Annotated in this window: 55 protein-coding genes and 3 pseudogenes (2 of these 58 cut by a window edge); 32 read left to right on the top strand and 26 right to left on the bottom strand. The window is 60.8% G+C overall.

Features of this window, described 5'->3' with window-relative positions; all coding sequences use genetic code 11:
* A protein-coding gene (locus tag IB266_RS09280) for a LysR family transcriptional regulator (protein ID WP_192261093.1) crosses the window boundary here: on the top strand, positions 1-100 show its final stretch. It extends 809 nt beyond the left edge of the window; only the last 100 of its 909 coding nucleotides appear in the window; its start codon lies off the left edge, out of view; the stop codon is at positions 98-100.
* A gap of 21 nt (positions 101-121) precedes the next feature.
* Here IB266_RS09280 and IB266_RS09275 read toward each other — a convergent pair whose 3' ends face one another.
* A complete protein-coding gene (locus IB266_RS09275; protein WP_192260993.1) occupies positions 122-1,561 on the bottom strand; it encodes an HD domain-containing phosphohydrolase in 1,440 nt (479 codons plus the stop codon).
* Positions 1,562-1,647: 86 nt separating this feature from the next.
* Here IB266_RS09275 and IB266_RS09270 point away from each other — a divergent pair, with 86 nt between their 5' ends.
* Positions 1,648-2,421: an alpha/beta hydrolase gene (locus IB266_RS09270; RefSeq protein ID WP_192260992.1), complete on the top strand. Its 774-nt coding sequence runs from the start codon at positions 1,648-1,650 to the stop codon at positions 2,419-2,421.
* Positions 2,422-2,481: 60 nt separating this feature from the next.
* On the top strand, positions 2,482-4,047 hold the full coding sequence (locus IB266_RS09265) for a GMC family oxidoreductase (protein ID WP_192260991.1): 1,566 nt from the start codon (positions 2,482-2,484) through the stop codon (positions 4,045-4,047).
* Positions 4,048-4,290: 243 nt separating this feature from the next.
* Here the strand turns inward: IB266_RS09265 and IB266_RS09260 are convergent, their stop codons facing one another.
* Genes IB266_RS09260 through IB266_RS09250 form a run of 3 tightly spaced genes read right to left on the bottom strand, consistent with a single transcriptional unit; the run spans position 4,291 to position 8,363 of the window.
* Positions 4,291-5,634 carry an MFS transporter gene (locus tag IB266_RS09260; protein ID WP_192260990.1) on the bottom strand — a complete coding sequence of 448 codons (1,344 nt, stop codon included), beginning with the start codon at positions 5,632-5,634 and terminating at the stop codon, positions 4,291-4,293.
* Between the two features lie 56 nt (positions 5,635-5,690).
* Positions 5,691-7,082, bottom strand: coding sequence for a four-carbon acid sugar kinase family protein (locus IB266_RS09255; RefSeq protein WP_192260989.1), 1,392 nt, complete (start codon positions 7,080-7,082; stop codon positions 5,691-5,693).
* A gap of 3 nt (positions 7,083-7,085) precedes the next feature.
* On the bottom strand, positions 7,086-8,363 hold the full coding sequence (locus IB266_RS09250; RefSeq protein WP_192260988.1) for a ribulose-bisphosphate carboxylase large subunit family protein: 1,278 nt from the start codon (positions 8,361-8,363) through the stop codon (positions 7,086-7,088).
* A 192-nt stretch (positions 8,364-8,555) separates the two neighbouring features.
* Here IB266_RS09250 and IB266_RS09245 point away from each other — a divergent pair, with 192 nt between their 5' ends.
* The gene (locus IB266_RS09245) at positions 8,556-9,434 is read left to right on the top strand and encodes a LysR substrate-binding domain-containing protein (protein ID WP_060741616.1); all 879 of its coding nucleotides are present in this window, start codon (positions 8,556-8,558) and stop codon (positions 9,432-9,434) included.
* A gap of 59 nt (positions 9,435-9,493) precedes the next feature.
* On the opposite strand, the gene IB266_RS09240 is transcribed toward IB266_RS09245, so the two are convergent.
* Complete coding sequence (locus IB266_RS09240) at positions 9,494-10,261, bottom strand: SDR family NAD(P)-dependent oxidoreductase (protein ID WP_060741615.1); 768 nt, start codon at positions 10,259-10,261, stop codon at positions 9,494-9,496.
* A 315-nt stretch (positions 10,262-10,576) separates the two neighbouring features.
* On the opposite strand from IB266_RS09240, the pseudogene IB266_RS09235 reads away from it, so the two are divergent.
* Both IB266_RS09235 and IB266_RS09230 read left to right on the top strand, forming a co-directional pair.
* A pseudogene (locus tag IB266_RS09235) lies at positions 10,577-10,720 on the top strand (MFS transporter); the annotation flags it as partial.
* A 1-nt stretch (position 10,721) separates the two neighbouring features.
* A pseudogene (locus IB266_RS09230) lies at positions 10,722-10,923 on the top strand (NAD(P)H-dependent oxidoreductase); the annotation flags it as partial.
* 197 nt (positions 10,924-11,120) lie between these two features.
* Here IB266_RS09230 and IB266_RS09225 read toward each other — a convergent pair.
* Together IB266_RS09225 and IB266_RS09220 are read right to left on the bottom strand one after the other, a co-directional pair.
* Entirely contained in the window at positions 11,121-11,465 is a 345-nt protein-coding gene (locus IB266_RS09225) for a cupin domain-containing protein (RefSeq protein ID WP_060741613.1), read from the bottom strand.
* 47 nt (positions 11,466-11,512) lie between these two features.
* Positions 11,513-12,019 (bottom strand): annotated as a pseudogene (locus IB266_RS09220) (LysR substrate-binding domain-containing protein); the annotation flags it as partial.
* Between the two features lie 30 nt (positions 12,020-12,049).
* Here IB266_RS09220 and IB266_RS09215 point away from each other — a divergent pair.
* Positions 12,050-12,424 carry a tautomerase family protein gene (locus IB266_RS09215; RefSeq protein WP_192260987.1) on the top strand — a complete coding sequence of 125 codons (375 nt, stop codon included), beginning with the start codon at positions 12,050-12,052 and terminating at the stop codon, positions 12,422-12,424.
* 205 nt (positions 12,425-12,629) lie between these two features.
* Here the strand turns inward: IB266_RS09215 and IB266_RS09210 are convergent, their stop codons facing one another.
* Positions 12,630-13,304: a hypothetical protein gene (locus tag IB266_RS09210; protein WP_192260986.1), complete on the bottom strand. Its 675-nt coding sequence runs from the start codon at positions 13,302-13,304 to the stop codon at positions 12,630-12,632.
* Between the two features lie 348 nt (positions 13,305-13,652).
* Between IB266_RS09210 and IB266_RS09205 the strand changes: the two genes are divergently transcribed.
* On the top strand, positions 13,653-15,821 hold the full coding sequence (locus tag IB266_RS09205; protein WP_192260985.1) for a TonB-dependent siderophore receptor: 2,169 nt from the start codon (positions 13,653-13,655) through the stop codon (positions 15,819-15,821).
* Between the two features lie 190 nt (positions 15,822-16,011).
* Here IB266_RS09205 and IB266_RS09200 read toward each other — a convergent pair whose 3' ends face one another.
* On the bottom strand, positions 16,012-16,656 hold the full coding sequence (locus tag IB266_RS09200; protein ID WP_192260984.1) for a YopT-type cysteine protease domain-containing protein: 645 nt from the start codon (positions 16,654-16,656) through the stop codon (positions 16,012-16,014).
* A gap of 195 nt (positions 16,657-16,851) precedes the next feature.
* Between IB266_RS09200 and IB266_RS09195 the strand changes: the two genes are divergently transcribed.
* Positions 16,852-18,879 carry a hypothetical protein gene (locus tag IB266_RS09195; RefSeq protein ID WP_192260983.1) on the top strand — a complete coding sequence of 676 codons (2,028 nt, stop codon included), beginning with the start codon at positions 16,852-16,854 and terminating at the stop codon, positions 18,877-18,879.
* A gap of 101 nt (positions 18,880-18,980) precedes the next feature.
* On the opposite strand, the gene IB266_RS09190 is transcribed toward IB266_RS09195, so the two are convergent.
* Entirely contained in the window at positions 18,981-19,715 is a 735-nt protein-coding gene (locus tag IB266_RS09190) for a substrate-binding periplasmic protein (RefSeq protein ID WP_192260982.1), read from the bottom strand.
* Between the two features lie 285 nt (positions 19,716-20,000).
* Between IB266_RS09190 and IB266_RS09185 the strand changes: the two genes are divergently transcribed.
* Complete coding sequence (locus IB266_RS09185; RefSeq protein ID WP_192260981.1) at positions 20,001-20,234, top strand: hypothetical protein; 234 nt, start codon at positions 20,001-20,003, stop codon at positions 20,232-20,234.
* A gap of 220 nt (positions 20,235-20,454) precedes the next feature.
* Positions 20,455-21,408, top strand: a complete 954-nt coding sequence (locus IB266_RS09180) for an alpha/beta fold hydrolase (RefSeq protein ID WP_192260980.1) — start codon at positions 20,455-20,457, stop codon at positions 21,406-21,408.
* A 180-nt stretch (positions 21,409-21,588) separates the two neighbouring features.
* Here IB266_RS09180 and IB266_RS09175 read toward each other — a convergent pair whose 3' ends face one another.
* Entirely contained in the window at positions 21,589-21,981 is a 393-nt protein-coding gene (locus IB266_RS09175; protein ID WP_060741603.1) for a GFA family protein, read from the bottom strand.
* Positions 21,982-22,014: 33 nt separating this feature from the next.
* Entirely contained in the window at positions 22,015-22,941 is a 927-nt protein-coding gene (locus IB266_RS09170) for a LysR family transcriptional regulator (protein ID WP_192260979.1), read from the bottom strand.
* Positions 22,942-23,074: 133 nt separating this feature from the next.
* Here IB266_RS09170 and IB266_RS09165 point away from each other — a divergent pair, with 133 nt between their 5' ends.
* Complete coding sequence (locus tag IB266_RS09165) at positions 23,075-23,476, top strand: RidA family protein (protein ID WP_192260978.1); 402 nt, start codon at positions 23,075-23,077, stop codon at positions 23,474-23,476.
* A 187-nt stretch (positions 23,477-23,663) separates the two neighbouring features.
* Here IB266_RS09165 and IB266_RS09160 read toward each other — a convergent pair whose 3' ends face one another.
* The 4 genes from IB266_RS09160 to IB266_RS09145 all read right to left on the bottom strand — a co-directional run bounded on the left by IB266_RS09160 (position 23,664) and on the right by IB266_RS09145 (position 26,686).
* A complete protein-coding gene (locus IB266_RS09160; RefSeq protein WP_192260977.1) occupies positions 23,664-24,143 on the bottom strand; it encodes a VOC family protein in 480 nt (159 codons plus the stop codon).
* A gap of 69 nt (positions 24,144-24,212) precedes the next feature.
* On the bottom strand, positions 24,213-25,514 hold the full coding sequence (locus IB266_RS09155) for an Nramp family divalent metal transporter (RefSeq protein ID WP_060741599.1): 1,302 nt from the start codon (positions 25,512-25,514) through the stop codon (positions 24,213-24,215).
* Between the two features lie 154 nt (positions 25,515-25,668).
* Positions 25,669-25,905, bottom strand: coding sequence for a hypothetical protein (locus IB266_RS09150; RefSeq protein WP_092328172.1), 237 nt, complete (start codon positions 25,903-25,905; stop codon positions 25,669-25,671).
* Complete coding sequence (locus IB266_RS09145; protein WP_192260976.1) at positions 25,898-26,686, bottom strand: VacJ family lipoprotein; 789 nt, start codon at positions 26,684-26,686, stop codon at positions 25,898-25,900. The genes IB266_RS09150 and IB266_RS09145 overlap by 8 nt, the downstream gene beginning before the upstream one ends.
* 342 nt (positions 26,687-27,028) lie before the next feature.
* Between IB266_RS09145 and IB266_RS09140 the strand changes: the two genes are divergently transcribed.
* The 4 genes from IB266_RS09140 to kefC all read left to right on the top strand — a co-directional run bounded on the left by IB266_RS09140 (position 27,029) and on the right by kefC (position 31,608).
* Positions 27,029-27,739, top strand: a complete 711-nt coding sequence (locus IB266_RS09140; RefSeq protein WP_192260975.1) for a response regulator — start codon at positions 27,029-27,031, stop codon at positions 27,737-27,739.
* Positions 27,736-29,082 (top strand): ATP-binding protein, encoded by a 1,347-nt coding sequence (locus IB266_RS09135; protein ID WP_192260974.1) that lies wholly within the window; start codon positions 27,736-27,738, stop codon positions 29,080-29,082. Before IB266_RS09140 ends, IB266_RS09135 begins: the two co-directional genes overlap by 4 nt.
* Before the next feature lie 176 nt (positions 29,083-29,258).
* Positions 29,259-29,780, top strand: a complete 522-nt coding sequence (gene kefF, locus IB266_RS09130) for a glutathione-regulated potassium-efflux system oxidoreductase KefF (RefSeq protein ID WP_192260973.1) — start codon at positions 29,259-29,261, stop codon at positions 29,778-29,780.
* Position 29,781: 1 nt separating this feature from the next.
* A complete protein-coding gene (gene kefC / locus IB266_RS09125; RefSeq protein ID WP_192260972.1) occupies positions 29,782-31,608 on the top strand; it encodes a glutathione-regulated potassium-efflux system protein KefC in 1,827 nt (608 codons plus the stop codon).
* A 108-nt stretch (positions 31,609-31,716) separates the two neighbouring features.
* Here kefC and IB266_RS09120 read toward each other — a convergent pair whose 3' ends face one another.
* On the bottom strand, positions 31,717-32,580 hold the full coding sequence (locus IB266_RS09120; protein ID WP_192260971.1) for an aldo/keto reductase family oxidoreductase: 864 nt from the start codon (positions 32,578-32,580) through the stop codon (positions 31,717-31,719).
* Positions 32,581-32,680: 100 nt separating this feature from the next.
* On the opposite strand from IB266_RS09120, the gene IB266_RS09115 reads away from it, so the two are divergent.
* The 4 genes from IB266_RS09115 to IB266_RS09100 all read left to right on the top strand — a co-directional run bounded on the left by IB266_RS09115 (position 32,681) and on the right by IB266_RS09100 (position 37,056).
* The gene (locus IB266_RS09115) at positions 32,681-33,634 is read left to right on the top strand and encodes a LysR family transcriptional regulator (protein ID WP_192260970.1); all 954 of its coding nucleotides are present in this window, start codon (positions 32,681-32,683) and stop codon (positions 33,632-33,634) included.
* 227 nt (positions 33,635-33,861) lie between these two features.
* Positions 33,862-34,242, top strand: a complete 381-nt coding sequence (locus tag IB266_RS09110) for a RidA family protein (protein WP_060741590.1) — start codon at positions 33,862-33,864, stop codon at positions 34,240-34,242.
* A 257-nt stretch (positions 34,243-34,499) separates the two neighbouring features.
* The gene (locus tag IB266_RS09105) at positions 34,500-35,051 is read left to right on the top strand and encodes a thioesterase family protein (protein ID WP_192260969.1); all 552 of its coding nucleotides are present in this window, start codon (positions 34,500-34,502) and stop codon (positions 35,049-35,051) included.
* Between the two features lie 241 nt (positions 35,052-35,292).
* Complete coding sequence (locus IB266_RS09100; protein ID WP_192260968.1) at positions 35,293-37,056, top strand: L-lactate permease; 1,764 nt, start codon at positions 35,293-35,295, stop codon at positions 37,054-37,056.
* Between the two features lie 163 nt (positions 37,057-37,219).
* Here IB266_RS09100 and IB266_RS09095 read toward each other — a convergent pair whose 3' ends face one another.
* Positions 37,220-37,555: a hypothetical protein gene (locus IB266_RS09095; RefSeq protein ID WP_060741587.1), complete on the bottom strand. Its 336-nt coding sequence runs from the start codon at positions 37,553-37,555 to the stop codon at positions 37,220-37,222.
* A 246-nt stretch (positions 37,556-37,801) separates the two neighbouring features.
* Between IB266_RS09095 and IB266_RS09090 the strand changes: the two genes are divergently transcribed.
* Positions 37,802-38,458, top strand: a complete 657-nt coding sequence (locus IB266_RS09090; protein ID WP_192260967.1) for a polysaccharide lyase family 7 protein — start codon at positions 37,802-37,804, stop codon at positions 38,456-38,458.
* 18 nt (positions 38,459-38,476) lie between these two features.
* Here IB266_RS09090 and IB266_RS09085 read toward each other — a convergent pair whose 3' ends face one another.
* The 3 genes from IB266_RS09085 to IB266_RS09075 all read right to left on the bottom strand — a co-directional run bounded on the left by IB266_RS09085 (position 38,477) and on the right by IB266_RS09075 (position 42,156).
* Positions 38,477-39,709: a nucleoside permease gene (locus IB266_RS09085; protein WP_192260966.1), complete on the bottom strand. Its 1,233-nt coding sequence runs from the start codon at positions 39,707-39,709 to the stop codon at positions 38,477-38,479.
* A 195-nt stretch (positions 39,710-39,904) separates the two neighbouring features.
* Positions 39,905-41,017 carry a sugar phosphate isomerase/epimerase family protein gene (locus IB266_RS09080; protein ID WP_192260965.1) on the bottom strand — a complete coding sequence of 371 codons (1,113 nt, stop codon included), beginning with the start codon at positions 41,015-41,017 and terminating at the stop codon, positions 39,905-39,907.
* Positions 40,981-42,156, bottom strand: a complete 1,176-nt coding sequence (locus tag IB266_RS09075; protein ID WP_192260964.1) for a Gfo/Idh/MocA family protein — start codon at positions 42,154-42,156, stop codon at positions 40,981-40,983. Before IB266_RS09075 ends, IB266_RS09080 begins: the two co-directional genes overlap by 37 nt.
* 167 nt (positions 42,157-42,323) lie before the next feature.
* On the opposite strand from IB266_RS09075, the gene IB266_RS09070 reads away from it, so the two are divergent.
* Positions 42,324-43,328, top strand: coding sequence for a LacI family DNA-binding transcriptional regulator (locus tag IB266_RS09070; protein ID WP_192260963.1), 1,005 nt, complete (start codon positions 42,324-42,326; stop codon positions 43,326-43,328).
* Positions 43,329-43,500: 172 nt separating this feature from the next.
* On the opposite strand, the gene IB266_RS09065 is transcribed toward IB266_RS09070, so the two are convergent.
* Together IB266_RS09065 and IB266_RS09060 are read right to left on the bottom strand one after the other, a co-directional pair.
* Positions 43,501-44,592, bottom strand: coding sequence for an SMP-30/gluconolactonase/LRE family protein (locus IB266_RS09065; protein WP_103310630.1), 1,092 nt, complete (start codon positions 44,590-44,592; stop codon positions 43,501-43,503).
* 96 nt (positions 44,593-44,688) lie between these two features.
* Positions 44,689-45,819 (bottom strand): sensor histidine kinase, encoded by a 1,131-nt coding sequence (locus IB266_RS09060; protein ID WP_192260962.1) that lies wholly within the window; start codon positions 45,817-45,819, stop codon positions 44,689-44,691.
* A gap of 319 nt (positions 45,820-46,138) precedes the next feature.
* On the opposite strand from IB266_RS09060, the gene IB266_RS09055 reads away from it, so the two are divergent.
* Together IB266_RS09055 and IB266_RS09050 are read left to right on the top strand one after the other, a co-directional pair.
* Positions 46,139-47,104 carry an EamA family transporter gene (locus IB266_RS09055; protein ID WP_192260961.1) on the top strand — a complete coding sequence of 322 codons (966 nt, stop codon included), beginning with the start codon at positions 46,139-46,141 and terminating at the stop codon, positions 47,102-47,104.
* A 213-nt stretch (positions 47,105-47,317) separates the two neighbouring features.
* Positions 47,318-48,178, top strand: a complete 861-nt coding sequence (locus IB266_RS09050) for a CAP domain-containing protein (RefSeq protein WP_192260960.1) — start codon at positions 47,318-47,320, stop codon at positions 48,176-48,178.
* Between the two features lie 60 nt (positions 48,179-48,238).
* On the opposite strand, the gene IB266_RS09045 is transcribed toward IB266_RS09050, so the two are convergent.
* Complete coding sequence (locus IB266_RS09045) at positions 48,239-48,772, bottom strand: cysteine hydrolase family protein (protein ID WP_072406768.1); 534 nt, start codon at positions 48,770-48,772, stop codon at positions 48,239-48,241.
* 40 nt (positions 48,773-48,812) lie between these two features.
* Positions 48,813-50,540, bottom strand: coding sequence for a gamma-glutamyltransferase (ggt, locus tag IB266_RS09040; RefSeq protein WP_192260959.1), 1,728 nt, complete (start codon positions 50,538-50,540; stop codon positions 48,813-48,815).
* A gap of 164 nt (positions 50,541-50,704) precedes the next feature.
* Between ggt and IB266_RS09035 the strand changes: the two genes are divergently transcribed.
* Positions 50,705-51,130 carry a GNAT family N-acetyltransferase gene (locus tag IB266_RS09035; protein WP_192260958.1) on the top strand — a complete coding sequence of 142 codons (426 nt, stop codon included), beginning with the start codon at positions 50,705-50,707 and terminating at the stop codon, positions 51,128-51,130.
* Positions 51,131-51,260: 130 nt separating this feature from the next.
* Here the strand turns inward: IB266_RS09035 and IB266_RS09030 are convergent, their stop codons facing one another.
* The gene (locus IB266_RS09030) at positions 51,261-51,611 is read right to left on the bottom strand and encodes a hypothetical protein (protein WP_060741574.1); all 351 of its coding nucleotides are present in this window, start codon (positions 51,609-51,611) and stop codon (positions 51,261-51,263) included.
* A 139-nt stretch (positions 51,612-51,750) separates the two neighbouring features.
* On the opposite strand from IB266_RS09030, the gene IB266_RS09025 reads away from it, so the two are divergent.
* The 7 genes from IB266_RS09025 to IB266_RS08995 form a co-directional block, all read left to right on the top strand.
* The gene (locus IB266_RS09025) at positions 51,751-52,011 is read left to right on the top strand and encodes a hypothetical protein (RefSeq protein WP_072406776.1); all 261 of its coding nucleotides are present in this window, start codon (positions 51,751-51,753) and stop codon (positions 52,009-52,011) included.
* Between the two features lie 2 nt (positions 52,012-52,013).
* Positions 52,014-52,349, top strand: coding sequence for a DUF6388 family protein (locus IB266_RS09020; protein ID WP_192260957.1), 336 nt, complete (start codon positions 52,014-52,016; stop codon positions 52,347-52,349).
* A gap of 267 nt (positions 52,350-52,616) precedes the next feature.
* The gene (gene tusD, locus IB266_RS09015; protein WP_192260956.1) at positions 52,617-53,009 is read left to right on the top strand and encodes a sulfurtransferase complex subunit TusD; all 393 of its coding nucleotides are present in this window, start codon (positions 52,617-52,619) and stop codon (positions 53,007-53,009) included.
* On the top strand, positions 53,009-53,371 hold the full coding sequence (gene tusC, locus IB266_RS09010) for a sulfurtransferase complex subunit TusC (protein ID WP_192260955.1): 363 nt from the start codon (positions 53,009-53,011) through the stop codon (positions 53,369-53,371). The genes tusD and tusC overlap by 1 nt, the downstream gene beginning before the upstream one ends.
* Positions 53,371-53,664 carry a sulfurtransferase complex subunit TusB gene (gene tusB / locus IB266_RS09005; protein WP_063320500.1) on the top strand — a complete coding sequence of 98 codons (294 nt, stop codon included), beginning with the start codon at positions 53,371-53,373 and terminating at the stop codon, positions 53,662-53,664. The genes tusC and tusB overlap by 1 nt, the downstream gene beginning before the upstream one ends.
* A complete protein-coding gene (locus IB266_RS09000; protein ID WP_192260954.1) occupies positions 53,661-53,996 on the top strand; it encodes a TusE/DsrC/DsvC family sulfur relay protein in 336 nt (111 codons plus the stop codon). The genes tusB and IB266_RS09000 overlap by 4 nt, the downstream gene beginning before the upstream one ends.
* On the top strand, positions 53,993-54,945 hold the 5' portion of the coding sequence (locus IB266_RS08995; protein ID WP_192260953.1) for a glycosyl transferase family protein. Its footprint extends 49 nt past the window's final position; only the first 953 of its 1,002 coding nucleotides appear in the window; it begins with the start codon at positions 53,993-53,995; its stop codon lies beyond the right edge, outside the window. The genes IB266_RS09000 and IB266_RS08995 overlap by 4 nt, the downstream gene beginning before the upstream one ends.

Raw genomic sequence — 54,945 nt, 5'->3', positions numbered from 1 at the left:
GGACAAGCTTTGCCTGTACTACCCGAACCGCCGCAACCCCTCTGCCGCGGTCAAGGCATTCATCGCCCTGGCTCGCGCCAATCCGTCCGCCCAGGAATGATCGATCTGCCGCGCCTTGGCATCAGGAGATCAAGCCCAGCGTCAATGCCTTCAGGGTCGCGGCGGCTCGGGTCGAGCATTCCAGTTTGCGAAATATGCTTTCCATGTGTGTGCGAACGGTGCTCGGACTGATGTCCAGCAGTCGCGCCACCTGCTTGTTACTGGCGCCACGGCTGATTTCCAGGAGTACATGACACTCCCGTGCGGTGAGTAACGAACTCTTCGGCTGATGAGTCAGACGCTCGCCACGTGCAGCGGCGATAACCGCTTCGCATACAGCCTTGTCGAACAAACCACTGGCGGCATCCTGCTCCAGCAGTCTGGCCGCCTCCGATTCGCCGTGGGCCGCCCTCCATGGCCTGGCTTCCCTGAGTGCGACCCAGGCTACGGAAGTGGCGAACAGTCGATGCTCGGCACACAGCGCATCCCCCATCACGCCTCGAAAGTAGCCACTGCCGTTGAGCCGTTCGTAGGCATGGGCGGCAATCTCCGCAGGCACGGCCAGTTCACTGATAGGCCTGAGCGCCTGTTGCGTCCAGTAGGGAACCAGGTGCACCCGCTCCGCGGCGCTATAAGGAAGCGCCCCGGCGGTGTTCCAGAGTTGGTTGGAAACGGCTGCCCGCCCCAGACCGTAGACGAGGGCCGCCTTTCCGAGCGCTGTCAGGGTGGGTTCATCTAGCCCCCACAAGCGCGCAGCCTCCATGGCGACATGCGCCACCCGCCGCGAATGCCCCGCCAGCCAGGGTAGCTTCAAGTCAATCACGTCCCCCACCAAGGTCAGTGAGACGGAGCGTTCGGCCTCCCCATGGACCGGGTTTTGAGAGCGGCCATCCAGGTCTGCCAGCCACGCCCTGGCGTTATCCATGAGCAACGACGCGAGGGCAGCGGGATAGCGCCGATCCGACTGGTCGCGGATCCAGCGCAGCGCCGCGTCCAAGCCATGTGCTCGACTGAGAATGTCCAGATCACCGGCAAGCACCACCTGATAGGCGACCTCCGGAATGTGCTCATGGGTCAAGCCCAGCGGCCGGCCAGTCCCATCGTAGGTTTCGAATACGCGACACAAGCCTGCCTCGACAGCGGCCCCCAGTTCGAGGGTTTTCGCGACTTCGCCGGAGACCTCGCAGTGCACAACGGCCAGCGGGGTCGCCTGATGCACCGCGTTCATGGCCTCTTTGCTCAGGGTCAGGTCGAGCATCGCGCGGCGGCCATCGACGTCATCACCGAGCAGATCCGCAAACCCTTCGGCGTTGGCAGTGCAGCCGGACCAGCGCAGCAAGGCAACCTGCTCCGCCACCCTCAGGTGCTCGCCATCGCCGTGTGAGGCCTGCGCCAGCCTGCGCGCCAGTGCGGCAACGCGTCGCGAATGCCCGAGTGGCTGGCCCATGCTGAGGTCCCCGACCTGGCCGATCGCCTGCAGCGCTGCGCTCAATGAAATGTCCAGTTGCAACGCACTATCCATGAAAATGCCTTGGGGTCGGATAAATGACCGATGCCCACGAAGCAGGCCAGTCAGCAGAATTGAGCTCCCACACAGGAGTTCATCCCATGAAAACATTCAGATCAAAAGCCGTCACCGTCGCCTTCGCCCTTGCAAGCACATTGGCCGCCGGTATCAGCCAGGCCCAAGATACAACGCCTTCGGTGGTCATCGTACACGGCGCATTCGCCGATGGCTCCGATTGGGCCAAGGTCGTGCCGCTTCTGCAGGCCAAGGGGGTTGCCGTTTCGGTCGTGCAAAACCCGCTCACCTCGCTTGCCGACGATGTCGCTGCAACGCAAAGAACGCTGAACAATCAGACGGGGCCGGTCGTGCTGGTCGGTCATTCCTGGGGCGGCACCGTGATTACCCAGGCCGGCAACGACAAGAAAGTCCGCGCCCTGGTGTATGTCGCCGCCTTCGCTCCCGATGCCGGTCAAACCAGCGGCGAACAAGGCAAAGGCGCGCCCACGCCCCCGGGCATCAGTCAGATCAAGGCTGACGGCAACGGTTTCCTCTACTTGACCCCGGAAGGCATGGCCAAGGACTTCGCCCAGGATCTTCCAGCGGCGCAGACCGCCGTGATGACCGCGACGCAAGGCCCCATCAAGGCATCCGCGTTCGAGGACAAAACGACCGTCTCCGCCTGGAAGACCAAACCGTCCTGGTATCTGCTCGCCACCGAGGACCGGATGATCCATCCCGATGTCCAGCGTTCCGCCGCCAAGCGTATCGGCGCCACCCTGGCGCAGGTGCACACCAGCCACGTGCCCCAGCAGTCGCAGCCGGCCGAAGTGGCCAAGGTGATTCTCGAGGCCGTGAAAAGCGTCGGCGAGCAGTGACCGACGCGGCCCCCCCCTGATAACCCTGAACCCAACCGCTGCATCGATATGGACGGACTCATGAATCATCGGCGTGATCGAAACTACGACTTCATCGTGTGTGGTGCGGGTACGGCCGGCTGCGTGGTCGCGGCCCGCCTTGCCCAACAGGACAACGCACGCGTGTTGTTGATTGAAGCAGGCAGCGAATACGCCGGCCCTGAAGTTGCAGAGCCGGCGCAGTGGCCGCTGAACCTCGGTTCAGAGCGCGACTGGGCATTCGCAGGACAACCCAATCCGCACCTCAACGGGCGTCGCCTTTCCTTGAACATGGGCAAGGGACTTGGAGGTGGCTCCAGCATCAACGTGATGGTCTGGGCACGCGGGCATCGATCGGACTGGGATCACTTCGCCGCCGAGTCCGGCGACTGCGCCTGGGGATACGATTCGGTGCTGGATTACTACCGCAGGATCGAGAACTGGCACGGCAGCCCGGATGCCGCACGGCGTGGTTCAGGTGGCCCCGTGCATGTCGAGCAGCCGGCCTCGCCTCAACCCCTCGCCTGGGCAACCCTGGAAGCGGCCAGCCGTCTGGGTATCCCCCGATATGACAGTCCCAACGGAGCGATGATGGAAGGCCCCGGCGGGGCCGCGATCACCGACCTACGCATCAACCAGGGCAGGCGCGAATCCGTTTACGATTCCTATGTCCGACCACGGCTGCACCAACCGAACCTGACCGTCCTCACCGGCGCGCTGGTGGCCCGTGTCCTGCTTAGGGGCACAAGGGCGGTCGGTGTCGAAGTGATCATCGAAGGGCAACGGCACTGCTTCTATGCCGAAGCCGAAGTCGTCTTGTCCATGGGCGCGGTGAACACGCCCAAGGTGCTCATGCAATCAGGCATCGGCCCGGAGAGTGAACTGCGCACCCATGGCATCGTCCCGATCAGTCACCTTCCCGGTGTGGGTCAGAATCTTCAGGATCATGTTGCCTTTGGCTGTACCTGGGAGTACCTGCAACCCCAGGCGGTTGGTGGCGGCGGTTGTGAAACCACGTTGTACTGGAAAAGCGACAGTCGCCTGGACGCGCCAGACCTGCTGCACTGCCAGCTTGAATTTGCGGTGCCCTCTCCTGCTGAAGTGGGTATCCAGCCACCGCAACAGGGTTGGACGATGTTCGCAGGGCTGGCCAGGCCTGTCAGTCGAGGGCGCCTGCGCCTATCGGGCGCCGGGCCGTCGGATGCTCCACTCATCGAACCGAACTCGCTGAGCGCGCCCGAGGACATGGCGGCGGCGTTTGCATCGATCGACCTCTGCAGGGCACTCGGGAACAGCGAAACCTTCAACGACCTGGTAAAGCGCGAGGTGGTGCCCGGGCCGAAAGCGCACCGTGCCATGGAGCAGTTCATCCGCAATTCTGCCGTGTCCTATTGGCACCCGTCCTGCACCGCGAAAATGGGCCGAGATGAAATGTCTGTGGTCGACCATCAGTTGCGCGTATATGGCATCGAGAAATTGCGGATCGCGGATGCCTCGGTCATGCCCCGAATCACCGTCGGCAACACCATGGCGCCTTGTGTGGTCATTGGCGAGCGGGCAGCAGATCTCGTCCTCGCGGCCCAGGGTGTGATCACTCTGGCCAGTTAAAACCACGAACCTCTCGATACACTGGATTCCTATGCCACCGGTGCTGTTCGAATCATCATATATTCGCCAGGAGGGTATGGAGGGTATGGAGGGTATGGAGGGTATGGGTCAGACCACGATTCATGAACGTGGTCTGACCCGCTTACTGATAAATGTGGTCTGCGCCCGCTTATGCCTGGAGGGCGTTACGCTTGCTGAGTCGAGCAAGCGTGCGGCATGTGGGCAAGCCGCACGCGGGGGGCATTACTCGTCAGTGATGTCGATCATTCTGGTTTCGGCAGACAGGTAGACGCACAAGGCAGAGATTGCTGCGAGCACTACCGTGTAGACCGAGATGGCGTAGGGCGAGCCATAATGGCTGAGCAGGTAGGCGCCGACGATGGGCGCCGTGCCGCCACCGATGATGCCACCGACATTGGTGGCCATGGCAAACCCGGTGAATCGTGCGCTGGGTCCAAATGCCTCGCCGGTGAATGAAGGCACAGCACCGTATACCAAGCCATAGCCGGCCATGAACAAGCATGAGCCCAAGACCATGGGTAGGAACTGGCCTGTGGAAAATAGGTGCCAGAAGGGAAACGCGGCCAGTGCAGTCACCACGAAGCCAATCAACATCATGGTGCGTCGACCCAGTCGATCAGCCATTGCGCCGGCGAAGGGAACGATTACCAGGTGCGTGCAGATAGCTACCATCGCTACCGAGAGCACAAAGGCATTGGAAAGGCCCAGTTCCTTCTGGCCATAACTCAATGCGAACACGGTAAAAAGATAGAATGTCGAAAAATGACAGATGTTGGCACCTGCGACCAAAAGTAACTGTTTAGGATACTTGGTAAACAGGCGCATGGCAGGTGACAGGTTCGGCCCCTTGGCTGCCGCGCGCTTTTCGGCAGTCTTTTCGAACACCGGAGATTCGGCAACTTTGGACCGTACGAAGACGCCGACGACCAACAGAGCGAGACTGGCGATGAATGGAATGCGCCATCCCCACTTATAGAAATCCTCCACCGACAATAAACTGCTGACAATCAACAGCAACCCCGCCGAGGCGATGAATCCGAACACCGGACCAATGTTGTTGATGGCTGCATAAAAGCCACGTTTTCGCCGGGGTGCATGCTCAAGTAGCATGAGCACTGCACCGCTGTATTCTCCGGCAAAAGCGAAGCCCTGGATGAAGCGCAGCACACACAGCATGATGGGTGCCCAGATTCCTACGCTCGCGTAGGTAGGCAGCAAGCCAATACCGACGGTGCTCAAGCCCATGATGATCAGCGTGAGGTAGAGCAATTTCTTGCGGCCTATCCGGTCGCCGAAATGCCCAAGCACCAGCGAGCCCAGTGGCCGTGCGACAAATGATATGGCGAAGGACGCTAGCGAGGCGAGTCTTGAGACGGCTTCATCGGTGCCTGGAAAGAACAGAGGAGCGAAGATCAGCGCCGCCGCGGTACCGTACAAATAGAGGTCATAGGTTTCTAACGCTGTGCCGAAGAGACTCCCGGCAACAACATTTTTCATGGATTTTTTCTTCTCATCATCAATAAACTCATGATGAGTCTCGTTGCTACTTAAAAGTGAGGTTTGCATAGTTTCACCTGTTGTTATTGTAAATATGCAAGCGTGTTCCTGTCCTAGAACGGAAGTTAGCTCCTACCTGTGAGCGCTTTTACGAAGTAGTCCTGGTCACCCATCTGCCCGCCTTTCAAGGCGATTTCCAGGTTGTCCAAGTACGGTTTTTTCGAGCGCACCTGGCAGAGGGGCGCACCGGGAGAGAGATCGGATTTGATGACCAATGCTTCAGGGGCGAGAATCTTGGTGATCTGACTTGACGTATCACCACCGGATATAACCAATCTTTCGAGCGGATACGCCTTAAGAATGTCCAGAACGATGTAGCCCATTTCGACAGCCAATTGCTTACCGCCGCGGATTTTTGCCTCGTCACGAAGCAGGCCTTTGGCGGTCATCGCTTCGATCATTTGTTCAATTCTCGGGTCATCCGGACCTTTTGCCGTGTGGATCAGCACGGAGCGTCCGCTTTTGAGGTGCGCCACTGCCGTCGCCACTACATCCTGAACCCTCCTTCCTTTATGTGATTCTGGGAGAATCGCTGCCGCATCCACTGCCAACTCGACAAATCCACTCGCGATAGCGGTATCGATTTGAGCGCGACTTAACGGAGATGCACTTCCAGAAATGACCAACACCTGTCTGGTGGGCTGCAGCGCAGTGACCTGAGTTTGGTAGGCATTTATCAGCCCCACCGAATGCCAGTGCTGCGTCAATCCATATTCGACACCTGAAGAGCCAACCACGAACAACGGCGCCGAGCTGCTAGAGATCTCCGTGAGTGCTTTCCCTGCAAGGGTCATATGTGCATCGGTGGTGCCGTCGATCAGAACCGAGTCATGGCTCAGAGAAGCTTGGCTGACCAGGAAACTCAGGTCGGCAGTTTGGTCAAGCTGAAGGATGTCAATTTTGGCAATCGATAAATTCTTTTGCTGGCCGATATGGACACTCAGATCCGCTTCTCCCATAGGCGTGATGGGGTGGGCCCGCATGACGGGATGGCGGTCGATCCGGTGTACACAGTGGTCGGTCTTGGACAGCGCAAACAAATTGCCAAACACGCAGTAACGACCCAGGGCCGGGTTACCCGCGACGATTGGCACACCTTTTACCCCAAAGGCGCGTGATGCGAGCTCAATGACATGGCCAATGTTGCCCACGTCGGGAGCGCTGTCGAACGTGGAGCAAACTTTGTAATGCACAAGGTCGGGGGACAGGCGCTTGATTGCTTCAAATAGGTCTGGAAGCACTTCATCCATTTCAGCATTGGATAACGCGCGACTATCGCCAGCGATGCCAATAGCGTCGAAACCACCCAGCTCCTCTAACAACTCGGGCGACGGTGGCGCCAAAAACAGTGCGCATCTCAGGCCGGCTGCGGTAAGGACTTCCAGAGCATCGGTCGAGCCGGTGAAGTCGTCACCGTAAAACACCAGACGAAGCCTAGGCGTATTGGCTGACTGCATGATTCATACGCCTCCAAACTTTGCCAAGGCGGCGGTTAGTGCTGGCCGGCCCTCTGCATACTGTTGCAAGGGTATGCCTTGAGTCGCCGCTTCCCATCCTTCGCGCATACTCTGAATGCCGGCACCGATACCTAGGGGATGGCCGATAATTCCACCGCCCGCCAGATGCATGAGGTCCACCGACTGCAGCTTTTCGAAAAGCGTTGGCGCTTGGGCAGCCCATTGGCCGGAAGAGAAAACCGGTAGGATTGGTTGGACGCCCGAAAACGGGGTCAGGCAGCTCAGTGCCGAGGCAATGACTGAGTCATCCGGTTCCCAGAATTTGCTTTGAATGCCATTGACGTGCAGATGATCGATGCCAGCCAGGCGCCAGATTTTCTGATAGACCTCAAACGAAAAGCCCAGCTGTGGATTGCGGGTAAAGGCACCCCAGCCGTTGCGATGGCCGTGAATAGGCAGTTGGGAATGCTTACGGATGTGCTCGACCCCCGAATGCCCAACCCAGTTCAGGCAGAGCATGACGCAGGTCCCCCCCGACTCCAGCACGGCGTCGTGGCGGCGAAGCATTTCATCAATGCTCCCAGAAATATTAATCGCGTACATCGGCATCCTGCCGAGGCGATCTGCATGCTTGTGAAGTACAGGCATGACAGCATTCAGCCTCGCATCGAAGGATGCATAGGTCGGGTCGATCAGGAGTTCATCATCTTTGATGAACTCAATACCACCCGCGCACAGCTCATCGGCCACGGTAGCGGTCTGCTCAGGTGTCAGGCCGATGCTGGGTTTAATGATGGTGCCAATGATTGGACGGTCATGAACGCCGCACAGTTTGCGAGTCCCTTCAATACCGAACTGTGGGCCCAAGAAGCCAGCGGCAAATGTTGCCGGAAGATCGACATCGAGCACTCTTAAACCGCTGACTTCACCTATCTCGAATAGATTGCCGGCAATGGTGGTCAACAGTGCAGGAAGATTCGGACCAATATTGGCCGTTGGAAAAGCGATTTCAACTTCGCCGCGATAATATGTCGCCGAAGGATTGTGCCTGGCCAGGTATTCGCTATGTAACGAAGCACGGGTGACCGCTGGAAGAGACTTGACGGACACTACACGTGCCCGTGAACGCTCTTTCAACTCTGCAGATTCGCCGGGCAAGGCAATAAATGTACCGCTGGATTGCTCGCCAGCGATGACCTCGCCGACCCGTTCAATCGGGTAACTGCTCTCAACGAAGAAACGGGCCGTAAACTCTTCGCGCCCGGCTGTTTGATCGACCATAGATAATCACCTTGGCTTTACTTTTTTTATATTCAATGGCCACTTTTGCAGGGGCGGCCCTCACTTCGAATATACATTGACCCTGCGAACGGGCTAACGATATGATTTCCCGCTAAGTTGAGAAAAACTCACATTAGGTTTCTGGTTCGACCAGCGTTCTGGTCGCCATGGCCTGCTCATGAGGTGCAGCACATGTCATCCCCTCCGCGACCGTCTCTCAATGCACTCAGAGCTTTCGAAATGGTTGCGAGGAAAGGCACCTTCGGCGAAGCCGCTGATGCCCTTTCCGTGACTCACGGTGCTATCAGCCGACACATTCGGACGCTTGAGGATGTGCTGGGGGTCGTCTTGCTCACGCGTAATGCGCATGGCACCAAACTGACTCCCGAAGGCGCACGCCTTGCCGCCGGCCTGGGCCGCGCATTCAACTTGATCCAGCAAAGTATTGACGAAGTGCGCCCTCAACCTCTGGAGCTGTCATGTTCGGCGTCCATCATGATGCATTGGTTGCTACCAAGGCTTGCCGGGTTGCACAGCAACTTTCCGACGATGGAACTGGGCTTGAGAACCGGACACGGTCCAATCGACTTTGCTCAAGATGGCGTCAGCGTGGCGATACGCTTGGAGAGCATTGCCCCACCTCCCGGCATCGCGCCGATCCCGTTGGCCAATGAATGGATTGGGGCTATATGCTCGCCTGATTACCTCGCGGCTTCAGGTGTGCAGCAAATTAGCGACCTGAGTGGAAAAAAGCTGCTGGCTACCAAGACTCGCCCGCATGCTTGGAAAGAATGGTATTCAGCTTTGCAGATGACCATGCCCGATTCCCTTGAATTGGAGTACTTCGAGCATTTCTATCTGCTTATTCAAGCGGCCAAGGTCGGCTTGGGATTTGCCTGTGTGCCGCGGATGCTGGTGCAAGCGGAACTGGAGAGTGGCGCGCTGGTAGCCCCGTTTGGCTGTGTTGAAGGCCCGGAAAAATTGGTGCTGTGGATCTCGCCCAACGCCAGAGCGCGGGCCGACACAGCGGACCTGGTGAAGTGGGTCGTAGAAGAAATGGCGGCCGAATGATCAGCCGCACAGGGAGTGCCTGGTCATTACGCGCCCCCTTCTGTTCGTGTCAGTGCTACTCAGATATCGCCGGCGCCCCACGCAAGGAAGCCACCATCCACGGGTAAGACAATTCCATTTACGTAAGCTGAAACGTCAGAGGCCAGATAACTGACTGCTCCGGCGATTTCACGCGTGGTGCCATAACGTTTCGCTGGGATGGCGTTGCTGTAAGCCTTACGGAACTCATCGCTGTGCAGTTCTTTGGTCATCGGCGTATCGACCGGTCCAGGGGCGATGGCATTTGCGGTAATTCCGTATTCGCTCAGCTCGACGGCCATCTGCCTTGTCAGCGCGATCACAGCACCTTTTGATGTGCCATAGGCCGTCCGGCCTTTGCCTACTGCGCGCATCCCTGCAACGGAGGCAATGTTGATGATCCGGCCGAATTCGTGCTTACGCATGATGCGTGCCGCCAGCTGACAGCACAAGAACGTGCCCGTGACATTGATCAGCATTGTCCGGTTGAAGACATCGGCATCAAATTCCAGGAAAGGCATGGTCTTGGCGATGCCTGCGGAATTGACCAGCACATCGCAGCGCCCAAACTTGGCCTCAATCCATTCGAACGCAGCGGACACAGAGGCAGGTGTACCGACATCGATCTGGAAGGCATCGGCGCAGAAACCTTGGTCACGCAGGTGTTGCGCGAAACGTTCGGCCTCGGTGGTATTGATGTCGCAAATGATTACATGATGGCCATCGCTTGCCAGCGCACTTGCCGCTTCCGCTCCAATACCCATAGCGCCGCCGGTAATTACGGCGACTTTCTTATTTGCAAGCGTCATCGAGAATTCCTCTTTTATTATCGTTGCCAAACCCAGTCGGTCAGTGGAAATCCTAAGAAGGCGCTGTCAATCCAGCAATCGATAAAAATTCGCTCGGCTGTCACAAAAACTCACTGACCGCCGTGCCTGGTCTCAGTACCTCAGCCCAGATGCAACGCATCTGGATTAATTAGCCGCAGAGACTTGCTCCCCTGGGCATTCATGCTCCGCACTTCAGGTTTTCCTGCATCAACGCATTCTCAATGCTGGTCAAGGCGACGCCCGGTTTGTTCCTGGACTTTTCCTCTGGTCCTGGTCGGCAGACCTACAAGGCACGCGGTTTTGAAATCGACAACTCTGGCCTCGGCGGTGAACATTGGTACCTTTAATCTCGGCAACGCGATGGGGGCGGGTCTGGGGCTGCTGATGGTGCTGGCTTTTGCCTGGCGCTCCAGGGCGATTGCAACTGCGATGGTGTGACATCCCGTACAAACTTCAAGCACTTCATCGACCTGGTATCGCAGAAAGACATCCTGTTCAGCGTTGACCCGCAGCGCGGTCTGGAAGGCATGTTGCACAATAAACTCGCCGTGGTGACGTACGCCCGCGGCCTAGATTTTTCAGCGCAGTCGATCACTCCGGCGGGGCACTTCGACTTCCAGAAACCCTACGTGGAAGCCTGGCAGACAGTTTGTCGTCGGCGCTTCGGGTGCCCCCGCTGCACATCGATTCATGACCAACCGAAATTTGGCTTAGGAAAAGCCAGCGGCGACGCTGGTCTGGCCGGTGACGGAGTCGCTTCAGTACCGGATGATTAGTGACAAGAAGATCCGGCCTGTGGCGTTTGAAGGATTGGTTGCTCAGTTCAAGTGAAGTCAACTTACCCTTGCCTGACAATATCGACCGAGATTTCCACCGCCGCAATCGTGCCTCTGTTCTCGAGCCAGTGCGTGGTATTCCTGTCCTCGGGCCAGCCCACTCCCGGCCCGTAATCCGTGGCGACGCCATTTCGATGGTCAGTGATCGTTCCTTGCAGAATGTAGACCGTGCCTGGCCTGTCTACATGGTTGTGAATCGGCCCGAAGACGCCTCCAGGCTCGATGGTCACCCTGCGCATCCTGAGTTGGCGCCCTACCATACCCTCGATCTCAGGCCCCAGATCAATCGTCGACAGTAACGTCACCGTCACCCCTTTCGTCTCAGGCGCCACCTGTTCGTTGCTCATCGCGCGCTCCCAACTTTACTTACAGGGCCTAACTGGAAGTAAAGCCCCTAAAAGGCGTGATCCGTTGGACGGCGACAAAGGGTCGATTGCCGGCCTTGCGCAGCCGCAAAACCGAACGTGTGCTCTTGCAGGCTCGTTTTGATCAACGCGGCCAGTTGCTGGATGGCGGGCGTCGAGTCTTTTCCACTGCGGTGAAGCACATAACCAAGGCTGGGTACGGCCGGCAAGCCGGAAACGACAGCGAGATGACTCGGCAGCCCAATGCGAGTTCGCAGCGTCAAGCCCAAGCCGGCGGCGACAGCCGCCCAGATGCTCGCGACGCTGGGGCTGGTCAGGGCGATTCTCCAGGGAATTTGCGCGGCATCCAGTGCTTGTGTGGCAGCGCTACGCAATACGCAAGGCGCGTCGAACATGATCAATGGCAGCGGTGAGTCAGCAAGACGGGTCAGTGACGGCATGCCACGGGCCCCGATCCAGTGCATCTGCGTTTCGCCCAGCCGCGTCGCATAGGGCGACGTATGCCCTGTGTCCCATGTCAGGGCCAAGTCCAGACCCTCTGTCGCTTTAGCCATGGGGTAACTGTTATGCCGTTTTCACGAATTTCACTGCACCGGGGGAAGTCGGCCGAGTATCTACAAGCATTGTCCCAAGGGCTGCACGATGCCTTGGTTGATAGCTTCGAGGTGCCGAAGACCGATCGCTTCCAGGTCATCCACCAACATGAAGTGGGCGAGTTGATATTTGATCCCGACTACCTGGGTGGACCGCGCAGCCATGACTTTGTGTTGATCACGATTACCGCTGGCCGCCCTCGAAGCGTCGAGACGAAACAGCGTTTCTACCGCGACTTGGTCGAGAAATTGGGGCGAGCGCCCGGTCTCCACGCGGAGGATGTCATGGTGGTGATCAACACTACGGCCAGCGATGAGTGGTCGTTTGGTGGTGGCCGGGGCAACTAGCCTTGTCAGGGTACGACGGCCATAATTCCCCAAGATACTTTCCACTGTTAAAACAATACTGATCATGGAGAACCGCAGATACTCGCTGACCTATCAACGTACGAGCGCTGCCGATATCTTGGATAGCCTTGATCAGGCTCACGCCGTTACCCCGTCCAATTCACGAAGTATTCGGCTGGCCTTGCAAGGCCAGCCGAATACTTCTTTATTTCATCGGAGCACAAAGAAAAGTATCAGCACTTGAGCCGTATTCCAAAATACCTGCACGACTAAGTTTGCTCCAACCAGCAAGTGGATAGCTCTCTATATTCAAGTCGCGTAACCTGATAATGATGCCGCCTTGATAGTTTCTTCTGTCAAGAATGGTAGGGAAAGCAAAGCTGGATATTTTAGAATGGAGCCACTCTACAGCTGCATTAGACATTGACTCATCGGAAAGCGCTTCTAGATAGTCCTTATTACAGATATCGTCGCGGCTACCGCCATGAAGCCAAACTCTTGTCCGATCAAACGCATCTGCGCGGAATGGATCAGATGGGCCGCTATCGGGCTTAAAGGGAACAAAGAAAAATTGCTCAGAAAGGGCTTCCTGGTAAGAACTTTCCACGACATCAGCCATCACTTCACACTTATCTTTAGTATATCCAAGCTCCATAAGCCTAGACATTGTGCGCGACTTGGAAAACAACGCGACCTTGGCTATGCCATGTTCACCTTTTGATAAAGCGTCAAAATGAGCAGCGTGCGCAGCCAAGGTTTTAAAACCAAGCCCGTATGCTAATGATTCCTTGAGATGGTTCAAATTTACAGAATTCGCCTTTCGTGCATCCTGAACGGATGTATAAAAAGGGATGTCAGAAACGATGACAGAGTTAAACATATTCATCTCCACGCCGACTTAAAATGTGAGCAATTACAAAGTCAGCATTAATGAATATGCTGTTTTTTCTAAGACCGGATGCAAGCGCTCACGTACTTGATGGTTGGCTGCCGTGCATTGAAAATATTACCTGCCGGCGTAAAAATCAAGCAGCGCTTCGTTCAAACGACTCAGGGGGTCAGTCCTAGGAAACTCTCGACAAAGAAGAGCCCTCGGCCCCACTGGGCATTGAAACCCTACCCTCCACGCATCAGCGCGCCCAACCCCAACAAGCTTTATCCCACAAACAAACCCTGCAATACTTAATGCGAATCACTATCACAAGCATTAGTAACCCAGGACCTGCTCATGTCGACTCGCACCACCCCGCCGCGTCACTTCACTCCTGCCCGCAATCTTCTGGCCATGGCTATCTGCATGATCTCCATGGCCCCCGCCTACGCCGATGACAACACCATCACCCCACCCGCCACCATGGAACTGGACGCAACCGAGGTCTCCGGCAGTGGCCAACTGGGAAGTACCACGGAAGGCACCGAGTCCTACACCACCGGCGCGATGTCGACCGCGACCAAACTCCCGCTGACAATGCGTGAAACCCCGCAAGCCGTCACTGTGATTACGCGTCAGCGCATGGATGACCAGACGATGACCAGCATCAACGACGTGGTCAAGGCGGCGCCCGGCTTGTTCCTGGACTTTTCCGGCGGTCCTGGCCGGCAGACCTACAAGGCGCGCGGTTTTGAAATCGACAATCTGATGTATGACGGCATTCCGAGTGGCTACGATGGCGTTAACGTCGGTGCCCAGCCTAATCTGGCCATGTTCGATCGAGTCGAGGTTGTGCGCGGTGCCACCGGCCTGGTGACGGGTGCAGGTAACCCTTCGGCCGCCATCAACCTGATCCGCAAGCGGCCATTGGCCGAGCAGAAACTCACCCTGACCGGTGCCGCCGGCAGTTGGGACGACTACCGCGGCGAGGTCGATGCCTCCAGCCCGCTCAACGACAGTGGCACGCTGCGCGGTCGGGTCGTGACGTCTTACCGCGACGCCAACAGCTTCATCGATAACGTCGAGGAGGATCACGGCCTGTTCTATGCGGTCACCGAAGCGGACCTGAGCGAAGACACCACCCTGACCCTGGGGTTTTCCCATCAGAAGGACAAGACCAATTACTTCTGGGGTTCTTCGATGATCGGCCAGGACGGCCATCATCTGGACCTGCCGCGTTCCTACAATCCGGGTACGGATTGGGAAAACAAGGATCAGGAGATCAACACCGTATTCGCCGAAGTCCGTCATCGCCTGGCCAATGACTGGAACCTTCAGGTCAACGCCAACTACTCCGAGCAGAACGCGTTGTTCTCCGGCTCTTATCAATCTCGCTGGGTCAACAACACACTGGCCCGCACGGTTTACCAGGCCAATTTCGATGAAAACCAGGCCGGCGTAGACGCCTTTGCCAGCGGACCCTTCGAGGCGTTCGGGCGTACCCATGAACTGGTGGTGGGCGCCAGCAAACGCATCTACGACATGACCACCCACAATTACAGCCCGTACGACACCAACTGGCCGATCAATGCGGGTAAACCGGACTTCGTCCACACCGATAACCAGCGCGAGGTGACTACTCAAGATGGCGTCTACGTCACCACGCGCCTGAGCCTGGCCGACCCGTTGAAGTTGATCCTCGGCGGGCGCCTGGACTGGTACGACTACGATAACCGTGATGGTGACACCGACTACAAGGTCACCCGCAACCTCACCCGTTACGCCGGCTTGATCTACGACCTGGACGACCATCATTCGGTCTACGTCAGCTACAGCGACATCTTCACACCGCAGCGCGAAAAGGACACCTCGGGTAGCCCGGTCAAGCCGATCATAGGCAAGAACTACGAGGTCGGCATCAAGGGCGAATACTTTGATGGCGCACTGAATGCGAGCGTGGCGCTGTTTCGCATCGACCAGGAAAACCGCGCCGTGCAATTGTTTACGGCAAACTGCCCACAGGCAACCTGCTCTGAAGCCTCCGGAGAGATTCGCAGCCAGGGTATCGACTTCGAACTGCAAGGCGCTTTGACCGAAAACTGGCAAGTCGGCGGTGGCTATACCTACGCACGCACCCACACCATCAAGGATGCCGCCAACCCACAGAACGTAAACAAGCAGTTCGACACCGACACACCGGAGCATCTGTTCAAGCTGACCACCAGCTACCACTTCCAGGGCCCGCTGGAAAAACTGCGTGTGGGCGGCAACGTCTCCTGGCAGAGCCGCATGTATAACGACATCCCGCTGGCTGATGGCAGTGAATACCGACTCAAGCAAGGCAGCTACGCTGTCACGGACTTGATGGCCGGCTACCGGGTCAGCCAGAACCTGGACGTGCAGGTCAACGCCAACAACATCTTCGACCGCAGTTACTACTCGACCATCGCCAACTCCGTGAGCTACGGCGGTGACTCCTACGGCAGCCCGCGCAACATGATGTTGACTGCCAAGTACAGTTTCTAGAAAAAGTGGAGCAACGGGAGCGTGGCTTGGAACGCCCCCTTCCAGCCGGAAACATAAACCGCGACAGGAGAAATCAGGTCAACACCAACATTCAATGACCGTGGTCTGACCCGATACTCCACAAACGATCCACGCAGCCCAAGGCGATGCCGGCTTGCCGACCCGGCGCCTGGAACGAGCGGGGCTTCAATCAATGAAAGTCGGCCGCGCTTTGAAAAGCACCGAACTCAAAGTCATCGTCCGTGACCACATGCCCGAACTCCAAAAGGTAACTCTGAGTCACATGCCCGCCGGGCACGACGTAGCTCGCCAATAGCGCATGCAGGTCGTTGCTCAGATCGGTTCTCGATTGATAACTGCCGATACCGTAGTTGGGATCGAAGAGCCTTCCCGTCTGGCCCGCGTCGAAAGACACACCAATTGCATGACCGCCGGCGCCTTGCGGGCCTGCGGAAAAGTAGAAGGACACCACGAAGTGGCGCGCCCCGACGCTCTGGAGGATATCGAGGACGATATGACTGGCGACGCCGTTGGCGTAGGCGGTTTCTTTTACCGAATTGCGACCGATGACACTCTCGGCGATCACACCCAGGGCCATCAGCACATCGTACACGTGCATCGCCTGCGTCAGCTCACGCTGAGCTTTGATGACGGCCTGACTTTCGCCCTGCAATACATCGAAACAAGCGTAGGGTGCGCCGAGCTTGACCCAGAGCGAACTGAAGCCAAAACACACGCCCAGGCTGTCCACGCCAAAATAGGGCATTCCCCCGCCGAGCAGGTCTCCCTGCCCTTCCCATCTTCTAACCTGCTGTGCTCGGGGAAAGGTGAACATGATGTCTCCAAGGATGACAAGACAGGATCTTAAACAGTAGACGGAGGCCTGCCTGGACGCCACAGACGATTCGCCGACGCCCGGCTCACTCGCCAAGTAAAAATACCGGACTAGACTTCATAGCACCGTCACGTCACTGCACGCACAAGCGCATCACTCAAACAGGACGTTGCCTCGCAGATAGGGATATCTCTCATGTTCAATCTCGACGATTCCGAGCATACGAAACGTGCCATCGCCCCTGCATTTGCCGCTGTTCCACCCACCAATGGCGGCATCGAAAGTACCGGCGTGGCGGTTGTCTGGCAGAACATTCTGCAAAGTGACGTGCTCCAGATGCTCTCGGACATCAACCCTCCGCTGACCGGCTCCTTCATCGATTACCGCTACTGGGCAAACGGCATTCTTCGTTGGGCGCTGAGCCAGCAGGATGATGACGGCAACCCGCTTTACGCATTCGCGATCCCGTCGTGGGAAACGGGCTCTGACGACAACGGCAATCCCGTCGTCGGGGCGTTTCTGTTCCCGGTGGGCACCCAGGTCACGTTGCTGCAGCCCAGCGACGACGAACTCAACGCCGCGTTGGCGAGCGCCTACGGCAATCAGCCACCCCTCACGCTGACTTCGAACCAGACCGGCGATCCTGACGAGCGGCGTTGGGCCGCTGCCGCCCATGCCTATGCCCTGACGCAAAGCGACGCCAACGGTAACGCCTACGTGGCCGGCATCCCGAGCTGGGAGATGGTGGTGGAGAGTGGGCAGAACTACCGAGGCGTCTACGTCTTCAGCAACACCCCTGGCATCCAGGTACTCAAGGCGGGTCGCGCTGCACTGATGGATCAGATCCTGGCGGGCATTCTCGAACCCTTGGACAGTGCGAACCTGATGGACTCGAACATGAGTGTTCTGGCCGTCGCGGCCAACCGTTGGGCCATGCGCTACGGTGGTGTGTGCGGCGCGGGCACCTTTGGCTATTGCTCCGCCAGGTACGACGTGGAAAGCGATTGGTACACCATTTTTACTCACGACGTCGTCATCTGCTTCGCGCCACAGCAGCCAACCATGGACTTGCTGCAATCCATCGTCGATCAACCCGCCATGGCCTGGCCTGATTTCAACAATGCCTACTCGGCGCTGTGCGTTACACTCGGCGACATCATCAATGGCGCGAATTCCAACGATCCACTCGATCCACGTGGGCTTGCGACGTCCCCGGACTGGTCCCCGAACACCGTCACCACCGAGCTCGCCACTTGGTTGCAGTTCGACGCCAGCGGCAACTACAGCTTTTCTCCCACCGCCCCCGCTGCGCCGACGGGTGTGGCCGCCGACGACTGGCTCCAGATCATCTATACGGTCTGGCAGGAAATGAGCGCTGTCGAACAACTTCAATCGCTCTACACCTACACCCAAGGCACCCTGAATACCGCCCAGAGCACGGCCAATACCCTGATAAGCGGCGCTATCGCCAACATGCAGGCCAAGACCGACGACAGCACGCTGCTGGACTTCGTCCAACTGCTCAAGGATCTCGGTTACTCGCTGGTGTGGTTTTTCCCCGAAGCCGTCGCCCCCTGGGCCAATCTTGCGGTGGTTGCCGTGACCGATGTCATCCGGGTGATCACCAGCAGCCTCGACGGAACGTCCAGCTCGATCACCATCGGCCAGTACTGGGAGCAGGTCGCCGATTCCTTCGAAGCGAGCAACACGAGCCTAAGCAACTTCTACACGACCATCGTCAGCGACCACGGGCGCCTGATGAACTTCTACCACTACGCCGACAACGGCAACCTGCCGATACCCACTGGCAACAACGGCGGCTCCTCGACCTCCGACGGCGACAGCGCCACCGCTACCGCCATGGCCAACGGGTTGATGTTGCAGGCCTACCAGAACCTGATGCCGCTCTTCTGGGCAATCGCCTGGGCCTGCCCCGACCCGCTCAGCGGCAGTGGATATGATGCTTACTCGACACTCACCATTCCCAGAGCACCCGAGGGCACCTATGTCGAGGGGACGTATTACGAGTTCGCGATCATCTGGAGCGACAGCAATATCGTCAAAAGCTATCCAACGACAGCGATGATGACGGACCTCACCGGCACACTGAACGTCAACCTGATGGACATCATGGCCCGGACCGATCCCTGGCTCGGTGTCGCCAGTTGGTTTGGCTGGTTCCTTGGCAATCAGGTCAACTTGCAAGGCCCCTATACGCGCTGATCCGTCATCGCGGGCTCAGGCTGCGACTGCGGTGGCTGAGTGGATCGCGGAGCGGTTTCCTACACCGCGTCGTCAGGGGGCACTGCGCCGGCTCCGCTCTTCTATTGCTCATATCGCCGCTGAATCCGCTCCAGCTCCCCTGATCGCCGCAACTGCTCCAAAGCCTTGGTCCATGCCGCAACCACTTCGTCTTCAGAGTCCAAGCTAAAAGCGATATACAACGACGAACGATATAGCTCGATAGGAATTTTCCGCAGCGTGCCCGGCGCGATGTTCAACTGGCGGCTGTAGTAGGCCACGCCCGCATCGGTGTCGCCGATGATGATGTCGGTGCGTCCGGCAAGCAGCATGCGATAGAGCAGCTTGCTTTCGGTGGCACTTTTGTCCAGGTTGTTGAAGCCCAGCGACAACAGCATCGTCGGCACCAGGCCGGCATGTCGCGTGGTGATCTGCGGGGCGTGCAGCAGTTGTTCCAGGGAGTTCACCGGCGGCGCCTTGGCCAGTTGATAGGGGTGAATGGACTCTTCCACGATTGGCCCGACCCATTTGTACAACGACTCGCGTTGCGGCGTGCGAAACAGGGAGTACATGATGGTCTTGGGGCGGTGATTGAGTATTTGGGTGGCACGCATGCTGGGTTGCAGCAACACCTCGAAGTCATCTCCGGTCAGCGCCATGATGGCCCGGACGATCTCGGTGGTCATGCCGGTGAGCCGGTTGTTTTCCAGATAGTTGTACGGTGCCCATTCTTCGGTGACGATCTGATACTGCTCGGCCCTGGCAACCGTGCCGAGCAAGAGACAAAGCAGCGCTGCAACCGATATCGAATGTCTCACGCGTACTCCTTGTGGACCGTTCGGTGTTCGTGCATGGGTGGGCCTGATTCAAGAGGGCAAGGTAAGCATAGACCTAAACACTTGCCTGACAGTTGACGCAGTCCACATTCCGACCCTTAGCAACCTCTGGACCTTGGTGTAGGATCAGCGCGAACCGGATACGCGGCGCTCCCCTTGCGCCCTCCTCCCTGCGACCCAGCCCGCATGAATCCTATCGATCCCCTGTCGTTTCAACGCATCATCACCGCCCATGATGGCCCCCCCCCTTCTTATGAGCCTCGACCCATGAAAATCTGTGATCAATGCAGGTCCGTCATTCCTGACGAAATCGCTGCTTGCCCGCGCTGCGTCGAAAAAATGAGGCTCTCGGAAGAGGCTCTCGCCGCCACGTCCCAGCCGTCGAAAGGGTTGAAAATCCTTAAATGGGTGTTTATCAGCATTGTGGTTGCGGTGCTGGCGGCCGTAGCGGTGGTCGTGTGGATCTTTAATTCGTTGGGGCCGATGCCCTCTTTTGGTTGAGGGCGACTTCAGGCGCTTGAACAGTCGTTGTGGCGAGGGAGCTTGCTCCCTCGCCACAAATGATCACGGCAACCGAAGCGAAACGCAGCTATCCGATTTTCCTATAGTTGTTATCGATGCCCACGCCGTTCTCGTCTTCGGCCTCTCTCTCTAATCTGCCCACCAACGCGATCGATGACGATCGCCGCAGATCAAACCGACCTTAATGGAGAGAGACACGATGAACACCTTCAACCGCACCCTGGCTGTCGCGACCCTGGCATTGGCCACCCTCAGCGCCGAGGCCGCATCGTCGGTCCAAGCCGCTGCAAGCGTGTCTGCGGTCGGCAGCGTGATCCAGTCTGCCAGCTACATCACCACCAAGGATGGCGTTCAGCTGTATTACAAGGACTGGGGCCCGCGTGATGGCCAGGTCGTGACCTTCAGCCACGGCTGGCCGCTGGACTCCGACAGCTGGGAAGGCCAGATGATGTTCCTCGCCTCCAAAGGCTATCGGGTGATTGCTCACGACCGTCGCGGTCATGGTCGCTCCAGCCAGCCCTGGGAAGGCAACGACATGGACCACTACGCCGACGACCTGGCGGCGGTGATTGAAGCGCTGGACCTCAAGAACGTGACGCTGGTGGGCTTCTCGACGGGGGGTGGTGAAGTGGCGCGTTACATCGGTCGCCACGGTACCGCTCGGGTGAAGAAAGCCGTGCTGATTTCTTCCGTGCCACCGTTGATGCTCAAGACAGACACCAACCCCGGCGGCTTGCCTATCGAGGTGTTCGACGGCCTGCGCAAGGCGTCCCTGGAGAACCGTTCGCAGCTGTACCTGGACATCGCCTCGGGCCCGTTCTACGGCTACAACCGCAAGGGTGCCAAACCATCCCAGGGGCTGATCCAATCGTTCTGGATGCAGGGCATGCAGGGTGGCAGCAAGAATACCTATGACTCGATTGCGGCGTTCTCGGCGACAGACTTCCGCGGCGATTTGAAGAAGTTCGACGTGCCGACCCTGGTCATCCATGGCGATGACGATCAGATCGTGCCCATCGACGCTGCAGGCCGGGCCTCGGCGGCGCTGATCAAAGGCGCCCGACTGATCGTCTACCCTGGCGCACCGCACGGCTTGACCGAGACGCACAAGGACCGCCTGAACCAGGATCTGCTGACCTTCCTCAAGGAATAACACCTGGATCGGTTGTGAGGGGCCTGCTCGCGAAAGCGGCGGGCCTGCTTGCATGGGTGTTGAATGGGCTGCCGTCATCGCGAGCAAGCTCGCTCCCACAGGGTGAATCCGGAATTGGCGTGCACCCAAGATCAACTGTGGGAGCGAGCTTGCTCGCGATGACGGTGGAGCAAGTTGCATCTATTCCTCAGACCGCCCCGTACCCTCACGATCATGGGCATAGCATCGGGTGAGCGGAAACGCCGGCAACCAGGACTCACGGCGCACGGTCCAGCTTTCGTAGGTGGGCATCAGTTGACCGGGAGCATCCAGAATCCCCAAGTGCACTTCGATTTCGTCGCCAGAGCGGGCAAACAGTGACGAGCCACAGCGAGGGCAGAAAAATCGCCCGGCGTAGTCCCGGGTTTCGCCCTCGATCGTCACCGCATCCTGGGGAAACACGGCCGCCGCGTAGAACAGTGCCCCGTGATGCTTGCGACAATCGAGGCAATGACAGACACCGACGCGATACGGGCGCCCAGCAGCTTCAAGTCGAACATTGCCGCATAGGCAACCGCCAGTGAATGGGTCCATCGCGCATCTCCTCTACAACTGGACAGACAAACTTCACGAAACCGGTCGATCAATGATAGGCGCATGCTGCGCCATCAGCTCCACCACCCAATCGATGAACACCCGCAGCTTGGCATTGACGTGACGGTTCGGAGGGTAAGCCACGTAGAGCGGCATCGGGTCGAGGTGCCAGTCTTCGAACAGCGGCACCAACTCGCCTTGCGCCTGGTGACGCCGGGACATGTACTCCGGCAACCAGAGCACGCCCAGCCCCGCCAGACCGGCGGCGAGGTAGGCGTTGCCGTCGTCGATGGCCAGGGCGTAGCGCCCTTTGACGTAAAGCAGCTCACTGCCACGGCGCATGGCGTAAGGCAGGGATTTACCGGTGCGCGCCCACAGGAAACCCACGGTGCGATGCTGTGAATCTTCCAGTTCGCGCGGATGCGCGGGCCGGCCGAACCGTGCCAGGTAACTCGGGGCGGCGAAGACGCCGAGGGCAAGATCGCCGACGCGCCGGGCCACCAGCGACTGATCCATCAGCTCACCGCCGCGCACCACGCAATCGACACTTTCATCGATCATGTCGACGATGCGATCACTGACGCCCATGTCGATCTGGATGTCCGGATAGCGTTCATAAAACGCCGGCAAGGCCGGTACCAGGATCATCACTGCCAGCGGGCTCGGCACGTCCACCCGCAAGCGCCCGCGGGGCAGCGCCTGGGCGCTGGAGACGCTGGTCTCGGCATCGTCCATGTCGGCCAGCAAACGGATCACCCGTTCGTAATAAAGGGCACCGTCGGCGGTGACATTGACCTTGCGCGTGGTGCGGTTGAGCAACTTGACCCGCAACCGTGCCTCAAGCTGCTGCACCAATTGGGTCACGGTGGTCTTGCTCATGTGCAAGGTTTCCGCTGCCTTGGTGAAGCTGCCCGCCTCCACGACTCGCACGAACGCTTGCATCGCATCAAAACGATCCATTTCTGCCCCAGGTATAGATCCGATTGTTTGGAATTTGCAAACAGTGATCGCCAAGGTTGCTCGTTTATCGCCCGGACACAAGCCCCTAGAGTGAGTTCATCGTTTGGAACCCACTCTTTGATGGAGATATTTAATGACACAGCGCGATGTAGTTTTCCCGCCCGGACGCCAGGCACTGTATGAGCGCAATCGCTATTCACCGGCGATTCGTTCCAATGGTTTCCTGTTCGTGTCGGGGCAAGTCGGCAGCACCGCCGACGGTTCGCCGGAACCCGACCTGGAAGCTCAGGTGCGGCTGGCGTTCAACAACCTGAAGGCGATCCTGGCCGCGGCCGATTGCAGCTTTGACGATGTGGTGGATGTGACGGTGTTCATGGTCGATCCCGAGTCGACCTTCGAACGGGTATGGAGCGTTGTGCCCGAATTCTGGGGCAGCGCGCCGCATCCGACACTGACGGCGGTGGGCGTGACGTGGTTGTATGGTTTTCAGTTCGAGATCAAGGTGATTGCCAGGTTGCCTGAAACCACCCCGTGATATCGAGTGTGGGAGCGAGCCTGCTCGCGATAGCGGTGGGTCAGCTTGCATCACTGTTGGCTGTGCCGGCGCCTTCGCGAGCAAGCTCGCTCCCACAGGGGATTCGGACAGGCCGAAAAATCGAAGCCACCAACGATCCAGTGTGGGAGCAGCTCACTCCCACAAGGGAATGGAAGTGCTGCGCCGGCTAACCTTTCACCGCCGCTTCAATCGCCGCAATGTCGATCTTGGTCATCGTCATCATGGCCTCGAAGGCCCGCTTGGCGACGGCCTTGTCAGGACTGGCGACCGCTTCAAGCAACACACGCGGGCTGATCTGCCACGACAAGCCCCACTTGTCCTTGCACCAGCCACAGGCACTGGCCTGGCCGCCGTTGTCGATGATCGCGTTCCACAAGCGGTCCGTTTCGGCCTGGTCTTCAGTTGTAATCTGGAATGAAAAGGCCTCGCAGTGCTTGAACACCGGCCCGCCGTTGAGGCCAATGCAAGGGATGCCGATCACCGTGAAATCCACCGTGATCACATCGCCCTCCTTGCCCGACGGATAATCGCTCGGGGCCTGATAGACGGCGTTCACCGCACTGTCGGGAAACGTTTTGGCGTAGAACTGCGCAGCTTCCTGGGCATTGCCGTCGTACCAGAGGCAGATCCTGTTTTTATTGTTCATTCCGCTTCTCCGAGAGGGACTGGACGATAAAGTCTAGCAGTCCCCCCGAAAGTTGCAGATGGCCGGGCCTCAGGTAAACAGATCGACCCCCAGCTGGAACGCGACCCACAACGCCAGGCCCGTGGCAAACATCAGCGCGATGTTCTCGAACAGGTTGTTGCGATATTCCTTGCCCAGCAGGGACTTCTGGTTGGACATGATCAGCAGGCCCAGGGAAATCACCGGCAAGCCGACGATATTCAGCGCGTTGACGCCGATGGTCAGCGTGACGAAGTCCGGCATGCCGGGGAGCGACCAGATCAGCGGCGTCACGAGAATGAACAACATGAACCATTTGTGCATCGGATCATGGTGGAACTCTTTGCCGTAACGCTCCCGGCGCTCGGGCCGCACGTGCTGGAAGGCATCGGTGATCAGCATCGGAAACGCCGTGGTCTTGCCGGAGATGCTGGCGAACAGCGTGGCGAACACGCCGATAAAGAACACGTACCAACCGATCGAGCCGAAGAACATTTCCAGGGCCTTGCCCAGATCGCCCAGAGTTTTGACCTCGATACCGTTGGGTCGCAGGATTTCCGCACCGACGATCCAGATCGCCAGGTTGATGATGATCCCGACAAACACCGCAAACAGCAGGTCGTTACGCTGGATACGCTTGTGTTCAGGCCCCACCCAACCCTTCTGGCGCATGACATACGGATGGACGAAGTTGGCGATGGAGCCGGCCACCGCACCGATCACCGAGACGGCCACCAGCAGCGCACCGTGCACGCCTTCATCGGGCGGAATGCTGAAGCCGATGGTGCCTTTGACGATACCTGCGACATCCGGGCCGGACATCACCGCCAGGGCCAGGAACGCCAGCGTCATGATCGCCAGCAGGCCTTTCATCACGCCTTCGATCATCGAATAGATATTGCGCCCAACGAGCATCCACACCGCCAAAACCACCGCCACCGAACACAGCAGTGGATAGTCGACCTTGAGCAACATGGCCAGGGCTTCGCCAGCCCCCTTGATCATGTAGGCATTCATCAGGTGCCCCATGAGCAGCGCATACACCAGCAGGAACCAGGCGAAAAACGGATTGAGCTGGGCATAACCTTGCAGGATGGTCATGCCCTGGTTATTGCAGAGCTGGAAGCGCGCGATGATGTTGACGATCAGGTAGCGCAGCAGCAGAGAAACCGCCAGCACCCACATCATTGCGTAACCGTAGTTCGCCCCCGCCACGGATGAGGTGATCAGGTCGCCGGCACCCAGCCAGGAAAGAACGGCAATGATGCCGGGGCCGAGAAGCTTGAGCAGACGCACGAAACGGCCTTGCACGGGCGCCGCAGCCTTGCCTTCAGCGGAAGGAATGCTCGTCATGGATGGAGTCTCCGTTTATTTTTTTTGTGAGAAACGGCCACAGTCGAACATATTAGATACGACGTCGTACAACCATTATTCGTGCGTAATTATGTAAAAATGTTTCATAGCATTCGCCCCCCGATGTAGCGCTGTATTCAAGAGCAAATTGCCACTAATCCTTCACCTGCTCGCCGTTATCGACCAGCCAGCGCACCATCTTCGCCAACGGCACCCGATGCTGCTGGATGGCGCACCAACTGACATGTTCATGGCGATACAACTCGACATAACGGTTGAGCAATACATGGCGACCATCCTCGGCCAAGCGCAATTCAACTTCACGACAGTGCAATACATCCGGCTCGAGCGAGCGCATTCGCCGATGCAAGACCAGCGCCTGGTTATTCATCGGCAGCGGCTCCATCCTGGCACTGAGGGTGGCCCTCCTCCACCGCTCCCAACTTGCCCTGCGCGACAAGATCGGCACGCCGCTGCGCCGTGGCATCGCGAAGTGCCGCGTAGTAATCCGGTTCCGCCTGCAACTCGTCGGTCAGTGGTAATGCCTCGGCACGACCATCGACAACGCCGCCGACGGTGTTGATCGTGCCCAGGGTGTCGACGGTGCTGCTGTTGTCGCCGAACGGGTCGACGGCAAAACTCAGCACTTTGCCCGTCGCGTCCCTCAGGTTGGCACTGCCCAGCAGCGGCAGTTCCACGATGGGCCCGGGGGCGAGGTTCCAGACGCCGAAGGTCTGGCCGAAATCGGCCTTGTGACGCTCGATGCCCAGCTTGCCCGACACATCGATCAGCCCGACGATGCCCGCAGTGGTGTTGATGACGAAACGGCCCAGTGTGTTGACCGAGCGTTGGCCATTGCCTTGCAGCAAGTCGTTGATGAACACCTTGGGCTCGCCGAAGTTCGCCACGAAGTTGTGGACGCCGGCCTGGAACATCTCCGGCAACTTGAGATAACCACGGGCCACCGGGGCCACCGCATAGTCATCCACGGTTCGGTTGAACGCGAATATGCCGCGGTTAACCGGTTCTGCGGGATCGTAAACGGTGTAGGTCGCGCTTTCACACGAGCCCGGCGTTGCAGCGGGCGTACTGGAGCAACCGCTGGCGAGTGCCGCCAATACAACCACGACGGTGGATCGAACGAACAACGGAGCGGGCTTGGTGATCGGCATACAGGGTTATCTCGGCGAGGAATGGGATGCTGCCTGGGCCGGTCGAAAACCAAACACCGCCCCCTGTGGCGAGGGAGCTTGCTCGCGCTTGAGTGCGAAGCGCTCACCGCTTTTTTTGGGGCCGCTTCGCGACCCAGCGGGAGCAAGCACCCTCGCCACAGGGTTCAGTGTTGGTGGGTGGTTTAACTGACCGACATCAAGGCCATCCTGCCGCCGTTTTCTTGCCCGCAGATTTCCAGAATATTGCCCGCCGGCAACTTTATTACCGGGTTGAAATATATGACGCGGGCCCTGGATTGACCCTAGTATCCCCTCCTGTATTCATTACCCTGCGTGCCCACCGTGAGCCATTTATTACTGGTGGACGATGACCTCGAAGTCCTCGCCCTCTTGCGCAAGTTCCTCGAACAACATGGCTACAGCGTGGATGTGGCCGCCGACGGCAACGCCCTGTGGCAGGCGGTGGAGCACCGGGTGCCGGACCTGATCATCCTCGATGTCATGTTGCCGGGCGACAACGGGCTGGTGCTGTGCCAACGGCTGCGGGCCGAGCACACGGTCGGCATCATCATGCTCACCGCCATGGGCGAGTTGAGTGATCGCGTCGTCGGCCTGGAGCTGGGGGCGGACGATTACCTGACCAAGCCCTTCGATGCGCGGGAGCTGTTGGCCCGGGTACGTGCCGTGCTGCGGCGCACCGGTGAAGCCAGGGCCGCGTCGAGCGACGCCTCCCGGCCCATCCTGGAGTTCGAAAACTGGCAACTGGACGTCACCCGCCGCGAGCTGCGCTCACCGGACAAGGTCATGATCCCGCTGTCCACCGGCGAGTTCGAACTGCTGCTGGTGTTTGCCGAACACCCGCGCCGGGTGCTGACTCGCCAACAGTTGCTGGACCTGGCCCGCGGCGAAACCTTCGAGGCGTTCGACCGCAGCATCGACGTCCAGGTCAGCCGCCTGCGGCGCAAATTGGAGACCGACATCACCGGTGCGTCGATGATCCGCACCGTGCGCAACAGCGGCTACCTGTTCAGCCCTCACGTGGTGAAGCGATGAAACCCTCGCGCTCGGGCACTCAACGTCCACGGGACACGGTGGCGCGCTGGATCGCCCTGACCACCATGATCGCCATGCTGACCTTGCTGGCCCTCAACGAACTGTTCAGCCTGCTGGCCGGTGCCTGGGCGCGCCCTCCCCTGATGGAAACCGGCCTGATGGAAAAGGCCGCCGCCATCACCCGCATCATCGACTCCGTCACCCCCGAACAACGCCCCGCGATTGCCGCGGCCGCCAGCGACCAGGCGTTCAACGCGCACTGGTTAAAGCGGCATGAAGAGGCGCGCTTGCCGGTGATCGACGACCCAGAGTTCAGTGAAGGTTCGACGCTCCTGCGCCAGCAATTGGGTCGTCCGGATGCCAGGATCGAAGCCTACGAACCGGGCGACTGGCCGGCCGACCAACCGGATGCACGCTACGCGGTGATCATCGAACTGGCCGACCATTCGTGGGTGATCTTCTCCGTGCCGTCGCGCAGTTGGGGGCTGGGCGAATGGGCGCGCAACGGGATCATCATCGCGCTGATCCTGCTCTCGACGTTGATCGTCGCACTGATCGCCACCCGGCACCTGGCCGCACCGCTGGAACGCTTTGCCGAAGGCGCCCGACGCTTTGGCGTCGACCACCAGGCGCCACCGATTCCGGTCATCGGCCCCCATGAAATCCGTCAGGCGATCCTCGCGTTCAATGCCATGCAGGCCCAGCTCAAGCACTTCCTGCAGGACCGCACCCAGATGCTCGCCGCCATCTCCCACGACTTGCGCGCGCCGCTGACCCGCATGCGCCTGCGCGGGGAGTTCATCGAGGATGCCGAGCAGCAATCGCGCTTGTTCAGGGACGTGGACGAAATGCAGGCGATGGTCAATTCAGCCCTGGAGTTCTTCCGCGACGATGCCCGGCTTGAACATGCCACCGCGTTCGACCTGGCCGAACTGCTGCACACCATCGTCGATGACCTCAAGGACGCCGGCACCGAGGTGGGGTTCGAAGGTGCCCAGCGCTTGGTGTATGTCGGTCGGCCCATCGGCATCAAGCGCGCCTTGGTCAACCTGATCGACAACGCGATCAAGTATGGTGGCGAGCCGACGGTTCGACTCGAAGCCGACGCCCACCGTGTGGACATTCGCATCCTCGACCGAGGGCCGGGCATCGCCGGCCAATACCTTGAGCAGGTCTTCACGCCGTTCTTTCGTATCGAAGGTTCTCGCAACAAGCACACTGGCGGCGTCGGGCTCGGTCTGTCGGCGGCCCGGGCGACGGTGCTGGAGCATGGCGGGACGCTGACCCTGCGCAATCGCAAGGGTGGCGGATTGGAGGCCAGGGTCTCGCTGCCGCTTGACTGAAGGCCCCGATGTGTCGATCCGCGCTAAACAATCGGCGCCTTCCTCGGTAGGATGTCCGGCCTTTCCGGCCTGACCCTGTCCCGGAAAGGCGCTCTTGTTTGTATCGCCCGACCCAGTGCCATCGTTCGCGCCCACGACAGACAAGAATCGACGGAGCCAAACCAAGGAATTCACCGATGATTCTTATCATTTACGCGCACCCCTACCCCGACAAATCGCGGGTCAACCAACAGATGCTCAAGCGAGCATCCAGCAATCCGGACGTGGTCATACGTTCGCTCTATGCGCTTTATCCCGACTTCGACATCGACGTGGAGGCGGAACAGCGTGCGGTGGAACAAGCAGAGCTGGTCGTCCTCCAGCACCCGATGTACTGGTACAGCTCCCCGCCCTTGCTGAAATTGTGGATCGATAAAGTCTTCACCCACGGCTGGGCCTATGGCAAAGGCGCCACGGCGCTCAAGGACAAATCCCTGCTGTGGGCCGTGACCACCGGTGGCGATCAGGGGCATTTCCAGATCGGCGGCTACCCAGGCTTTGCCGCACTGGCCCAACCCCTCCACGCCACGGCCATCTATTGCGGCATGCGCTGGCTGGAGCCGGTCGTCGTGCATGGCGCCTATGCCGCCGAAGCGGATGCCCAGCACGCCCAAATCGAACACTATGCCGCTCGCCTGGCCGCCTGGAAGGAAGATTGAAGTGGAAACTCACAGCCTGATTGAAATGCTCATCTACCTGGCCTCGGCGACGCTGATCGTACCGATTGCCGTTCGATTCGGCCTGGGCCCGGTGTTGGGTTATCTACTGGCCGGGTGCATCATCGGCCCGTGGGGGCTGAAGCTGATTACCGATGTCAAGGCCATCCTGGAGTTCGCTGAAATCGGCGTGGTGCTGATGCTGTTCATCATCGGCCTCGAGCTCGACCCCAAACGGCTCTGGGCCCTGCGCCGGATGGTGTTTGGGGGCGGTGCCCTGCAGATGCTCGCCTGTGGCGCTGCCATTGGGTTGTTCTGCACGGCCTTGGGCCTGAACTGGACGGCAGCGTTGCTGGTCGGCCTGACCCTGAGCCTGTCTTCCACGGCCATCGCCATGCAGGCCATGAGCGAACGCAACCTGACCGCCACCGCCGTCGGGCGCAGCAGCTTTGCCGTGCTGCTGTTCCAGGACATCGCGGCCATTCCGCTGGTGGCGATGATCCCGTTGTTGTCGGCCCACGGCGACACACCTTCGGGCACCGCGCTGCTGCTATCGATTGGCAAAATCGTCGCTGCCATCGCCATCGTCGTGCTGTTGGGGCGCTACCTGACCCGACCGCTGCTACGCTTCGCCGCACGCTCAGGCTTGCGGGAGATTTTCAGTGCCGTCGCGCTTTTTCTGGTGTTCGGCTTCGGCTTTCTGCTGGAGGAAGCCGGCCTGTCGATGGCCATGGGCGCGTTCCTCGCCGGGGTGCTGCTCGCCAGCTCCGAATACCGACATGCCCTGGAGAGTGACATCGAGCCGTTCAAAGGTTTGCTGTTGGGTCTGTTTTTCATTGGCGTCGGCATGTCGATCGATTTCGGCACCCTGGTCAACGCACCGCTGAAAGTCATCACCCTGACCCTGGGTTTCATCCTGATCAAGCTGCTGGTGATCAAGATGGCGGGCCGATTCCTCAACGTCCCCGCCGGCCAGCGCTCCTGGCAGGCGGTGTTGCTGGGCCAAGGCAGCGAGTTCGCCTTCGTGGTGTTTGGCGCGGCGACCGTGGCCGGCATCTTGACCGATCAATGGGGCAAGAGCCTGACCCTGGCGGTGGCCTTGTCCATGTGCCTGACGCCCTTGCTGATCCTGCTGCTGGATCGCTTCGAGTCCGTCACCCGGAAAAACAAACGCGAGTCCGACCTCGTCGACCAGCAGAACCCACGGGTGATCATCGCCGGGTTCGGCCGCTTCGGGCAGATCGCCGGACGCCTGTTGATGTCCTGCGGCGTCGAGGTGGTGGTACTGGATCACGACCCTGACAACATCGAGACGCTGCGCAAGTTCGGCGTGAAAGTCTTTTATGGCGATGCCACGCGCCTCGACTTGCTGCATGCGGCCGGCGCGGCCCAAGCGGTGGTGTTGATCAACGCGATCGACAATCAGGAAGACAACCTGACGCTGACCCGGCTGGCCCAGGAGCACTTCCCCGCGTTGCAACTGATCGTGCGGGCGCGGGACATGGGCCACCTCATCACCCTGCGGCAGATGGGCGTGGAAGCGGCCGAGCGGGAAACCTTCGAGAGTGCGCTGGCATTGGGTCGCAGTGCACTGGAGCACATGGGGGTCGGGGCTTACGAAGCGCGTGAACGGGCGGATCAGTTCCGGCGGCTGAACCTCAAGATGCTGGAGGAGATCGTCGCCCAGCCGGAAGACGACCTCACGTTCCGCCACGACGCCTACCGACGCGCCAATGCGCTGCTCACGGAGATGTTCAACGAAGACCGTGCCCACCCCGTCGACAGCTGGCCGGAACACCATCGCAACGAAACCGACAAGACGCCGGGTTGACCGGTGTCATACGCGTCCGAACTTGCGCCGGACATCGGCTGCCAGTTGGCGCTGCTGCTGAAACCCAGCTCAGCGCCGATGCTGGCGAGACGCTGGTCTTTCAGGCCACTAGACCAATGCATCCAGCTCGGCGAGCATCGGCGCAGGGATCTTCAGCTCACTCGCCGTGAGGTTTTCCCGCAGGTGCGCCAGGGACGATGTGCCGGGAATCAGCAGCAGATTCGGCGCACGTTGCAGCAACCACGCCAGGGCCACGCACAGCGGTGACGCCTGCAAGCGCGCCGCCACGCTGGAAAGGGTTTCCGACTGCAACGGTGTGAAGCCGCCCAAGGGGAAGAACGGCACGTAGGCGATGCCCTGCCGCCCCAGGTCGGCGATGAGCTGTTCGTCGTCGCGATGGGTCAGGTTGTAGTGGTTCTGCACGCAGACCACCTTGGCAATGCCCTGGGCCTGCTTGACCTGCGCGGCCGTGACGTTGCTCAGGCCCAGGTGACGGATAAGGCCCTGGCGCTGTAGCTGCGCCAGTGTCGTGAACGATTCTTCGATGGAGTCTTCCGTGGGCGAATGCAGGTCGCCCCACACCCGCAGGTTGACCACGTCCAGGACCTCCACGCCCAGGTTGCGCAGATTGTCGTGGACCGCCCGGGTCAGCTCGGCGGGGCTGTGGGCCGGGTTCCAGGATGCATCGGCACCGCGCACGGCACCGACCTTGGTCACGATGACCAGGTCCTGGGCATAAGGGTGCAGCGCTTCGCGGATCAGTTGGTTGGTGACATGGGGCCCGTAGAAATCGGCGGTGTCGATGTGGTTGACCCCGCTCGCCAAGGCTTCGCGCAGCACGGCGATGGCGGCCGCCGGGTCTTTGGGCGGGCCGAAGACTTGGGGCCCCGCCAACTGCATCGCGCCGTAGCCCATGCGATTGACCGTGCGATCGCCCAGTAAAAAGCTGCCTGCCTTGCCTGCAATGTTCATCTCGTCGCCCTCGGGTCAATGTGAGTGGGCCGACTATAGGCGTTGACCATTCCCTTGATAATCAGGTGCAATCGGCACGGGCTGTACGGCGGAGAGAACAATGGCAACGGATATTCAAGATTTGCTGGCCTTTGTGGCCGTGGTCAATGCCGGGGGCTTTCGTGAAGGCGCGCGGGTGAGCGGCAAGTCCGCGTCGAGCCTCAGCGATGCCGTACGCCGGATGGAAAGCCGGCTCGGCGTGCGCCTGCTCAACCGCACCACCCGCAGCGTGGTACCGACCGAGGCCGGTGCCCGGTTGATGGAGCGCATCGTCCCGGCCCTGGGCGAGGTCGAGGCGGCGATGGACGTGGTCAACGACTTTCGCGACCGTCCTTCGGGCACTCTCAGGCTGAACGTACCGGTCAGCGCGGCCCGGCTGGTGTTGCCGGCGATCATCACGCCGTTCCTGAAAAGCTACCCCGACATCCGCCTGGAAGTGGTCACCGAAGAGAGCTTCGTCGACATGCTCGCGGCCGGCTGTGACGCGGGCATTCGCTACGACGAACGCCTTGAGCAGGACATGATCGCCCTCCCCATCGGCCCCCGCTTCCAGCGCTTCGCCACGGCCGCCGCACCGGCGTACCTCGATGCCCGGGGCAGGCCGGAACATCCCAGAGACCTGCTGGAACACGCGTGCCTGCGGGGCAAGTTCCCCAGCGGCGCCATGCCGCTGTGGGAGTATGAGTGTGGCGGCGAAACCATCAGCGTCGACCCGAGCGGCCCGTTGATCACGCGCATTGGCGGTGCGGTGGACCTGTCGGTGCAAGCGGCTGTAGACGGTCTGGGCATCGTCTACCTGTTCGAAGACTGGTTACGACCCTACCTGGACAGCGGCGCCCTCGAACCGGTGCTCGAACCCTGGTGGCAGCGCTTCACCGGGCCGTTCCTCTACTACCCCGGTCGCCGCTACCTGCCCTCGCCGCTGCGGGCGTTCGTGGACTTCATCAATGCACAACGGTGTGGGAGCGAGCTTGCGCGCGATGGCGTCAGCACAGCCAACACCCCCGCAAGCTGATACACCGCTATCGCGAGCAAGCTCGCTCCCACAAGGGTTCGGCTGTGTAGCTGAAAATCCCGCCCAGCACAAATCCATTGTGGGAACGATGCCGCTGCTGATGCATCTGGTTTTGATTCGCAGCCCCGCGGCGGCGCAGTCCTATGCGGATAAAGGAATGCAGGAACGACGCAGCAAGGGACGGTAAACTGCGGCGGTTCTTTTTCTTTTCCAGCATGAGGCTTTGCATGAGCAACCCAGACATCACGTTTATTCCAGATCCGGATGCGGACTCCATTTCCTCCGACGTCGCCGGTTTCGGCGGCCTGCTGGTTTCCACGCAAATCCCCACCCACGCCGACGGCAGCCTGGAACTGGGTGACATCACCCTGCAGAGTGAATGCACACTGCAAGCCCTCAAGAAGGCCCTGGAGGGCGCCGGCAGTTCCATGGACCGGGTCCTGCACCTGACCATCTACCTGACCGACATGGCTGACCGCGCCGCATTCAACGAGGTCTACAAACGCTTCTTCGCCAAGCCTTGGCCGGTTCGTGCGGCGGTGGGTGTGGCGGCGCTGGCGGTTGAAGGCATGAAAGTGGAAGTGACCGCAATGGCGGCGAAGGGCTGAACGAACCTTTGTAGCGCCGCAGCGCTTTTGTGGCGAGGGAGCTTGCTCCCGCTGGACTGCGCAGCAGGCCCAGGTTCTTTGCTTCAACACAAACTCCTGGGGCGGCTTCGCCACACAGCGGGCCCAAGCTCGCTTCCACAAAAGCCGCTCGAACATGCCCCAAATGCGCGATTGCCACGCAAATCGTCATTTTCGCACCTAGCCCGCTCCCTGCACGGGGTCTAGAGTGCGCCGTTTTCCCTCTTCACGGCCTGCTTATGAATCTCTGGTTCCGACTGTTGCTGATGCTGTTCCGCCGCCCGTGGCGCAAGCCGGCGGCGCCCTTGGGCACCACGGTGGTGCGCATGCGGGTATGGCCGCTGGACCTGGACCTCAATCGCCACGTCACCAACGGACGCTACTTCACGTTGGCCGATGTGGGACGCATGGATTACGTGCTGCGCAGCGGCGCCTACAAAGTGGCGTTGCGTAACCGGGCGGTGCCGATCGTGGGAGATGTCTGGGGCAAGTTCAGGCGGGAATTGAAACTGTTCGAGGCGTTCGAGGTGCACACCCGCCTGCTCGGCTGGGACGAAAAATGGATCTTCATGGAGCACCGTTTCATCAGCCAGGAACGTGTGGTCGGGGTGGTGATCATGCGCGGCCTGTTCCGCTCGGCCAAAGGCACGATTGCACCGGCTGAGTTCATCCGCGAGTTGGGCCTGGCCGAACAAACGCCAGCCATGCCCGACTGGCTGGTCGCCTGGTCGCAAAGCTGCGATGGCTTGAGCCTCGGGCTTCGCCTGGAGGAAGGTGAGCCCCCACGCTAGCCAGCACACCACTTACCCTGTAGCGAGGGAGCTTGCTCCCGCTGGGTGGCGAAGCCGCCCCAAGAATTTGTGCTTAAACAAAAAACTTGGGCCTGCTGCGCAGTCCAGCGGGAGCAAGCTCCCTCGCCACAGGGTCTTACCCCGGGCCTCTGCGTCATTCCCCTCGTCAATCCCCGCCTATACTTCTCTGCCAATCCCCCCTGGGGCCTGCACTTCCAACAATAAAAAGCAGAGGTGGAACATGGTCTGGCAACAAGTCTACGATCCCTTCGGTAATGCGGTGCTGTCCACGCTCCTGGCGGCGGTCCCGGTGGTGGTGATGTTGGCGTCCCTGGCGTTCTTTCATGTCAAGGCACACCTGGCGGCCTTGCTGGCCCTGGCCTCGGCCTTGCTGATCGCGATTTTCGCCTTCGGCATGCCCGTCGGCATGGCCGGGTCTGCGGCGCTTTATGGTGCGGCCAACGGCCTGCTGCCCATCGGCTGGATTGTGCTCAACATCATTTTCCTGCACCGGCTGACCACCGAGAACGGTTCGTTCAAGGTCCTGCAGGATTCCCTCGCGCGCATCACCGACGACCGGCGCCTGCAACTGCTGTTGATCGCCTTTTGCTTTGGTGCGTTTTTCGAGGGCGCGGCGGGCTTCGGCACGCCGGTGGCAGTGACCGGCGCGATTCTGATCGGGCTGGGATTTTCCCCCTTGGCCGCCTCGGGTCTGGCGCTGATCGCCAACACCGCACCCGTGGCCTTCGGCGCCCTGGGCACGCCCATCATCACCTTGGCCAAAGTCACCGGGCTGGATGAAATGGAGCTGTCGATGATGGTCGGTCGGCAGTTGCCGTTTTTCTCGGTGCTGGTGCCGTTCTGGTTGATCTGGGCCTTCGCCGGCTGGCGCAAGATGCTGGAAGTCTGGCCGGCGATCCTGGTGGCCGGCGTCAGCTTCGCCATCCCGCAGTTCCTGGTGTCGAACTACCACGGGCCGATGCTGGTGGACGTCATCGCCGCGCTGATTTCCATGGCCTGCCTCACCGGTTTCCTCAAGGTCTGGAAACCGGCCACGGTGCACACCTCCGCCGCGCTGTCCGGGCGGGTCGACAACTCGAAGATCGACGCCAGCGAGGATGAAAAGCCCACCGCCAGCGCGGCGTTTTCCAACGACGCCCGCCCCGCCGTGGGACGGGCCTGGATGCCGTGGATCATCCTCACGGTGTTCGTGTTCGCCTGGGGCACCCAGGGTTTCAAGAACCTGTTCGACACCCGTCCGGCGCTGGACCCGCAGACCCAATCAGCCAAGCTCGACCCCCAAGGCAAGCCGATGCGCGAGGCCAATCCGATCTTCTCGCCCCTGGTGACCTTCGGCACCATTCACCAGCAGATCGAAAAAGTCCCGCCCGTGGTGCCCCAGCCTAAAACCGAGGAAGCGGTCTACAAGTTCAACTGGTTCACCGCCACGGGCAGCGGCATCTTCCTGGCCGCGATTCTCGGTGGCTTGCTGATGGGCTATTCCATTCCGCAACTGGTGCACCACTACCTGCGAACGCTCTGGGTGGTGCGCTACTCGCTGATCACCATCGTCGCGATGTTGGCCCTGGGGTTCCTCACCCGGTATTCGGGCCTGGACGCGACCATGGGCCTGGCCTTCGCCGCCACGGGCATTTTCTACCCCATGTTCGGCACCCTGCTGGGCTGGCTTGGCGTGGCGCTGACCGGCTCGGACACAGCCTCCAACGTGTTGTTCGGCGGCTTGCAACGGGTCACGTCCGAGCAGTTGGGCATCAGCCCGGTGTTGATGGCCGCAGCCAACAGTTCCGGTGGGGTGATGGGCAAGATGGTCGACGCTCAGTCGATCGTGGTCGCCTCCACCGCGACCCGTTGGTACGGTCACGAAGGCGAAATCCTGCGCTACGTGTTTTTCCACTCGGTGGTGCTGGCGATTCTGGTGGGTGGGCTGGTGACGTTGCAGGCGTATGTGGCGCCGTTCACGCATATGGTGGTGGGAGGACAGTGATCGAGGATCCGGCAGATAGGGCTGTTGTGGCGAGGGAGCTTGCTCTCGCTGGGCTGCGAAGCGGCCCTTTTGCGATCGCTGCGCGATCGAGCGGGAGCAAGCTCCCTCGCCACAGGCAAGCGCCTTTACAACCGGCAGGCTCGCTTACCTTTGAAGCAGGGTGTTACTGAACGCTTTTCAGCTTGACCACATCACCGGACACCGAGGTGGTGTAGCCGGTCAGGACCCAGGCCCAGAACCAGTTTTCCTGGACTTGGGTGTTGATCATGGCGTCGCCGCCCTTGGCCTTGATCGCCGCGGTCTGGGCGCGCACGAAACGGTTGTTCTGCTGGATCGGGATCAGGCCGAACAGCAGCAGGCCGGTGGCCTTGGCTTCACTGTGGCCGACAACGGTGTACTGGGTGCTGTCGTATTGCTGGGTTTTCATCGGGGTACCGGTGCAACCCGCCAGGGCCAGGCCGAACAGTGCGCAGGCGACAACTTTGCTGATGTGATTCATTTGAGGCTCCATGGGAAGACGCCCGGGATCCGTCTCTCGGGCGGCGCGTACTCTAACCGATCAGCCATAAATTGACACACCCTAATCCGCCCAATTCAGTGCCTGAAAGGCTCGCCGCAGAGCCATCCGTCAGGTGCGTCTCCAGCGAAACAGCCCCTTGTCGATAACATGAAAACTGCGCCACGGAAGGCAGTTTCTGTCTTGACGGCCGCCAGGTGACGGCCGGTCCCGTTGGAGGGTTTTATCATGATTGACCTGACTGTCTGGAACATTACCCTGCCCGTGCAAACGCCGGCGCAGGTCGTGGCGACCAAAGCCATGCCGGCCCTGAAAAACAAGTATTTCGACAACAACGGCCAGCGGATCGTCTTCTGGGCGCCGGTCACCGGTTCCCATACCGGTAAAAGCGAATACCCGCGCTCCGAGCTGCGGGAAACCAGCAAGGACGGCAAGCTGCGCAACTGGCGCTACAACAGCGGCACCAATACCCTCAAGGGCACCCTGGCGGTGAACCAGGTGCCTTCCGAAGGCCGGGTGGTGGTGGCGCAGATCCACGCCAAGGATGCACCGACGCCGTTGTTGAAACTGGTGTACCGCTACGCCAAGGGCACCGGCAATATCGACGTGGAATACCGGGTCAAGCCCAAGGACAAGAAAAGCCCGGTGATCTACACCGTGCCAAACGTACCGCTGAACAAGGCCTTCTCCTATTCGCTGCAAATGGACAAGCAAGGCAAGCTCTCGGTGCTGATCGGCAACAGTGGCAAACAGGTGAAGCTGGACCCGTCCTGGTATGGCTATGACTTCTATTTCAAGGCCGGCGTCTACACCCTGGACAACGTCGGTTATGCCAGCGAAGGCGGGAAAGTGACCTACACCAAACTGGACGTCAGCCACAAATGACTGACGCCCGACCCTGCTTCAGGCCTTTGACGGCGCAACGAGCGCCTGCTGGCCACGGAAGGTAAACAGGAAGCAGACCAACACCAGCAGCGCGAAACCGGCCGGGAACAGCCAGATGCTCTGCCAGTCATGACCGCCCGCCACGACAAAGTGATCGGTCACCTGCCCCGCCACCCAGAAGCCGATCAGCATCCCCACACCATAGGTCGCCAGCGTAATCAGGCCCTGGGCCGAGCTGCGAAAGCGCTCCGGTGCCTTGGCGTCGGTGTAGATCTGCCCCGAAACAAAAAAGAAGTCGTAGCAGATGCCGTGCAAGGCAATGCCGGCGAACAGCATGAACGCCAGGTCGCCGTTATTGCCGTAGGCGAACAACACGTAGCGCAGCGCCCACGCCAACATGCCCACCAACAGTGCCAGCTTGATGCCGAAGCGCTGGATGAACAGTGGCAACAGCAGCATGAACAACACTTCCGAGACCTGCCCGATGGCCATCTTCGCCGTTGGGTTGGTCATCCCGGTTTCGGCCAGGAACGGGTTGGCATTCTGGTAATAGAACGCCAGGGGAATGCAGATCAGGATCGAGGCGATGAAGAACACCAGATAGCTGCGATCCTTCAACAGACCCAACGCGTCCAGCCCCAGCAGTTGCTTGACGCCGCCCGCGCTGGCCTGATCCTTGAGCGGCGCCGTGGCCGGTAGCGTGAAGCTGTAGAGCCCCAGGACCAGGGACGCGATGGCCGCCATCAGGAACGTATTGCGCAAGCCGCCTGCCGCGATCGCTTCGCGCGAATCCCAGGCGAACACGAAGCTGATCACCACGCCCGCGACGATCCAGCCAATCGTGCCCCACACCCGGATGCGGGAGAACTCCAGCGCCGGATCGCGCATCTGCCGGAACGCCACGGAATTGACCAGGGCCAGCGTCGGCATGTAGACCACCATGTACACCAGCACGTACGGGTAGAACACGCTGAAATCCGCCGCCGAATACAGCTGATACAGCAACACCGCGCCGAGCAGGTGCAACACCGCCAGGATCCGTTCGGCGTTGAAGAAGCGGTCGGCGATCAGGCCGATGACGAACGGCGCAATGATCGCCCCCCACGATTGCGTGGAGAACGCCATGCCGATCTGCCCCCCGCTGGCGCCCAGCGTGCTGGACAGGAAGGTGCCGAGGGTGACGAACCAGCCACCCCAGATAAAGAACTGCAGGAACATCATCACGCTGAGGCGTGCATTCATCGTGGTCATGAGCGTCACCGTTTTATTGTTGTTCTTGTGGAAAAAAAGCCGCACCGCTTTTGTTACGGAGGATCCCCTGTGGGAGCAAGGCTTGCCCGCGATGGCCGCACCGCGCTCCAACCGTTGAACCGCGTTTTCGTTCATCGCGGGCAAGCCTTGCTCCCACAATGGATTTCCTCGCCACTGGGTTTTGGGTGGGGCCGGCTACCTCAACAAGCCCAACAACCGCCGGTTGGAATCCTCATCCGCCGTGACGCTGGCAAAATCATCGAACGCCTTACGGGTCTTGCTGATCATGTGCCGCTGGATGAACGCCGCCCCTTCTGCGGCGCCCTGTTGCGAATCCTTCAAGCAACATTCCCATTCCAGGACCGCCCACCCGCTGAAATCGTATTGGGTCAGCTTGCTGAAGATCGATTTGAAATCGATCTGGCCATCCCCCAGCGAACGGAACCGCCCGGGACGATCGACCCAACCCTGGTAGCCGCCGTACACCCCGGAACGGGCATCGGGGCGGAATTCGGCGTCCTTGACGTGGAACATGCGGATCCGTGCGTGGTAACGGTCGATGAAGCCCAGGTAGTCCATCTGTTGCAGCAACAGATGACTGGGGTCGTAGAGAATCGCCGCCCGTGGGTGATGATCGACCGCCTCCAGGAAACGTTCGAACGAGGCACCGTCGTGGAGGTCTTCGCCGGGGTGGATCTCGTAGCACAGGTCCACACCGGCCGCGTCGAAGCAATCGAGAATCGGCAACCAGCGCCGGGCCAGTTCGGCGAAACCCTGCTCCACCAGGCCCGCCGGCCGCTGCGGCCAGGGATAGAGATACGGCCACAGCAGCGCGCCGGAAAACGTCGCATGGGCCTTGAGACCCAGCCGCTGGCTGGCGCGGGCGGCCAGCTTGAGTTGCTCGATCGCCCACTCGGTCCGCGCCTGGGGCTGGCCGCGCAAATGGGCCGGGGCGAAGTCATCGAACAGCGCGTCGAACGCCGGATGCACCGCCACCAACTGGCCTTGCAGGTGCGTCGATAGCTCGCTGATCTCGACACCGGCCTGGGCACAGGTGGCCTTGAGCTCATCGCAATAGGCCTGGCTTTCGGCGGCCCGGGCCAGGTCAATGTATTGCGTGCCCGATGTCGGCAGTTGAATGGCCTTGTAGCCTTGTGAGGCGGCCCACTGGGCGATGTTGGCCAGGGTGTCGAACGGGGCTTCGGCGGACATGAACTGCGCCAGGAAAATGCCCGGGCCGCGCAGGCCGCTCGGGGTCTTGTCGAAGGTATTCACAACAGGGATGCTCCGGTTTGCACGGTGGTCCATTTCGCGTCGCCACGGTGGTTGAGGATGGCGGCCTCGATGAACGCCATGCCACGCAAGCCGGTCTCGATGCCGGGTACGCCTGGGGCGTCGGGGCCTTGGACATGGCTGCGAATGGCGTGGGCGAAATCGCCGTAGAGGTTGGCCATGGCTTCCAGGTAACCCTCGGGATGCCCGGCCGGCAGACGCATGCGCCGCGTGGCCGCCTCGCACAGCCACGGCTGGCCGAGGCCGCTACGCAGGATGCGCAAAGGCTGGTCGAAGGCGCGATGGATCAGGCTCGCCGGTTCTTCCTGGCGCCACTCCAAGGCGCCCTTGTCGCCATAGACACGAATCTTCAGCGGGTTCTCTTCGCCGGTGCAGACCTGGCTTGCGATCAGCACACCGCTGGCGCCACCCGCCATCTTGAACAGCATCGCCGCATCGTCATCCAGTTGCCGCCCCGGGACGTGCGTGCCCAACGCAGCGCATAGCTGCTGGATCGGTTGGTCCGCGACGAACTCGGCCAGGGAAAACGCATGGGTACCAATGTCGCCGATGCAACCGCCCAGGCCAGACTGGTCGGGATCGTCCCGCCACTCGGCCTGCTTATTGCCTTGGGCGGCGACATCCTGGGCGAGCCAGCCTTGGGGGTACTCGACCAGTACTTTACGCACCTGGCCGATCACGCCCGAGCGCACCATGTCCCGGGCCTGCCACACCATGGGATAGCCCAGGTAGGTGTGGGCCAGGCCATAGAGGCAACGGCTGCCGTGCAGCACCTCGCGCAGGGCCAGCAATTGCTTGAGGTCCAGCGCGGCGGGCTTCTCGCTGAACACATGGAAACCGGCTTTCAAGGCCTCGCTGGCGATGGGTGCATGAAGATGATTGGGGGTGACGATGACCAGCAATTCCATGCGCTGATCAAGCGGCAGCAGCGCTTCGGTATCGAGCATGTGCTGCCAGTCGTGATAACAACGGGACGCGGCCAGGCCCAGGGCCGTACCCGTCTGCCGAGTGTTGTGCGGGTCGCGGCTGAACGCGCCGCACACCAGTTCGAAACCGCCGTCCAGGCCCGCGGCCTGACGGTGAGCCTGGCCGATGAAAGCGCCCTCTCCACCGCCGACGAAGCCCATTCTTATTTTCGGTGCTGCAGGATTCATCGCGATTCTCTTCCTGTCAGGATGATGATGTAACCGGTTACATCATGGCGAAAATCTAGGCTCAGTTTCCCCGCGTGTCAAACCCAACGGGTTCACCGTGGAATATTTGTGAGGCGCTCAACCTGCGGTAAGCTCCCCCACCGTACCCCCTGTTCCCCGAGGTGATTTTGTCCAACATTCGTGAGGTGGCCCGGCTGGCGTGTGTTTCGGTGGCCACGGTGTCCAGAACCCTGAAATCGCCCGAGCGGGTACTCCCCGAAACACGGGACAAGGTCAACGCGGCGGTGGAACAGGCCGGCTATCGACCCAACCTGATGGCGGTGCAATTTCGCTCCCGCCGGACCGGCAACCTGGTGATCCTGGTGCCGGCCATCGCCAACACGTTTTTCGCCCGGGTCATCAGTGGCGCACAACAGGCGGCGCAGGCGGCGGGTTATCGATTGCTGTTGTGCGACACCCAGGGTCGGGCGCAGATCGAGCGGGAATTCGCCGCCCTGGTCTACGCCCACCAGGCCGACGGGGTGATCCAGTTGCGTGCCAGCGATCCTTTCGAATCGATGCCCACAGGCGCCGACAGCCTGCCGCTGGTCAACGCCTGCGAAGTGGTCAAGGGTGCCCCCTACCCGACCATCAGCCTCGACAACCGAGCCGCCGCCCAGGCCATGACCGAACACCTGATCGGCCTCGGCCATCGCCGCATCGGCATCATCAAGGGACCACGCAGCAGTCCCCTGACCCTGGACCGCGTGGCCGGCTACCAGGATGCCCTGCACCAGGCCGGCATCGCCGTCGACCCCAGCCTGATCTGCCATGGCGACTTCACCTTGAAGGCCGGTGACGACGGTGCCGGGGCGATGCTGGCGTTGGCCGATCGCCCCAGTGCGCTGTTCTGTGAAAACGACGAAATGGCCATCGGCGCGCTCAGGCGCATCAAGCGAATGGGCCTGCGAGTGCCCGAGGACATTTCCCTGGTGGGCTTTGACGACATCCCGTTCGCCGCCTACTGCGACCCGCCCCTGACGACCATTTCGCAGCCTGCCGAGATGTTTGGGCAAAAAGCGGTGGAGATGCTGATTGCCCTGATCGAGAAAAAGCCGATTGCCGAACGGCATGTGGTGTTGCCGTTTGAGTTGACGGTGCGGGGCAGTACGGCCCCTATAGCCAGACAGTGAGTGGAACCCGTGGCGAGGGAGCTTGCTCCCGCTGGGGCGCGAAGCGGCCCCGATGAAGCCGCTTGAATCAACCAGACACACCACGCTGCCTGGTGGAGGGGCTGCTACGCAGCCCAGCGGGAGCAAGCTCCCTCGCCACAAAGTCCATCAACGCCAAGGGTGAGTGTTTCACTCAGGCAAACGTCGCCCCCCGTGTATTCACGAACAGCGAATACAACGAGTGGCTGCCGGCCATGAACAACCGATTGCCTTCCCGGCCGCCGAAGCAGACGTTGGGGCAACGCTCCGGCAGGGAGATGTGCCCGATGGCCTTGCCTTCGGCGTTGAACACCCGCACGCCGTCGAGTTTTTCCAGGTCGGCCTTGGGGTCGCCATTGCCGCCCCAGCCGCACCAGAGGTTGCCGCTTTCATCGCACTTGATCCCATCGATCGCCGCGTAATCCAGGCCTTCGATGTGCTTGCGCCGCTCGCCCAGGGTGCCGTCGTCTTTGACGGCGATGGCCCAGATCAAGCGGTTGGGCTTGGCCCGGCCTTCGACCACATAGAGGATTTTTTCGTCCGGGGAAAAACACAACCCGTTCGGCCCCGCCAGGTCGTCGATCACCCGGCTGACCTTGCCGGTTTCGCCGTCGATGCGGTACACCGCGTGGGGCTGGACGGGCGTGACTTTGTGTCCCTCGTAGTTGTTGCCGGTCTGGAACGGCGGGTCGGTGAACCAGACCGAACCGTCCCGCTTGCAGACGATGTCGTTGGGCGAGTTGAAAGGCTTGCCCTCGAAACTGTCCGCCAGCACGGTGAGGGTGCCGTTGTGCTCGGTGCGGGTGATGCGCCGGCCTTCGCTGGAGGTGGTGGAGCCTTCGCACACCAGCAGCCGCCCCTGCCGATCGCGGCACATGCCGTTGGAGAAATTGGCATTTTCTCGGTACACCGACAGCCCGCCGGTGATTTCATCCCAGCGCACGATGCGGTTGTTGGGAATGTCACTGACCAGCAGATAACGCCCGTCACCGACCCACACTGGCCCCTCTGCCCAACGCAGGCCGGTGGCGAGCTTCTCCACGCTGGCGTTGAAGATGCGCAAGTCCATGAAGCTGGGGTCAAGAATGTTGATCAGCGGGTCTGGGTAACGCTGGCTCAAGGGCTCGGCCTGGGCGAGCCCGGGCAGGTTGCCAAGGGTGGCGGCAGCGGCCGAGACCACCAGGGATTTTTTCAGGAACACCCGGCGGCCCTGATCGGCGGCGGTTGCAGATTGCGAAACATCCATCGTGCGTCTCCGTTAATTATTATTGGACGGGACGACAGTTTTACTCCGTGATAAGACATCGTACAAGTATACGAAAAGGCTCATCCGCACAATCGATCAGTCCGGGTGCAGGGGTATACGCACGGTAAAGGTCGTACCGACTCGCGCCTTCGAGTGAACCTCGATGGTGCCCTTATGGGCCGATACGATCGCCGAGGCGATGTGCAGGCCCAGTCCGAGCCCGGCCGTGGAACCGTACTGCATCTCACCGCTGCGTAGATGCCGGATCATCGGGTTGAAAATGCTGGCGATGGCATCTTTCTCGATAGGCTTGCCCTGGTTGTTGATCGCGATCACTGCCACATCCTCTTCAGCGCTCATCGAAACGGTAATCGGCGTGCCTTCGGTGCCATGCTGCACGGCGTTGCCAATCAAGTTGGCGAATACCTGCTCCATGCGGGCCGGATCAAACAGCCCCTCCAGGGCGCTGGTCGTTTCAAAAAGGATTTCGCTTTCCGGATGATAGGCCCGCGCCTCCTCCACCATGCCTTCGCAGGCCGCCACCAGATCGCCGTTGAAGCGCTGCACCGGAATGCCCGAGCCGAGTTGGGTACGGGTGAAATCCAGCAGATCGCCGACGATTTTGTTGGCCCGCTTGACGCTGGTGTAGATGCGCGAAGTGATCTTGGTGGCTTTGGCGGGCAGGTCCCCCGCCCGCAGCAGCACTTCGGAACTCAGCAGGATCGCGCCCAAGGGGCTGCGCAGGTCGTGTCCGAGAATTCCGAGAAAGATGTTGCGCGAGGCATCCACCGCCCCGGAGTAGCTGACGACAGACTCGGCCAAGGCCTGGTCCACGGCCTCGTTGAAGCGAATCAGATCGTCCATGACCTGCTTGTGATCCAACTGCGTATGCGGCATCCAGAGCATGAGCACGCTGGTACGCAGGGCCCGGTATTCGGAGACCATTTGCTCCACGGTAAAACCCGAGGACTGGCGGATGACCGCATGGGTTTCGGCGGCGGTTTCGGTATCGGTCGCCGGCGCCTCCCCATGGGACTTGGCAATCGCCTCCTTGCGCGTTTGCGAAGTGCGCAGGTCGGAGGCGATGGTGCGCAGCATCTGTTCGGCATGGTCGCGCAAGGCAATGGAATCCATGCCAATGGACGCAGGGGTGATGGTTTTGGCGAAGTCTTCCCACGCCTGAAGAATCGGCTCGATATTGTCGAGAATGAAATCAGCCAGGCGCATGAGTTGTTCCGTAAAAAGGGCAAGGCTGTAAATGACACAGCGGCAAGATTGTTGTACAGCAAAGCGCCGGACAATGTGCGAGACATACGATGTGGCGAGGGAGCTTGCTCCCGCTTGAGTGCGAAGCGCTCATAACAAAGGGCTGCTACGCAGCCCAGCGGGAGCAAGCTCCCTCGCCACAGGTTTTCCGAAGGTCTCGAGTGGACCTTGTCTGTTACCACCCCATGGGGTAAAAAGCCTTTAGTTGTACGACAACCTATAACTAAAAATAACCGCTCCGAGGCCTTTGGCCTTGGCGGTCGCCTTCGAGACACCTGCCATGACCCGTTCCACTGCCACACCTGATACCCCCACGCCGTTACCCCGCCACCTCGCGGTGCTCGTCCTGCTGTGCATGGGCTGTGCCTTCGCCGGCAACCATGTCGCCGCCCGGGCCGCCTTCGACGACGGCGCCGGGGTGCTGCTGGCGATCCTGCTGCGCTCGGGCGGGACGCTGCTGGTATTGGCGGCAATGGTGCTCTGGCAACGCCAGCGTCTGCGCCTGCCGCCCGGGGCGTGGCGTTGGCAATTGACTCTGGGATTGTTGATCGGCGCCCAGAGCCTGTGCCTGTACTCCGCCGTGGCGCGCGTGCCAGTGGCGTTGGCGTTGTTGGTGGGCAACGTGTTTCCGATCCTGCTGGCCTTGCTGACCTGGGCGCTGGGCGGGCCACGCCCGACGGCGCGCACCGCCGCGTTGATGGGCATGATCCTGGTGGGGCTGGTGTTCGTGCTGGAAGTGCCGGCACGCTTATCCTCCGCACAGGACGTCGGCCCGCAATGGTTGCTCGGGGTGGGCCTGGCCTTCTGCGCCGCCTGCGTGTTCGCCTGCGCGCTGTGGATCACCGACCACAAGTTGTCCCAGGTGCGCGGATCGGTACGCAGCCTGTTGACGATTTTCATCGTGTTCAGCAGCGTCAACCTCGCCGGCCTGACCGGTGCCCTGCCCGGGGGTTTCGACCTGCCGGCCAGCAGCACCGGCTGGCTCGCCCTGGCGACCCTGGTGGTGCTCTATGGCACCGGGTTCATCGTGCTGTTCATTTCCGTGCCCCGCCTGGACATGCCGCGCAACGCTCCGGTGATGAACATCGAACCGCTGGCGACACTGCTGATCGGCTGGCTGGTGCTGGACCAGATGCTCAACCCGGGCCAGGTGATGGGCGGCGCGATTGTGATAACCGGCATCGTGTTGCTGACCTATCGCAAGGTTGAGCGGGCCAAGGTGCCTGTGGCTGAAACGGCGAATTGAACTGACTGAACTCTTTATGGCGAGGGAGCCTTTCCCCTCGCCACAATGAGTTGTGCCAGCTCGCAGAGAGTCTTCGTCTTCCGGAAACTTGTTTCAAAACCCACAGTCCTACCCCAGCCGTGAAAACCTCGCCAACCTGCAGCCACGGGTTTTCCAGCTGATCGGCGCCAAGCCTGGCGCTAAAGCAACCTCCCCTCTTGAGCCGTTCGCCCCATGCGCCACCTTGTTCGCTCTTGCCGTTTCGTTTCGCTGTGCCTGCTTGCCCTGTTTCCCTTGTTCGCCAGCCCCGCTCATGCGCGTGGCGAAAAGCAACTGGTGGACGCCATCAACGACTTCCGTAGCCAGTCCCGCCGTTGTGAGTGGCGCACGGTACGCGCCACACAGCCGCTGGTGCTGCGTTCGAACCTGGGCTTGCCGATCGGCTTTCGCGGTGGCCTGCGGGAAACCTTGCAGGACGCCGGCTATCAAGCCCGGGCCGTGCGCAGCATCCGCCTGACCGATGCACGGGATGCCGAAGAGGCCTTCGAGATGTTGGCGGACGAGCATTGCGCGGCGCTGCTGGACAACCAGTACGCCGATATCGGCGTCAATCGGGTCGGTGACGAGTGGCGCCTGGTGTTGGCGCAGCCCATGGGTGGCACGCGGATGAGCGATGTGGGTTCGGCGGACAAGACGCTGCTGGCCCAGGTCAACGCCGCCAGGGCCAAGCCACGGATGTGCGGGCGCCAGCGCTTCGCGGCGGCTCGACCGCTGAGCTGGAACGCCGCGTTGGGAACGGCCGCCCAAGGCCACAGCCGGTCGATGGCCCAGGACAACTATTTCGCCCATCGCGACCCGGACGGTCGCTCCACCTCCGATCGCGCCAGGAGCGCCGGCTTTCGCGGACGCAAATTGGGCGAGAACATCGCCGCCGGCCAACGCTCACCGAGCCAGGCCCTGCACGATTGGCTCGCCAGCCCCGGACACTGCGCCAACCTGATGAACCCGATGTTCACCCAGATGGGCGCAGCGTCGGCCAGCGACTCGCGCAGCGATGCGGGGGTGTACTGGACGATGGTGCTTGGCGCGCCGTGAAGAACCATCCTCGAGGCTGAGCCATAGGTCTCCTGCTCCAGCCCAAACAGTGAGTATCGGCTACAGACGGATTTCAGCAGCCGGCATTACATCAATCCGCGACACCGCACTGCTCAGCCGCCCCAGCCGGTTGTTGTGGTTGGCGATGATCTGCTCGGCCGCCATGCTGCCGTTGTCCACGGTGGAGTGGGCATCGGCCGCCAAGACCACGTCGTACCCCAGGGCATGGGCCTGACGCACGGTGGCATTGATGCAATAGTCGGTTTGCAGCCCGCAGATCACCAGGCGGTCGATGCCTCGGGCCTGCAACAACGGTTGCAGGTCGGTCTGGTAGAAAGCATCGGCCGTGGTCTTGCGCACCCGCAGGTCATCCGCCGCGGTCGACAGGCCGGCAGCCAGTTGCCAGCCGGCGGCGCCATGGGTGAGCGCCCCATCCAGCTCTTCATGCTGGATCAGGATCACCGTCCGGCCGGCAGCCCTGGCCCTGGCACCGAGGTCACTGATGGTCCGGATGATGCGCTGGCTGTCGAAGCATTCCTCTTCGCCACTGCACAGCGCGTTCTGGACATCGATAATCAGCAATGCGGTGTTCATGACCTTCCCTCTTCAAACCGTGTCGCAGCCGTGCAACTCATCAATAACCCAGCGACAACCCGGTATTGCGACGGGGGTCGTTGGCGCCATAGAAGCGGTTCTTGCCCACTGGCTTGCCGCCCAATGACGGCGCGCCGACCAGGATCGCGGCGATGTGGTTGGGGTCCTGCGGGCCGGCAAACTTGTGCCCCCAGCTCTCCAGCAGTTTCTGGGTATCGGGGCTGGCCGCGAACGTCTCCAGGTTGGTTTCCTCCGGCATCCATTGCTGGTGGAAACGCGGCGCATCGACCGCTTCCTGGAGGTTCATGCCGTAGTCGATCACGTTGAGGATGGTCAGCAACGTCGCGGTGATGATCCGGCTGCCGCCCGGGGTGCCCACCACCATGACCGTCTTGCCGTCCTTGGTGACGATGGTCGGGCTCATGGATGACAGCGGTGCCTTGCCCGGCGCGATGGCGTTGGCCTCGCCCTGCACCAGGCCATACATGTTGGGCACGCCGACCTTGGCGGTGAAATCGTCCATCTCATCGTTGAGGATCACCCCGGTCTTGCTCGCCATGACACCGGCACCAAACCAGTCGTTCAGGGTATAGGTGACCGAAACGGCGTTGCCCCACTTGTCGACGATGGAGTAATGGGTGGTGTTGCTGCCCTCATGGGGCGCCACGCCGGGCTTGATTTTCTGAGAGTCGCCGGCTTTTTGCGGCTCGATCGCGGCCCGCAGCTTGGCGGCGTAGGTCTTGTCCAGCAGATGGTCGATGGGGTTCTTCACGAAATCCGGGTCACCCAGGTAGCTGTTGCGGTCCACGTAGGCGTGGCGCATGGCTTCGATCTGATAGTGCATGCCCTGGGCCGAATGGAACCCCAACTCCTTCATCGGATAGCCGTCGAGGATATTCATGATCTGGCACAGCACCACCCCGCCGGAACTGGGCGGCGGCGCCGAGATGATGTGGTAGCCACGGTAGTCGCACTCCACCGGGGCGAGCTCGCGGGTCTTGTACTTGTCCAGGTCGGCCTGGGTGATGATGCCTTTGTTGGCCTGGCTGGAGGTGACCAGGGCATCGGCGACCCAGCCCTTGTAGAAACCGTCGGCGCCCTTGGCGGAGATTTCCCGCAGGGTCTTGGCGAGATCTTTTTGCACCAGCCTCTGGCCGACCTGCATGGGCTCGCCGTTGTGCAGGAAGATCGCACCGGAATCGCGCATGTCCTTCTTGAACACATCGGTGGCGGTTTCCAGCAGATCGACATCACCCTGCTCCAGAGCGAAGCCTTCTTCGGCGAACTTGATGGCCGGGGCGATCAATTCCGCCCGCGGTTTGCTGCCGTACTTGCTCAACGCCAGCTCCATGCCGGACACGGTGCCGGGCACGCCTACCGCCAGGTGGCCGCGGGTGCTGAGTTCGGGCACGACGTTGCCGTCCTTGTCCAGGTACATGTTGGCGGTGGCGGCCAGGGGGGCCTTTTCGCGGAAATCCAGGAACGTCTTGCGACCGTCGGCCAATTGCAGGGTCATGAAACCACCCCCGCCCAGGTTGCCCGCCGCCGGATACACCACCGCCAGGGCATAGCCCACCGCCACCGCCGCATCCACGGCATTGCCACCATTCTTGAGCACATCGACGCCGACATGGGTCGCCAGGTGCTGGGCAGTGACCACCATGCCGTTCTCGGCCGCCACCGGCGCCTGGGAAGCGGCGTACGCCGATAAACAACCGAGGGTCAGTGACGTCGCGATGAGGGTCCGGGCCAAGGATTCGAACTTCATGAGTCGGTCTCTTCTTGTTTTTTGGAATAGGGATCGCTTCAAAAGCATTAGGCAGTATGGCTTGGTTTGCGTAATGCGCCTGTTTCCCCGCCGACCGGATGACGTCACGGCAGCCTTTGGGATAGGCTCCTGCGCTTGATCTTGACTGAATAGGGACATCGCCGATGACGCTACGAATCGAACGCACGGACACGCCCACCGACGAAGAGCGCCAAGCCATCCTCGCCCCGCTACGTGCCTATAACACCGCCAAGACCGGCGGGACGGTGCCTGAACTGGTGGCCTGGCTGGTGCGGGACGAGCAGGACGAAATTGTCGGCGGGCTTTACGGCCGAGTGTTTTTTCGCTGGCTGTATATCGAACTGCTGGTGGTGCCGGAACAGGCCCGGGGCCAGGGCACCGGCTCGACCCTGATGCAGATGGCCGAAGCACTGGCCCGGGAGAAAAACTGCGTGGGCATCTGGCTGGACACCTTCGACTTCCAGGCCCCCGCGTTCTACCGCAGACACGGCTTCACCGAGTGCGGCCTGATCGACGACTACCCGCCAGGCCACCAACACTTCTTCTTCCAGAAGCGCCTGGACACTTGAAGCACAACCCCCTGTGGGAGCGGGCTTGCTCGCGAAGACGGCTTAACATTCAACATCGATGTCGATTGACCCGCCGCTTTCGCGAGCAAGCCCGCTCCCACATAGGATCCCGGGCGTTAGTGCGAGCTGCTTACAAACAAGTCGCCAACGCCGCCAACCGGCGCTTGGCCACGAAGTCGTCATGCTTGGCGTAATAACTCAACTCGGTGCCCGTCGCACCGGCGTGCAGATCGACAAACGATTCGGCGGAGCGGGTGTAGACCGTAGAGCCACCTTTCTTGCCCGGTTGCAGGTAGGCGCCGGCATCGACACCGAATACCGCTTCGTCCTGCCAGGAAAACTGCACGCACTGGGCCACGACCTGTTCCGGCTTGTCCGAGGTCAGGGTCTTGTAAGGGGCCTGGGTCCGAGCCTCGTTCATCGCCGAACCCGCGCAGCCGACCAGCAAAGTGGCGGCCAGGGCCACCGTCAACATTCGCATTGCGTTCACTCATCGAAAAAAAACGGACTGTAGCACTGCGGCCCAAGCCATCGTGCTGCTTTACTGAAATTTACCCGCGACAGCGAGCACCGATTCACGCAATCTGTCGCGCCATCGCCACCAGCCACGCGGAACACCCATGACCCCCAACGCCGAGTTCTACAAGCCCACCCCGGAATATGCCGACAAACTGATCAGCCAGATCGGCCAGACACCTTCGTGGATCGCCAAGCGAATCGGCGTCACCGACAAGCGGATTCGCTACATCCTCGACGGCGAACGCACCGTCAAGGGCGAAACCACGCCGATCCAGATGACCTACACCGAACAATTCGCCCTTGAATGCCTGGCGGCTGCGGCCAAGGCCAGCAAGAAGCAGTCTGCATCCCCCAAGGAGTGACCATGGCGGCAACCGAACAGCAACACGAACGAGCCCTGGAAAATTTTCTCGATGAGCGCCCCGAACTGCGCCACGAACTGGACCACCTCAACCCGCTGCTGGCCCAGGCCAAGGGCGAGACCGCCGCACAGTACCGTGCCGAGCGCTTGCACGAAGCGTTCGAAGCCGAGGCCGAGCGCCTGGGCCTGTTTGCCTGGGAACTGACTTTGCAACTGACCGCCGCCTCGCCCGAGGACTACCAGGCCCAGCGCCTGGAGGTGCATAAGGAAGTGGCGGAGATGGCGGGGATGGAGTGGGCGGAGTATTGCGAGTTGCATGGCCTGAAGGCTAAACCCTGACCCCTGTGGCGAGGGAGCTCGCTCCCGCTGGGCCCGTAGGAGCTGCCGAGCGAAGCGAGGCTGCGATCTTTTGATCTTTCGCTTGAGACTCAATTGAATTCGAAAAGATCGCAGCCTCGCTTCGCTCGGCAGCTCCTACAATGCAATCGAGCAGGAGCAATCTTTAAATCCCCCCTGATACAAACAGGTCTAGCCCTCCTTTCCTGGCAATCGCCCCACCGCCCATAAAGCTTTATCATGGCCGCAGTTTTGCTGATCGGGTCTGTCATGAAGTTCGCCATTGCGCTGTTTTCCGCCGCCCATGCGCCCTCCTCGCGCCGTGCCTTGCTGTTTGCCCAGGCGGCGCTGGCAGGTGGGCATGAGATCGTGCGGCTGTTTTTCTATCAGGACGGCGTCTATAACGCCTGCGCCAGTGTCGTCACGCCCCAGGACGAACAGGACCTGCCCCAACAGTGGCGCGCATTCGTCAGCGACAACCGGCTCGACGGCGTGGTCTGCATCGCGGCGGCGTTGCGTCGTGGCGTGTTGAACGAGGAAGAAGCCCAGCGTTACCAGCGGACGGCGGCCAGTGTCGAAGCGCCCTGGGCCTTGTCCGGGCTGGGCCAGCTGCACGATGCGATCCAGGACGCCGACCGCTTGATCTGTTTTGGAGGCGCGTAATGGCCAAGTCTTTATTGCTGATCAGCCGCCAGGCCCCCTGGTCCGGCCCCGGCGCCCGTGAAGCCCTGGATATCGTCCTGGCCGGCGGTGCGTTCGACCTGCCCATCGGCCTGCTGTTTCTCGATGACGGCGTGTTCCAGCTCACCGCCGGCCAAAACGCCAAGGCGGTCCAGCAAAAGGACCTGAGCGCCAACCTGCAGGCGTTGCCGATGTTCGGCGTCGAAGACCTGTTCCTCTGCGCCGACAGCGCCGCCGAACGCGGCGTTACCAGCGCCGCCCTGGCGTTGGGCGAGGTGAAAGTACTGAGCGCGCCGGACATCGCCGCGCTCATCGACCGTTACGACCAGGTGATCACCCTCTGATGTCGACTTTGCATGTGTTGTCTCATTCGCCCTTCGGCGATAACCGCCTCGCCAGTTGCCTGCGGGTGCTGGGCAATCAGGATGCGCTGCTGCTGTGCGGCGACGCGACGTACGCATTGCAACCGGGCAGCCCACCATTTGCAGTACTACAGGCCGCCGGCGTGAACCTGTTCGTGCTCGCCGAAGACCTCCAGGCCCGCGCCCTGGACACGCCAGACTGGGCCGAAGCCATCAACTACTCAGGTTTCGTCGAGCTATCGATCGAGCACGACAAGGTCAACACCTGGCTATGAACACGCTGAATGTGGGCGACCGCGCCATCGCGCTGGACAAGGACGGCTACCTGGCCGACCTGAACGACTGGTCGGCCGAAGTCGCCACGGCCCTGGCCAGCGCCGAGGACATCGAGCTGAGTCCCGAACACTGGGAAATCCTTCAACTGCTGCGCGGTTTCTACGACGAATTCCAGCTCTCCCCCGCAACCCGGCCGCTGATCAAGTACACGGCGCTGAAACTGGGGGCAGACAAAGGCAACAGCCTGCACCTGAACCGATTGTTCAAAGGCACTCCCGCCAAACTCGCCGCCAAGCTGGCGGGCCTGCCCAAACCGACGAATTGCTTATGACCGACTTTCCAGCACTGACCCTTGAGACGCCGGCCGAACACCCGTTCGCCCAGTTCGTGCGCATCCTTGGCAAAGGCAAGCGCGGCGCCCGCAACCTGACCCGCGAAGAAGCCCGTGAGGCCATGGGCATGGTGCTCGATGAAAAGGTCGAGGACACCCAACTGGGCGCCTTCCTGATGCTGCTGCGGCACAAGGAAGAAAGCGCCGAGGAAATGGCCGGCTTCACCGAAGCCCTGCGTGAACGCCTGGTGGTCCCGGCGTTGACAGTGGACCTCGACTGGCCGACCTACGCCGGCAAGAAGCGCCATTTGCCGTGGTACCTGCTGGCGGCCAAGTGCCTGGGCCAGAACGGCGTGCGAATTTTCATGCACGGCGGCGGCGCTCACACCGCCGGTCGCCTCTATACCGAACAATTGCTGGGCTTGCTGCAGATCCCGCTGTGCCGGGATTGGCAACAGGTCGGCAGCGCGCTGGACAACGGCGGCCTGGCCTTCATGCCGCTGGTGGACTGGGCGCCGCAAATGCAACGGATGATCGACCTGCGCAACACCTTGGGCCTGCGCTCGCCGATCCATTCCCTGGCCCGGATTCTCAACCCACTGGCCGCCCGCTGCGGCCTGCAAAGCATCTTCCATCCGGGCTACCAGGCCGTGCATCGCGATGCCAGCGGCTTGCTCGGTGACACCGCCATCGTGATCAAGGGCGACGGCGGCGAAATCGAGATCAACCCGGACGCCGATAGCCACCTGTACGGCACCACCGGCGGCGCCAGTTGGGACGAAGAATGGCCGCGCCTGGCCGAGCAGCGCCATGTCAAACCGGAGAGCCTCGACCCCGAGCATTTGAAGGCGATCTGGCGCGGTGACGTCGAGGACAGCTACCCGCAACTGGCGCTGATCGCCACCATGGCACTGGCCTTGCGCGGCCTGGGCCTGACTCGCGAAGAAGC

This window comes from Pseudomonas sp. Pdm06 (genome assembly GCF_014851795.1).
GTDB classification, from domain to species: Bacteria; Pseudomonadota; Gammaproteobacteria; order Pseudomonadales; family Pseudomonadaceae; genus Aquipseudomonas; species Aquipseudomonas fluorescens_AA.
Note: the sequence above shows the minus strand (reverse complement) of the source record. Positions and strands in the feature narration are given on the sequence as shown.

What these genes read in the sequence shown, in the direction of transcription:
- IB266_RS09275 (WP_192260993.1), bottom strand. Translation starts at nt 1,561, where the DNA reads ATGGATAGTGCGTTGCAACTGGACATTTCATTGAGCGCAGCGCTGCAG.
- IB266_RS09270 (WP_192260992.1), top strand. Translation starts at nt 1,648, where the DNA reads ATGAAAACATTCAGATCAAAAGCCGTCACCGTCGCCTTCGCCCTTGCA.
- IB266_RS09265 (WP_192260991.1), top strand. Translation starts at nt 2,482, where the DNA reads ATGAATCATCGGCGTGATCGAAACTACGACTTCATCGTGTGTGGTGCG.
- IB266_RS09260 (WP_192260990.1), bottom strand. Translation starts at nt 5,634, where the DNA reads ATGCAAACCTCACTTTTAAGTAGCAACGAGACTCATCATGAGTTTATT.
- IB266_RS09255 (WP_192260989.1), bottom strand. Translation starts at nt 7,082, where the DNA reads ATGCAGTCAGCCAATACGCCTAGGCTTCGTCTGGTGTTTTACGGTGAC.
- IB266_RS09250 (WP_192260988.1), bottom strand. Translation starts at nt 8,363, where the DNA reads ATGGTCGATCAAACAGCCGGGCGCGAAGAGTTTACGGCCCGTTTCTTC.
- IB266_RS09245 (WP_060741616.1), top strand. Translation starts at nt 8,556, where the DNA reads ATGTCATCCCCTCCGCGACCGTCTCTCAATGCACTCAGAGCTTTCGAA.
- IB266_RS09240 (WP_060741615.1), bottom strand. Translation starts at nt 10,261, where the DNA reads ATGACGCTTGCAAATAAGAAAGTCGCCGTAATTACCGGCGGCGCTATG.
- IB266_RS09225 (WP_060741613.1), bottom strand. Translation starts at nt 11,465, where the DNA reads ATGAGCAACGAACAGGTGGCGCCTGAGACGAAAGGGGTGACGGTGACG.
- IB266_RS09215 (WP_192260987.1), top strand. Translation starts at nt 12,050, where the DNA reads ATGCCGTTTTCACGAATTTCACTGCACCGGGGGAAGTCGGCCGAGTAT.
- IB266_RS09210 (WP_192260986.1), bottom strand. Translation starts at nt 13,304, where the DNA reads ATGTTTAACTCTGTCATCGTTTCTGACATCCCTTTTTATACATCCGTT.
- IB266_RS09205 (WP_192260985.1), top strand. Translation starts at nt 13,653, where the DNA reads ATGTCGACTCGCACCACCCCGCCGCGTCACTTCACTCCTGCCCGCAAT.
- IB266_RS09200 (WP_192260984.1), bottom strand. Translation starts at nt 16,656, where the DNA reads ATGTTCACCTTTCCCCGAGCACAGCAGGTTAGAAGATGGGAAGGGCAG.
- IB266_RS09195 (WP_192260983.1), top strand. Translation starts at nt 16,852, where the DNA reads ATGTTCAATCTCGACGATTCCGAGCATACGAAACGTGCCATCGCCCCT.
- IB266_RS09185 (WP_192260981.1), top strand. Translation starts at nt 20,001, where the DNA reads ATGAAAATCTGTGATCAATGCAGGTCCGTCATTCCTGACGAAATCGCT.
- IB266_RS09180 (WP_192260980.1), top strand. Translation starts at nt 20,455, where the DNA reads ATGAACACCTTCAACCGCACCCTGGCTGTCGCGACCCTGGCATTGGCC.
- IB266_RS09175 (WP_060741603.1), bottom strand. Translation starts at nt 21,981, where the DNA reads ATGGACCCATTCACTGGCGGTTGCCTATGCGGCAATGTTCGACTTGAA.
- IB266_RS09170 (WP_192260979.1), bottom strand. Translation starts at nt 22,941, where the DNA reads ATGGATCGTTTTGATGCGATGCAAGCGTTCGTGCGAGTCGTGGAGGCG.
- IB266_RS09165 (WP_192260978.1), top strand. Translation starts at nt 23,075, where the DNA reads ATGACACAGCGCGATGTAGTTTTCCCGCCCGGACGCCAGGCACTGTAT.
- IB266_RS09160 (WP_192260977.1), bottom strand. Translation starts at nt 24,143, where the DNA reads ATGAACAATAAAAACAGGATCTGCCTCTGGTACGACGGCAATGCCCAG.
- IB266_RS09155 (WP_060741599.1), bottom strand. Translation starts at nt 25,514, where the DNA reads ATGACGAGCATTCCTTCCGCTGAAGGCAAGGCTGCGGCGCCCGTGCAA.
- IB266_RS09150 (WP_092328172.1), bottom strand. Translation starts at nt 25,905, where the DNA reads ATGAATAACCAGGCGCTGGTCTTGCATCGGCGAATGCGCTCGCTCGAG.
- IB266_RS09145 (WP_192260976.1), bottom strand. Translation starts at nt 26,686, where the DNA reads ATGCCGATCACCAAGCCCGCTCCGTTGTTCGTTCGATCCACCGTCGTG.
- IB266_RS09135 (WP_192260974.1), top strand. Translation starts at nt 27,736, where the DNA reads ATGAAACCCTCGCGCTCGGGCACTCAACGTCCACGGGACACGGTGGCG.
- kefF (WP_192260973.1), top strand. Translation starts at nt 29,259, where the DNA reads ATGATTCTTATCATTTACGCGCACCCCTACCCCGACAAATCGCGGGTC.
- IB266_RS09120 (WP_192260971.1), bottom strand. Translation starts at nt 32,580, where the DNA reads ATGAACATTGCAGGCAAGGCAGGCAGCTTTTTACTGGGCGATCGCACG.
- IB266_RS09115 (WP_192260970.1), top strand. Translation starts at nt 32,681, where the DNA reads ATGGCAACGGATATTCAAGATTTGCTGGCCTTTGTGGCCGTGGTCAAT.
- IB266_RS09110 (WP_060741590.1), top strand. Translation starts at nt 33,862, where the DNA reads ATGAGCAACCCAGACATCACGTTTATTCCAGATCCGGATGCGGACTCC.
- IB266_RS09105 (WP_192260969.1), top strand. Translation starts at nt 34,500, where the DNA reads ATGAATCTCTGGTTCCGACTGTTGCTGATGCTGTTCCGCCGCCCGTGG.
- IB266_RS09100 (WP_192260968.1), top strand. Translation starts at nt 35,293, where the DNA reads ATGGTCTGGCAACAAGTCTACGATCCCTTCGGTAATGCGGTGCTGTCC.
- IB266_RS09095 (WP_060741587.1), bottom strand. Translation starts at nt 37,555, where the DNA reads ATGAATCACATCAGCAAAGTTGTCGCCTGCGCACTGTTCGGCCTGGCC.
- IB266_RS09090 (WP_192260967.1), top strand. Translation starts at nt 37,802, where the DNA reads ATGATTGACCTGACTGTCTGGAACATTACCCTGCCCGTGCAAACGCCG.
- IB266_RS09085 (WP_192260966.1), bottom strand. Translation starts at nt 39,709, where the DNA reads ATGACCACGATGAATGCACGCCTCAGCGTGATGATGTTCCTGCAGTTC.
- IB266_RS09080 (WP_192260965.1), bottom strand. Translation starts at nt 41,017, where the DNA reads ATGGACCACCGTGCAAACCGGAGCATCCCTGTTGTGAATACCTTCGAC.
- IB266_RS09075 (WP_192260964.1), bottom strand. Translation starts at nt 42,156, where the DNA reads ATGAATCCTGCAGCACCGAAAATAAGAATGGGCTTCGTCGGCGGTGGA.
- IB266_RS09065 (WP_103310630.1), bottom strand. Translation starts at nt 44,592, where the DNA reads ATGGATGTTTCGCAATCTGCAACCGCCGCCGATCAGGGCCGCCGGGTG.
- IB266_RS09060 (WP_192260962.1), bottom strand. Translation starts at nt 45,819, where the DNA reads ATGCGCCTGGCTGATTTCATTCTCGACAATATCGAGCCGATTCTTCAG.
- IB266_RS09055 (WP_192260961.1), top strand. Translation starts at nt 46,139, where the DNA reads ATGACCCGTTCCACTGCCACACCTGATACCCCCACGCCGTTACCCCGC.
- IB266_RS09050 (WP_192260960.1), top strand. Translation starts at nt 47,318, where the DNA reads ATGCGCCACCTTGTTCGCTCTTGCCGTTTCGTTTCGCTGTGCCTGCTT.
- IB266_RS09045 (WP_072406768.1), bottom strand. Translation starts at nt 48,772, where the DNA reads ATGAACACCGCATTGCTGATTATCGATGTCCAGAACGCGCTGTGCAGT.
- ggt (WP_192260959.1), bottom strand. Translation starts at nt 50,540, where the DNA reads ATGAAGTTCGAATCCTTGGCCCGGACCCTCATCGCGACGTCACTGACC.
- IB266_RS09035 (WP_192260958.1), top strand. Translation starts at nt 50,705, where the DNA reads ATGACGCTACGAATCGAACGCACGGACACGCCCACCGACGAAGAGCGC.
- IB266_RS09030 (WP_060741574.1), bottom strand. Translation starts at nt 51,611, where the DNA reads ATGCGAATGTTGACGGTGGCCCTGGCCGCCACTTTGCTGGTCGGCTGC.
- IB266_RS09025 (WP_072406776.1), top strand. Translation starts at nt 51,751, where the DNA reads ATGACCCCCAACGCCGAGTTCTACAAGCCCACCCCGGAATATGCCGAC.
- IB266_RS09020 (WP_192260957.1), top strand. Translation starts at nt 52,014, where the DNA reads ATGGCGGCAACCGAACAGCAACACGAACGAGCCCTGGAAAATTTTCTC.
- tusD (WP_192260956.1), top strand. Translation starts at nt 52,617, where the DNA reads ATGAAGTTCGCCATTGCGCTGTTTTCCGCCGCCCATGCGCCCTCCTCG.
- tusC (WP_192260955.1), top strand. Translation starts at nt 53,009, where the DNA reads ATGGCCAAGTCTTTATTGCTGATCAGCCGCCAGGCCCCCTGGTCCGGC.
- tusB (WP_063320500.1), top strand. Translation starts at nt 53,371, where the DNA reads ATGTCGACTTTGCATGTGTTGTCTCATTCGCCCTTCGGCGATAACCGC.
- IB266_RS09000 (WP_192260954.1), top strand. Translation starts at nt 53,661, where the DNA reads ATGAACACGCTGAATGTGGGCGACCGCGCCATCGCGCTGGACAAGGAC.